At 72.9% G+C, this 40532-nt stretch carries 34 protein-coding genes, 2 tRNA genes and 1 pseudogene; 10 read left to right on the forward strand and 27 right to left on the reverse strand.

Going from position 1 to position 40532, the window contains the following annotated elements; genetic code table 11:
• Nucleotides 1–91: pseudogene (locus tag ABZ885_RS08105) on the forward strand (adenosylhomocysteinase); the annotation flags it as partial.
• Nucleotides 92–104: 13 nt separating this feature from the next.
• Here the strand turns inward: ABZ885_RS08105 and ABZ885_RS08110 are convergent.
• From ABZ885_RS08110 to ABZ885_RS08125, 4 genes are all read right to left on the reverse strand, one after another.
• Nucleotides 105–1082 carry a ribose-phosphate diphosphokinase gene (locus tag ABZ885_RS08110; RefSeq protein ID WP_360184792.1) on the reverse strand — a complete coding sequence of 326 codons (978 nt, stop codon included), beginning with the start codon at nt 1080–1082 and terminating at the stop codon, nt 105–107.
• Between the two features lie 196 nt (nt 1083–1278).
• Entirely contained in the window at nt 1279–2736 is a 1458-nt protein-coding gene (gene glmU, locus ABZ885_RS08115; protein ID WP_360184794.1) for a bifunctional UDP-N-acetylglucosamine diphosphorylase/glucosamine-1-phosphate N-acetyltransferase GlmU, read from the reverse strand.
• Between the two features lie 146 nt (nt 2737–2882).
• A tRNA-Gln gene (locus ABZ885_RS08120) sits at nt 2883–2955 on the reverse strand.
• 7 nt (nt 2956–2962) lie between these two features.
• A complete protein-coding gene (locus tag ABZ885_RS08125) occupies nt 2963–3652 on the reverse strand; it encodes a hypothetical protein (RefSeq protein WP_360184796.1) in 690 nt (229 codons plus the stop codon).
• Between the two features lie 178 nt (nt 3653–3830).
• Here ABZ885_RS08125 and ABZ885_RS08130 point away from each other — a divergent pair, with 178 nt between their 5' ends.
• On the forward strand, nt 3831–4802 hold the full coding sequence (locus tag ABZ885_RS08130; RefSeq protein ID WP_360184799.1) for a fatty acid desaturase: 972 nt from the start codon (nt 3831–3833) through the stop codon (nt 4800–4802).
• Nucleotides 4803–4828: 26 nt separating this feature from the next.
• Nucleotides 4829–5578, forward strand: a complete 750-nt coding sequence (locus tag ABZ885_RS08135; protein ID WP_360184801.1) for a TetR/AcrR family transcriptional regulator — start codon at nt 4829–4831, stop codon at nt 5576–5578.
• A gap of 34 nt (nt 5579–5612) precedes the next feature.
• On the opposite strand, the gene ABZ885_RS08140 is transcribed toward ABZ885_RS08135, so the two are convergent.
• The gene (locus ABZ885_RS08140) at nt 5613–6443 is read right to left on the reverse strand and encodes a methyltransferase domain-containing protein (RefSeq protein ID WP_360184804.1); all 831 of its coding nucleotides are present in this window, start codon (nt 6441–6443) and stop codon (nt 5613–5615) included.
• A gap of 111 nt (nt 6444–6554) precedes the next feature.
• Here ABZ885_RS08140 and ABZ885_RS08145 point away from each other — a divergent pair, with 111 nt between their 5' ends.
• The gene (locus tag ABZ885_RS08145; protein ID WP_360184807.1) at nt 6555–7052 is read left to right on the forward strand and encodes a MarR family transcriptional regulator; all 498 of its coding nucleotides are present in this window, start codon (nt 6555–6557) and stop codon (nt 7050–7052) included.
• A 70-nt stretch (nt 7053–7122) separates the two neighbouring features.
• Here the strand turns inward: ABZ885_RS08145 and ABZ885_RS08150 are convergent, their stop codons facing one another.
• From ABZ885_RS08150 to ABZ885_RS08160, 3 genes are all read right to left on the reverse strand, one after another.
• Nucleotides 7123–8160, reverse strand: a complete 1038-nt coding sequence (locus ABZ885_RS08150; RefSeq protein WP_360184809.1) for a response regulator transcription factor — start codon at nt 8158–8160, stop codon at nt 7123–7125.
• 188 nt (nt 8161–8348) lie between these two features.
• Complete coding sequence (locus ABZ885_RS08155) at nt 8349–9935, reverse strand: DHA2 family efflux MFS transporter permease subunit (protein ID WP_360184811.1); 1587 nt, start codon at nt 9933–9935, stop codon at nt 8349–8351.
• Between the two features lie 22 nt (nt 9936–9957).
• Complete coding sequence (locus ABZ885_RS08160) at nt 9958–10539, reverse strand: NAD(P)H-dependent oxidoreductase (RefSeq protein WP_360184814.1); 582 nt, start codon at nt 10537–10539, stop codon at nt 9958–9960.
• A gap of 118 nt (nt 10540–10657) precedes the next feature.
• Here ABZ885_RS08160 and ABZ885_RS08165 point away from each other — a divergent pair, with 118 nt between their 5' ends.
• Nucleotides 10658–11314 (forward strand): TetR/AcrR family transcriptional regulator, encoded by a 657-nt coding sequence (locus ABZ885_RS08165; RefSeq protein WP_360184817.1) that lies wholly within the window; start codon nt 10658–10660, stop codon nt 11312–11314.
• A gap of 130 nt (nt 11315–11444) precedes the next feature.
• Here the strand turns inward: ABZ885_RS08165 and galE are convergent, their stop codons facing one another.
• The 4 genes from galE to ABZ885_RS08185 form a co-directional block, all read right to left on the reverse strand.
• Nucleotides 11445–12407, reverse strand: coding sequence for a UDP-glucose 4-epimerase GalE (gene galE / locus ABZ885_RS08170; protein WP_360184820.1), 963 nt, complete (start codon nt 12405–12407; stop codon nt 11445–11447).
• A 298-nt stretch (nt 12408–12705) separates the two neighbouring features.
• Entirely contained in the window at nt 12706–13374 is a 669-nt protein-coding gene (locus ABZ885_RS08175) for a response regulator transcription factor (protein WP_360184822.1), read from the reverse strand.
• 198 nt (nt 13375–13572) lie between these two features.
• Nucleotides 13573–13645: transfer RNA gene (locus ABZ885_RS08180), tRNA-Thr, on the reverse strand.
• Between the two features lie 117 nt (nt 13646–13762).
• Nucleotides 13763–14179 (reverse strand): helix-turn-helix domain-containing protein, encoded by a 417-nt coding sequence (locus ABZ885_RS08185; protein WP_360184825.1) that lies wholly within the window; start codon nt 14177–14179, stop codon nt 13763–13765.
• A gap of 211 nt (nt 14180–14390) precedes the next feature.
• Here ABZ885_RS08185 and ABZ885_RS08190 point away from each other — a divergent pair, with 211 nt between their 5' ends.
• Entirely contained in the window at nt 14391–14987 is a 597-nt protein-coding gene (locus tag ABZ885_RS08190) for a flavodoxin family protein (protein WP_360184828.1), read from the forward strand.
• Between the two features lie 41 nt (nt 14988–15028).
• Here ABZ885_RS08190 and ABZ885_RS08195 read toward each other — a convergent pair whose 3' ends face one another.
• The 13 genes from ABZ885_RS08195 to rsmI all read right to left on the reverse strand — a co-directional run bounded on the left by ABZ885_RS08195 (nt 15029) and on the right by rsmI (nt 30660).
• Nucleotides 15029–16375 (reverse strand): MFS transporter, encoded by a 1347-nt coding sequence (locus tag ABZ885_RS08195; protein WP_360184830.1) that lies wholly within the window; start codon nt 16373–16375, stop codon nt 15029–15031.
• A 164-nt stretch (nt 16376–16539) separates the two neighbouring features.
• A complete protein-coding gene (locus ABZ885_RS08200; RefSeq protein WP_360184833.1) occupies nt 16540–17916 on the reverse strand; it encodes a S8 family serine peptidase in 1377 nt (458 codons plus the stop codon).
• A gap of 85 nt (nt 17917–18001) precedes the next feature.
• A complete protein-coding gene (mycP, locus tag ABZ885_RS08205) occupies nt 18002–19315 on the reverse strand; it encodes a type VII secretion-associated serine protease mycosin (RefSeq protein WP_360184836.1) in 1314 nt (437 codons plus the stop codon).
• A 177-nt stretch (nt 19316–19492) separates the two neighbouring features.
• The gene (locus ABZ885_RS08210; protein ID WP_360184838.1) at nt 19493–21097 is read right to left on the reverse strand and encodes a hypothetical protein; all 1605 of its coding nucleotides are present in this window, start codon (nt 21095–21097) and stop codon (nt 19493–19495) included.
• A gap of 43 nt (nt 21098–21140) precedes the next feature.
• Nucleotides 21141–21728 carry a hypothetical protein gene (locus ABZ885_RS08215; RefSeq protein ID WP_360184841.1) on the reverse strand — a complete coding sequence of 196 codons (588 nt, stop codon included), beginning with the start codon at nt 21726–21728 and terminating at the stop codon, nt 21141–21143.
• A 288-nt stretch (nt 21729–22016) separates the two neighbouring features.
• Nucleotides 22017–23843: an ABC-F family ATP-binding cassette domain-containing protein gene (locus tag ABZ885_RS08220; RefSeq protein ID WP_360184844.1), complete on the reverse strand. Its 1827-nt coding sequence runs from the start codon at nt 23841–23843 to the stop codon at nt 22017–22019.
• Nucleotides 23844–23975: 132 nt separating this feature from the next.
• Entirely contained in the window at nt 23976–24911 is a 936-nt protein-coding gene (locus ABZ885_RS08225) for a 4-(cytidine 5'-diphospho)-2-C-methyl-D-erythritol kinase (protein WP_360184846.1), read from the reverse strand.
• Complete coding sequence (gene rsmA / locus ABZ885_RS08230) at nt 24908–25789, reverse strand: 16S rRNA (adenine(1518)-N(6)/adenine(1519)-N(6))-dimethyltransferase RsmA (RefSeq protein ID WP_360184849.1); 882 nt, start codon at nt 25787–25789, stop codon at nt 24908–24910. The genes ABZ885_RS08225 and rsmA overlap by 4 nt, the downstream gene beginning before the upstream one ends.
• Before the next feature lie 28 nt (nt 25790–25817).
• A complete protein-coding gene (locus ABZ885_RS08235) occupies nt 25818–26417 on the reverse strand; it encodes a Uma2 family endonuclease (RefSeq protein ID WP_360184852.1) in 600 nt (199 codons plus the stop codon).
• A 70-nt stretch (nt 26418–26487) separates the two neighbouring features.
• Nucleotides 26488–27363: a TatD family hydrolase gene (locus ABZ885_RS08240; RefSeq protein WP_360184855.1), complete on the reverse strand. Its 876-nt coding sequence runs from the start codon at nt 27361–27363 to the stop codon at nt 26488–26490.
• Nucleotides 27363–28982 carry a methionine--tRNA ligase gene (metG, locus tag ABZ885_RS08245; RefSeq protein WP_360184858.1) on the reverse strand — a complete coding sequence of 540 codons (1620 nt, stop codon included), beginning with the start codon at nt 28980–28982 and terminating at the stop codon, nt 27363–27365. Before metG ends, ABZ885_RS08240 begins: the two co-directional genes overlap by 1 nt.
• Nucleotides 28983–29075: 93 nt before the next feature.
• Entirely contained in the window at nt 29076–29519 is a 444-nt protein-coding gene (locus tag ABZ885_RS08250; protein ID WP_360184861.1) for a hypothetical protein, read from the reverse strand.
• A 283-nt stretch (nt 29520–29802) separates the two neighbouring features.
• Nucleotides 29803–30660: a 16S rRNA (cytidine(1402)-2'-O)-methyltransferase gene (gene rsmI, locus ABZ885_RS08255; RefSeq protein ID WP_360184864.1), complete on the reverse strand. Its 858-nt coding sequence runs from the start codon at nt 30658–30660 to the stop codon at nt 29803–29805.
• A gap of 106 nt (nt 30661–30766) precedes the next feature.
• On the opposite strand from rsmI, the gene ABZ885_RS08260 reads away from it, so the two are divergent.
• Both ABZ885_RS08260 and ABZ885_RS08265 read left to right on the forward strand, forming a co-directional pair.
• A complete protein-coding gene (locus tag ABZ885_RS08260; protein WP_360184866.1) occupies nt 30767–32614 on the forward strand; it encodes a phospholipid carrier-dependent glycosyltransferase in 1848 nt (615 codons plus the stop codon).
• A gap of 185 nt (nt 32615–32799) precedes the next feature.
• Nucleotides 32800–34560 (forward strand): penicillin-binding transpeptidase domain-containing protein, encoded by a 1761-nt coding sequence (locus tag ABZ885_RS08265; RefSeq protein ID WP_360184869.1) that lies wholly within the window; start codon nt 32800–32802, stop codon nt 34558–34560.
• Nucleotides 34561–34584: 24 nt separating this feature from the next.
• Here ABZ885_RS08265 and ABZ885_RS08270 read toward each other — a convergent pair whose 3' ends face one another.
• Nucleotides 34585–35784: a glycosyltransferase 87 family protein gene (locus ABZ885_RS08270; protein ID WP_360184872.1), complete on the reverse strand. Its 1200-nt coding sequence runs from the start codon at nt 35782–35784 to the stop codon at nt 34585–34587.
• A 335-nt stretch (nt 35785–36119) separates the two neighbouring features.
• The gene (locus ABZ885_RS08275) at nt 36120–37631 is read right to left on the reverse strand and encodes an amino acid permease (RefSeq protein WP_360184875.1); all 1512 of its coding nucleotides are present in this window, start codon (nt 37629–37631) and stop codon (nt 36120–36122) included.
• Nucleotides 37632–38227: 596 nt separating this feature from the next.
• Here ABZ885_RS08275 and ABZ885_RS08280 point away from each other — a divergent pair.
• Complete coding sequence (locus tag ABZ885_RS08280) at nt 38228–39544, forward strand: VWA domain-containing protein (protein WP_360184877.1); 1317 nt, start codon at nt 38228–38230, stop codon at nt 39542–39544.
• A gap of 2 nt (nt 39545–39546) precedes the next feature.
• Nucleotides 39547–40437, forward strand: coding sequence for a peptidase (locus ABZ885_RS08285; protein WP_360184880.1), 891 nt, complete (start codon nt 39547–39549; stop codon nt 40435–40437).
• The last annotated feature ends 95 nt before the right edge of the window (nt 40438–40532 follow it).

The raw sequence follows: 40532 nt of genomic DNA on the forward strand, positions 1-40532 counted from the left end.
CCTGGACGCGCTGGGCGTGAAGCTGACCACGCTGACCCAGGACCAGGCCGACTACATCGGCGTCCCGGTCGAGGGCCCGTACAAGGCGGATTGCACGCCCGCGATCAGTGCACGCCCTCGAACAGGCTCGTCACCGAGCCCTCCTCGAAGACCTCGCGGATCGCGGCCGCGATCGACGGGGCGATGGACAGCGTGGTGATCTTGTCCATCTGCAGCTCGGCCGGGGTCGGCAGGGTGTTGGTGAACACGAACTCGCTGACCCGGGAGTTCTTCAGGCGGTCGGCCGCCGGGCCGGAGAGCACCCCGTGGGTGGCCGCCACCAGCACGTCCGCGGCGCCGTTCTCGAACAGCGCGTCGGCCGCGGCGCAGATCGTGCCGGCGGTGTCGATCATGTCGTCGACCAGGACGCAGACCCGGCCCTTGACGTCACCGACCACCTCGGCCGACAGGATCGTGTTCGCCTGCGTCATGTCACGGCGCTTGTGGATGATCGCCAGCGGCGCGTCCAGGCGGTCGCACCACTGGTCCGCGACCTTCACCCGGCCGGCGTCCGGCGAGACGATGGTCAGCTTCGAGCGGTCCACCCGCTCGCCGACGTAGTCGGCCAGCAGCGGCAGCGCGAACAGGTGGTCGACCGGACCCTCGAAGAAGCCCTGGATCTGCGCGGTGTGCAGGTCCACCGCCATCAGCCGGTCCGCACCCGCCTGACGCAGCAGGTCCGCGACCAGGCGGGCGGAGATCGGCTCCCGGCCCAGGTGCTTCTTGTCCTGGCGGGCGTACCCGTAGAACGGCAGGATCGCGGTGATGCTCCGGGCGGAGGCCCGCTTCAGAGCATCGATCATGATCAACTGCTCCATGATCCACTGGTTGATGGGAGCCGTGTGGCTCTGCATCACGAAGCAGTCCGCCCCGCGCGCCGACTCCAGGAAGCGGACGTAGATCTCACCGTTGGCGAAGTCCAGCGCCTTGGTCGGGACCAGGTCCGTCTCCAGCGCCTCGGCCACCTCCCTCGCCAGCTCCGGGTGGGCACGGCCGGAGAAGAGCTTCAGCTTCTTCTCACCCGACGTCGTGATCCCGCTCACTGCACCGTCTCCTCGCGTTGCTGACGCTGAACCCGCCGCACCGCAGACAGGCGCGAGCCCGCTGGCGATAGGGGTCGGGGATTGTCGGTACGCCTGGACACGGGCCTAAGCCCCATGGCGCACGTATGTCCCCAAGGTTACGCGCCCGCGCAGAAACCGTCCGCCCCGGGACCGCCCCTCGGACCACCGCCGGCCCTCACGCCTCCCCGGACTCCTCCGTCGCGGCGGCGGCCGCGGCGGCCGACGTGGTGCCGGGGCGCTTGCGCTCCACCCAGCCCGGAATGTTGCGCTGCTGCGCGCGGGCCACGCCCAGTGCGCCCGGCGGAACGTCGGTGGCGATCACCGAGCCGGCCGCGGTGTACGCGCCGTCGCCGACGGTGACCGGGGCGATGAACATGTTGTCGGAGCCGGTGCGGCAGTGGGCCCCGATGACCGTGCGGTGCTTGTTCACGCCGTCGTAGTTCACCGTGACCGAGGCCGCGCCGATGTTGGTGCCCTCGCCGATGGTCGCGTCCCCGATGTAGGAGAGGTGCGGCACCTTGGCGCCCTCGCCCAGCTCCGAGTTCTTCACCTCGACGTACGTGCCGACCTTCGCCTTGCGGGCCAGCTTCGCCCCCGGCCGCAGGTACGCGTACGGGCCGGCGGCCGCGAAGTCGCCCACCTCGGCGGAGTCCGCCGTGGTGTTGCTCACACGGGCCCCCGCGCCGATCCGGGTGTCCTTGAGCGTCGAGTTCGGGCCCACCTCGCAGCCCTCGCCCAGGTGGGTGCGGCCCTGCAGCTGCGTACCGGGCAGCACCACCGCGTCCGGCTCGAAGGTCACCTGGACGTCGATCCAGGTGGTCGCCGGGTCCACCACGGTGACACCCGCGCGCATCGCCCGCTCCAGCAGGCGGTCGTTCAGCAGCCGGCGGGCCTGCGCCAGCTGCACCCGGTCGTTGATGCCCAGGATGTCCCGGTAGTCCGCGGCCACCACGGCACCGACCCGGTGGCCGGCCGTCCGCAGGATCTCCAGGGTGTCGGTGAGGTACTCCTCGCCCTGCACGTTGTCGGTGGTGACCCGGGAGAGCGCCTCGGCCAGCAGCTTGGCGTCGAAGGCGAAGACACCGGAGTTGATCTCCGCGATCGTCCGCTGGGCGTCCGAGGCGTCCTTCTCCTCGACGATCGCCGCGACCGCGCCGTCCGCCTCGTCCCGCAGGATCCGCCCGTAGCCGAACGGGTCCGGCACCACGGCGGTCAGCACGGTGACGCCGTTGCCCTGCTCGGTGTGCGCGGCGGCGAGCGCGCCCAGCGTCCCACCGGTCAGCAGCGGCGCGTCCCCGGTGGTGACGATCACCGTGCCGTCCAGCTCCACACCGTCCGCGGCCAGCGCCTCCAGCGCCGTCCGCACGGCGTGCCCGGTGCCCTTCTGCTCCGCCTGCACCACGGCACGCGCCGCGGGGTGGTGCGCCGCCAGGTGCTCCTGCACCTTCTCCCGCATGTGCCCGATCACCACGACCAGCTGCTGCGGCATCAGCTCCTCGGCCGCCGCCACCGCATGACCGACCAGCGACCGCCCGCACACCTCGTGCAGCACCTTGGGCAGGCTGTTCGACTTCATCCTGGTCCCGCCACCGGCGGCGAGCACGACAACGGCGGCAGGAGAAATGGCGCTCACGGGTGGAGGCTCCTCAGTCGGTTCACAGGGAGGGCAGACAGACCAGAGAGCGGATCTGCACGTCTACGCCCTGGCGCCTAGAGGATAACCGGGGCAAGGAAACGGCCAGCTTGGCCTGGATCTGACGGCCCCAGCCACACGCAATGCTCCGCCGGATGGACTCGAACCATCACTGCAAGGCTCCAAAGGCCTGCGGGCTGCCAATTACCCCACGGCGGATAGTTGGTCAGACCCTACCCGAGTCCTCCCTGCGCTGTGTATCAGCTACGCCCATCCACCAGCCTTCGATGCGACGGTAGAGGTCGGCGCTCCCCAGCACAGTCACGACCAAGCAGCCGTGGTAGCCCTCGCCAGTGTTCTTCCGCGCCGTCTTCGCACTGTGGCGCTTGAGCGTCGTCCGCTGGAAGTCCTCGGGCGGCACGCCCGTCTTGTCCGACCAGTAGCGCCGGGCTGCCACCGCATCCGCCGTCTCATGGATCATCACCCGCAGCCGCCACCGGCTGCGGCAGACTCCCAGCAACGCCAGCCAGTTCAGGAAGAGTGCCACCACGTCCGGATCACTGTTCACGAACTGCACGTGCTCACGGCGGTCGTACGGCTTGTCCTTCGTCCCCTCGGCCCAGTAGAACCCCACGCCGAGCAGAAAGAGCTCCCGGTCACTCATCGGGCCGATCTCGGCTCTCGCTGCTGCCTTCGTCGCCTGCCGCTCCTCCTCTCGCCGCTTGCGCACCGGCCCCCAGCGGGTCTCGGCCGCCTTCCGCATCCGCTCCCGGCTCGGCCTCGGCGCCGGGAGGTCCCTCACCCACAGGGATATCGAGCTCTTCGACACCCCCAGCTCGGCCTGGATCTCGTCGTAGGTCCGCCCCTCGCGTCGGAGGCGGCGGGCGGCTTCGCGCTGCTCGGTCTTGGCTCGCATGCGGCGAGTCTGTGTGCGAGTGGTCCCGACACGGAGCGAATCCGCACTTCATCCATCCAGTCGGGTGAATTCACTCAAGCGCCCGCCACCGTGTATTCCCCTCGCCGCCGGGCACAACCTACGATGCCGTAGGTTACGCCAACGTAGCCTCCGCCCCCCACGCCCTCGAGGGACCCCCATGACCATCCAGGCCGGCGAGGCGCGCACCGACACCGCGCACTCCATCGACCCCGCCCCGACGCTGCTCTCCGCCACCCGCGGCGGGGAGCGGCAGGGGCTCGCCGAGCGGGTCGCGCTCGGGCTGTTCATCGCCGTGCCCTTCGCCGCCCTGGTGGCCGCCGTCCCGGTGGCCTGGGGCTGGGGACTGGGCTGGACCGACCTCGCGATCGCCACCGTCATGTACTTCCTCACCTGCCACGGCATCACGATCGGCTACCACCGCTACTTCACCCACGGCGCCTTCAAGGCCAACAAGGCCCTGCGGGTGGCGCTGGCGATCGCCGGCAGCCTGGCGATCGAGGGGCCGCTGGTGCGCTGGGTGGCCGACCACCGCAAGCACCACCGGTTCAGCGACAAGGACGGCGACCCGCACTCGCCGTGGCGCTACGGCGAGACCGTCCCGGCGCTGCTCAAGGGCCTGTGGTGGGCGCACATGGGCTGGCTCTTCGACGAGGAGCAGACCCCGCAGCTGAAGTACGCGCCGGACCTCGTGCGCGACCCGGCCATAAGGGTGGTCTCCCGGCTGTTCTGGCTCTGGACCACGCTCTCGATGCTGCTGCCGCCGCTGGTCGGCGGGCTGGTCACGCTCTCCTGGCAGGGTGCGGTCTCCGCGTTCTTCTGGGGCTCGCTGGTCCGGGTGGCGCTGCTGCACCACGTGACCTGGTCGATCAACTCGATCTGCCACGCGGTGGGCACCCGCCCGTTCCGCTCCCGGGACCGCTCGGGGAACGTCTGGTGGCTGGCGGTCCTCTCCTGCGGTGAGTCCTGGCACAACCTGCACCACGCCGACCCCACCTCGGCCCGGCACGGCGTGCTGCGCGGGCAGGTCGACTCCTCGGCCCGGCTGATCCGCTGGTTCGAGCTGGCCGGCTGGGCCCGGGACGTGCGCTGGCCGGACGCGCAGCGGATCGCCGCCCGCCGCGCCGCATGAGGGCGCGCCTGCAGCATGATGTAGGGGTGAACGGGAGCAGCGCAGACAGCACAGGCGGCCACGAGAGCACGCGGACGGACGCCGCGCCCGATGCGGCGCACGGCCGGCCGCGTGCCGCTGCCCCGGCGGGTGCCGCTGCGCCGGCGGGCCGCCGCCGGGGCGGCCGGGTGCGGATGACCGGGAAGCAGCGGCGCGAGCAGCTGCTGGAGATCGGCCGGGCGGTGTTCGCGGAGCGCGGCTACGACGGCACCTCGGTGGAGGAGATCGCCGAGCGGGCCGGGGTGTCCAAGCCGGTGGTGTACGAGCACTTCGGCGGCAAGGAGGGGCTGTACGCGGTGGTGGTGGACCGCGAGATGCAGCTGCTGCTGGACATGGTGACGGGGGCGCTGACCGGCGGGCACTCGCGGGAGCTGCTGGAGCAGGCGGCGTTCGCGCTGATGGACTACATCGACACGTCGACGGACGGTTTCAAGATCCTGGTCCGGGACTCGCCGGTGGCCCAGTCGACCGGCACCTTCGCCTCGCTGATCAGCGACATCGCGACGCAGGTGGAGGACATCCTGGGCCTGGAGTTCAAGGCGCGCGGCTTCGACGCGCGGCTGGCCCCGATGTACTCGCAGATGCTGGTCGGGATGGTCGCGCTGACCGGCCAGTGGTGGCTGGAGGTGCGCAAGCCGCAGAAGGCCGAGGTGGCCGCCCACCTGGTCAACCTGGCCTGGCACGGCCTGGAGGGGATGGAGCGGCACCCGAAGCTGGTCGGCGAGCGGAAGGCCTGAGGGCCGTCCGGCGGTCGCGGGCGGCGCGCGGGTCTCACCCCGTGTCGCCCCGCTTGACCCCGACCGCGAAGATCCGCCGGAACGGGAAGACGGTGCCGTGCGGTCCGGCCGGGTAGGCCTCGCGGAGCAGTGCGCCGTACTCGGTGAGGAAGGCGTCCCGCTCGGCGGGGTCGGTGAGCCGGGCGAGGACGGGCCGCAGGGCGGTGCCCTTGACCCACTCCAGCACCGGGTCGGGGCCGGGGAGCAGGGTGCAGTAGGTGGTCTCCCAGACGTCGGCGGTGCAGCCGGCGTCGGCGAGGGCCCGGAGGTACTCGTCCGGTTCGTGGACGCCGGCCCGGGTGGCGTCGTCCCCGAGGGCCGCCCGCCAGCGCGGGCTGCGGCGCAGGCCGGCGAGCAGGGTGTGGCTGGGCGAGCCGAAGTTCCCGGGGACCTGGAAGGCGATCGCCCCGCCCGGTGGCAGGGCGTCGGCCCAGCGCGGCAGCAGTCCGAGGTGGCCGGGCCGTGGTGGGCCGTCCGCCCCGAAGCCGATCCACTGGAGGGCCGCGTTGGAGACGATCAGGTCCGGCCGGGCCGGGGCCGGGTCGTAGTCGCGTGCGTCGGCGAGCAGGTAGTCGGCGGTGGGCTCGCCGGTGCTGCGGGCGGTGGCGAGCATCGCGGCGGAGTTGTCGATGCCGGTGATCCCGGCGGCGGGCCAGCGTTCCCGCAGGACGGCGGTGGAGTTGCCGGGGCCGCAACCGATGTCGAGCACGGTGGCGGCGGGTTCGTGCGGGACGGCGGGGACGCGCGCGAGCAGGTCGTGCAGCGGGCGGGTCCGTTCGTCGGCGAAGCGCAGGTACTGCTCGGGGTCCCAGAGGGGAGCGGTCATGGCCGGCCTCACAAGTATCTCGACATCAAGATATCTGCATGCAGCTTCCAGGTTACATTTCTCGACGTCAAGAGACTTCACATCGACACATCCCCCGATACACTGATCGCCATGGAGGACGAGGTCGACCGCCTGGTCGCAGCATGGCGCCGAGAGCGCCCCGACCTCGACGTGGAACCGCTTGAGGTGCTCAGCCGGGTCAGCCGGCTCGCGCGGCACCTCGACCGCGCCCGCCGGACGGCCTTCGCCGAGCACGGGCTGGAGCCCTGGGAGTTCGACGTGCTGACCGCGCTGCGGCGGGCCGGCTCCCCGTACCAGCTCTCCCCCGGCCAGCTGCTCACCCAGACCCTGGTCACCTCCGGCACCATGACCAACCGGATCGACCGCCTCACCGGCAAGGGCTTGGTCAAGCGCCTGCCCGACCCGGACGACCGGCGCGGCGTGCTGGTCCGGCTCACCGACGACGGCCGCGACCGCGCCGACCAGGCACTCGCCGGACTCCTCGCGCACGAGCGCGAGCTGCTCGCCCAGCTCAGCTCGGTCCAGCAGGGCGAGCTCGCCGGGCTGCTGCGACAGCTGGTCGCCCCCTTCGACAACATCCCGGGCTGACACCCGCCCGCCCTTCCACCGCACCCACCGCCCTCGGGCGGGACGGGTTGGGACGGGCCGGACGGGCGGATCAGCCGGCCCCGGGAGCCGTGGTCGTGGCGACGGACGACGGCGCGGCGGGCGCGGGCGGCTCGGACGGGCTGATGCCCGCCCGGCGCGCGACCGCGACGGCGGCCAGGGTGGAGTGCACGCCGAGCTTGCCGAGGACGTTCTGCATATGGGTGCGCACGGTGTGCGGGGAGAGGTAGAGCCGCTCGGCGACGGCCTGCCGGCCGAGGCCGGCGACCATGCAGCGCAGGATCTGCTTCTCCCGGGGGGTGAGCGTGTCGACCAGCCGCTCGCTCTCGGTGCGGTCCCGGCGGGCGGTGGTGAGCTCCCGGATCACGCCGGTGAGCAGGGCGGGCGGCAGGTGTGTCTCGTCCCGCAGCACACCGCGGACCACCGCCAGCAGACGGGACAGCGAACTCTCCTTGGCCACCCAGCCGGTGGCGCCGGCGTGCAGGGCGCGGGCGGCGCGGTGCGGGTCGTCGGCGGTGGCCAGGACGATCGCGCGCAGCGCGGGGTGGTTGCGGCGGGCCCGGGCGAGCAGGGTGATGCCGTCGGGGACCGGGGCGGCGGCGGGCTGCGGCACGGCCGGGTGGTACGACCGGGCGGCGGGCGGGCCGGCGGCGGGCGGCGCGGCGGCGGGTGGTGAGGCGGCCGGACCCTGCTGCGGGGCGGTGCCCGCGGCGGCGGGCGGGCCGGCGGCGACGGCGGGCCGGCGGGGTGCGGGCACGGCGGCCGGAGGACGGCGCCGGACGGCGTCGGGCGGATCGGCGCCCGGCTGGCCCTGAGGACCCGGCTGGCCCGGCTGGCCCTGCTGGCCCTGAGGCCCCGGCTGGCCCTGCTGACGGGTGGCGGCGGTGCCGGGATCGGTGCCGAGGTCGGCGTCGATCAGGACCACGTCGAAGGCCCGCCCCTCCAGGGCGGCGCGCTCCAGCGCCCGCTCGGCGGCGGCGGCGCTGCCGGCCGCACCGACCTCCACGTCGGGCTCGGCGGCGAGCGCCGCGGCCAGCGCCTCGGCAAAGATCCGGTGATCGTCGACCACCAGGACGCGGATCCGCCCCATCGTCACTCCCCCCTGCCCGGACCAGGCCGGCGCGCGGGGTGACGCCCCCCGTTCCACCGCCGTGACCTGGGCACTCCTCCGCCGCCCACCCCCCGTTTCCCGGGAGGCCCGAAGGTGCCGACCCCCACCGGTACCGAATTCAGCGTACGGGGTGGGGGGCGGCGACGTGGGGGTTTGGTGAAGTTTCGTCAGGAGGTGCGAACCCCGCGTGACCTGGCGCTCCCTGCGGCCCCGGTGCTCCCCACGGCCCCGGCGCCCCCGGTGCTCCCCGCGGTCCCGCGGCCCGCACTCCGGCGGGACAGCAGCAGCGCGGGCAGCAGGGCGAGGGCGAGCAGGGCGACGGCCCAGCCGTAGGTGTCCCGGAAGGCCTCCGCCAGGGCCGGGGCGAGCGCGGCCCGGGCGCCGTCGTCCAGGGCGTGTACGGCGGCCAGGCCGCCGCCGGCCGTCGCGCCGTCGCCCGCCGCCGGCAGCCGGTCGGCCATCGCTCCGGCGAGCAGGACGGACATCAGGGCGGTGCCGACCGAGCCGGCGACCTGCTGGACGATGGTGACCAGGGTGGTCGCGGCCGGGACCTCGGCGGGGGCGACGCTGCGGGTGGCGGCCGCCATGGCCGGCATCAGCGTCATGCCGACGCCCGTGCCCATCACCACCAGCGCGGCGATCAGGTGCCAGTACGGGGTGCCGGCCGCGACCTGGACGGTGAAGCCCAGGAAGCCGGCGGTCGCCACCGCGGCGCCGGTCAGCACGATCCGGCCGGGGGCGAAGCGGTCGGCCAGCCGGCCCGCGCACTGCATGGTGAGGCCGGTCGCGAGGGCCTGCGGGATGCCGAGCAGGCCGACGTCGGTGGCGCTCTGGCCGCGCACCAGCTGGTAGTAGAGCGGGAGCAGCAGCATCGAGCCGAAGTAGCCGCAGCCGAACAGGGCGATGGTGGCGGCGGGGCCGGCGAAGGCGCGCCGGGCGAGCAGCCGCAGGTCGAGCAGCGGTTCGGCGGCGGTCAGCGCCCGGACGGCGAACCCGGCGACCAGGGCCGCGCCGCCCAGGGCGGGCAGCAGGCTGCCGGCGGCGCCGGGGTTCCCGTGCTCGGTGCCCAGCCCGTAGATCAGGGCGGCCAGGCCCGGGGAGAGCATCAGCAGGCCGAGCAGGTCCAGCCGGTGCCGGGCGGTGCCGGCGCCGTCGCGGGGCAGCAGCCGGGCGGCGAGGGCGAGCGCGACCAGGCCGATCGGCAGGTTGACCAGGAAGACCCAGCGCCAGGAGGCCTCGTCCACCAGCCAGCCGCCGATCACCGGCCCGGCCAGCGGGCCGATCAGGACGGGGATGCCGAGCACGCTCATGGTGCGGCCGGTCCGGGCCGGGTCGGAGGCGCGGACCAGCACGGTCATCCCGACCGGCATCACCATGCCGCCGCCGAGGCCCTGCACGGCCCGGAACGCGATCAGCGAGGGGGCGTCCCAGGCGGCGCCGGCCAGGGCCGAGCCGAGCACGAACAGGGCGAGCGCGGTCAGGTAGAGCCGGCGGGTGCCGAACCGGCCGATCGCCCACGCGGTGACCGGCGTGACGGTGGCGAGCGCGAGGGTGTAGCCGGTGGTGACCCACTGGAGGGTGGCGAGCGGGGCGGCGAAGTCCGCGGCGAGGCGGTTGAGGGCGACGTTGACGATCGTGGTGTCGAGGACGGTCATCAGCGAGCCGAGGACCACGACGGCGGCGACGGCGGCGGTGCGCGGGCCGGGCGCGGTGGCCGGCTCCCGTGCGGTGGCGGGCCCGGTGGCGGTGGTCATCGTCGTTCCCCCCGCCCGCGGTTCAGACGCCGTACGGGCGGGCGGTGCGGGCGTCCCGGAGCGCGTGCGCCCACCAGGTGAGCTGGTCGAGCATGCCCTTCGCGGCGCCGTTCGGGACGGTCGGGTCGACCGGCTCGCCGTCGCCGCCGAACGCCGCCCAGGCGCTGTGGAAGCTGACGGAGTCCCGGACGGTGACGGCGTGCAGCTCGGCGAAGACCAGCCGCAGCTGCTCGACCGCGCGCAGCCCGCCGCCGAGGCCGCCGTACGAGACGAAGCCGACCGGCTTGGCCCGCCACTCGGCGCCGTGCAGGTCGATGGCGTTCTTGAGGGCGGCCGGGAAGCTGTGGTTGTACTCCGGGGTGATCACCACGAAGGCGTCGGCGGCGGCCAGCCGGGGCGAGAGCGCGGCGTGCCGCTCGGCCTGCTCGGCCGTGGGCTGCTCGCCCACGTGGGCCAGCGGGTACTCGGCCAGGTCGACGACGTCGAGGTCGAGGTCCGCGCGCTGTCCGGCGGTGCGGACGAACCAGTCGGCGACGGTGGGCGCGAAGCGGCCCTGCCGGGTGCTGCCGATGATGACGGCGAGGCGGAAGGGGGTCTCGGACATGGCGGTCTCCAGGGATGCGTTGCTGTGGCCACCGCCCGTCCGGACGGCACGTCAGGTAAAGTACAACGTGTATGGCAATCAGTACAACGGTCACTGCAAATTTCTGGAGGGAGCCTCAATGACCAGCCGGCAGGAAACACCGGACCGGCCCCGCCGGGGCCTGACCGAGAAGCGCCAGGCCATCACCCGGGCCGCCCGCACGGTCTTCGGCCGGGACGGCTACACCCGCGCCAGCATCGACGCCATCGCCGCGGAGGCCGGGGTGTCCACCCGCACCATCTACAACCACTTCGCGGGCAAGGAACTGCTCTTCCAGACCGTCCTCCAGGAGAGCGCCGCGCAGGTCGGCGACGCCCAGCTGGACATCATCGAGCGCCGGCTCGGGAAGGTCACCGACCTGGAGGAGGACCTCACGGCGTTCGCGCACGCCTGGGCCAGCCCGCTGGCCGAGTTCGCGGACCACTTCGGCCTGGTCCGCCAGATCAACGCCGAGGCCCGGCACCTGCCGAAGGCCGCCCTGGACGCCTGGCAGGAGGCCGGACCGCGCCGGGTGCTCGCCGCGCTCGGGCGGCGGTTCGGCGAACTGGCGGAGGAAGGGTGGCTGACGGCGCCCGACCCGGGACGGGCGGCCACCCACTTCGTGCTGCTGACCGCGACGGAGATCACCCAGCGTTCGTACTGGGGTGCGTACCCGCTCGGCCCGGACGAGACCGAGGAGATCGTCGTCGCCGGTGTCCGGGCCTTCCTGCGCGCCTACGCGGCCCCTGGCCCGTGACCACACGGCCCCTGGCCGGTGACCTCGCGCCGTCGCGGCGTCGGACCGTCGCGCCGTCGCTTGCCGCGAACGCGGAAGCGCCGCCCCCGGCCCTGCCGGGCGGGGGCGGCGCTCCGCGGGACGTCCGGTCCTACAGGCCGTTCTTCTCCAGGGTGAACTTCCAGGCGTCGGCCACGATGTCGTCCAGGTTCGGACGGCGCGGCGTCCAGCCCAGCGCCTGGTGGGCGCGCTCGGCGGAGGCCACCAGCACGGCCGGGTCGCCCGCACGGCGGCCCTCGGTCTGCACCGGGATCTCCCGGCCGGTGACGCGCTTCACCGACTCGATCACCTCGCGCACCGAGAAGCCGCTGCCGTTGCCCAGGTTGCAGATCAGGTGCTCACCCGGCTTGGCCGCGTCCAGCGCCAGCAGGTGCGCGTCGGCCAGGTCCGCCACGTGGATGTAGTCGCGGATGCAGGTGCCGTCCGGCGTCGGGTAGTCGTCGCCGTACACCGCGATGTGCGGGCGCTGCCCGAGGGCCGCCTGGAAGACCAGCGGGATCAGGTGCGACTCGGGGTCGTGCCGCTCGCCGTACGCGCCGTACGCGCCGGCCACGTTGAAGTAGCGCAGCGACACCGCGGCCAGGCCGTGGGCGACGGCCTCGCTGGTGATCAGGTGGTCGACGGCCAGCTTGGTGGCGCCGTAGGTGTTGGTCGGCGCGGTGCGGGCGGTCTCGGCGATCGGCACGACCTCCGGCTCGCCGTAGGTGGCGGCGGTGGAGGAGAAGACCAGCTTGCGCACGCCCGCCGTGCGCATCGCGCTGATCAGCTCCAGCGAGCCGGCCACGTTGTTGCGCCAGTACTTCTCCGGGTCCACGACCGACTCGCCGACCTGCGAGGAGGCGGCGAAGTGCAGCACCCCGTCGAACGAGCCGTCCAGGACCTTGCCGGCCTCCTGGATCCGCCCCTCGACGAACTCGGCGCCGGCCGGCACGCCCTCGCGGAACCCGGTGGAGAGGTCGTCCAGGACGGTCACCTGGTGTCCCGCCTCCAGCAGGTGGGCGGCAACCACGCTGCCGACGTAGCCGGCACCACCCGTGACCAGGTACTTACTCATGATGCGACCTCCAGCGGACGATGGCCCGCCGCGTCGGCGGTCCATCGGTGACGTACGTAGGACTGGCGCCCATTCTCCCTGGCCGCCGGGGTGCTCCGGACCGTCGCCCCCGGCCGGGCCCGGTGGTCCGCGCCGTTCTCCCCGCCGTCGCGCCCCGTTCTCCCCGCCGCCGCACCCGGGCCGCCCGGCCGACGCGTGCCGGCGGCCTGCGGGGTGCGCGCCGGGTGCCCGCGGGTGCGCCCGGGATGCCCGCCCCGGCCGCTCGCGGGGGGCGCGTGGCCGGCCGCGACGGCGGTGCTCAGTCGCGGGCCACCCGGTCGAGCAGCCCGGTCCGGGCCGCCACCGCCGCCGCCTCCAGCCGGGTGCGCGCGCCGAGCTTCATCAGCACCCGCTGGACGTGCGTCCGGGCCGTACTGGCCGCGATCCGCATCCCCGCCGCGATCGCCGCGGTGTCCTCGCCGTCCGCGATCCGGGCCAGCACCTGGACCTCACGTCGGGTCAGCAGCCGCAGCAGCCGCACCGCCTCGTCGTCCGACTCGGCCGCCGGGCGCAGCAGTTGGTCGAAGGCGCCGCGCAGGATGTCCACCGTGACCGCCGCCTCCCCCGCCCGGGCCCGCGCGATGGCCCGTTCGACCACCTCGATCCGCTCGTCGCTGGGTACGTAACCCGCCGCCCCGGCCGCGAACGCGCCCGCCACGCCGCGTAGTTCACCCACCGGTCCGAGCACGATGACGGCCACCTCGGGCCGCTCCCGGCGGATCCGGCGCAGTCCGTCGAACGCGCCCGCCTCGCCCGGCCCGGCGACGCCGAGCAGGCACACCTCCGGCCGGCGCCCGGCCACCAGGTCGGCGGCGGAGCTCGCCGGCGAGCCGACGGCGAGCACCCGGTGGCCACGCAGTTGCAGCGCGGTGGCCAGCGCCTCGGCCAGCAGCCGGTGGTCGTCGACGACCACGAGTCGAACGCCCATGACGCCCTCCCGGTCGGGGTCCGGCCCGCGCCCGCACCCGGTGGGGCGGACGGCCGATGACCCACCATCACAGCGCATTCCGTACCCGACCCGCTAGGCCGCCTCCCCCACACCGGGGCCGGGGCCGGTTCGGGCGCAACGCAAGGGCCCGGGCACATGCAAAGGACCCCCGCCCACTGGGCGGGGGTCCTTCAGCTGAGCCCCCATGCGGAATCGAACCGCAGACCTTCTCCTTACCATGGAGACGCTCTACCGACTGAGCTATAGGGGCCTGTTCCCTGCTGTTCTCACGTGCTCACTGGCTCGCTCGAACAAGGAAGACATTACACGGCCGGGGACCGGAAAGTGAAATCGATCCCCGGCCCTCCGCGGGAGCCGCCCCCGCTGCTCAGCCGTCGGCGTGCGCCCGGTCGAACTCCTCGCGCGCCGCCAGCATCTGCCCGGTGCGCTCCTCCGTCCAGCGCCCGACGGGCGAGACCAGAGCGGCCAGCTCCCGGCCGAGCGGCAGCAGGTCGTAGACCACCCGCGGCGGCGTCTCGGGGTGCACGGTCCGCCGCACCAGCCCGTTCCGCTCCAGGGAGCGCAGCGACTGGGTGAGCATCTTCCGGCTGACCCCGTCGACCCCGCGCTGCAGCTCGGAGAACCGCTGCGGCCCGAACTCGTCGAGGCCCATCAGGATCAGCATCGACCACTTGTCCACCAGCTCGGCGAACACGGCCCGGCTCGGACAGAGCTGGGCGAAGACATCAAGCTCCTGGGCCTGCGCGGCCCCGGCCCCGGCGCGGGCCTGCTCCTGCGTCGTCATTCCTCCAGGGTAACCGGAGGTCTCCAATCCATCCTTGGTATCTATTGGAGACCTGGTCTATATTGGAGACCGTTGGCCCGGGGCGGCCCTCGCCGGCCCCGCCCTGCACCGGGTGCCCTCCCGCGCCCGCTCCGCCTCCATCCGCCTGCGTTTGCCCCCACGACGCCCCAGCGGCGCCGTCACCCACGCCTTCACCGAGGAGCACCCCGCCATGACCGCGATCCGCCCGACCGTCGCCATCGCCTACCACTCCGGCTACGGCCACACCGCCGTCATCGCCGAGGCCGTCGCCCGCGGCGTCGCCGCCGCCGGAGCCGAGGCCGTCTCCATCGCCGTCGACACCATCACCGACGAGCAGTGGGACCGGCTGGACACCGCGGACGCGATCGTCTTCGGCTCGCCCACCTACATGGGCACCGCCTCCGGCGCCTTCCACACCTTCGCCGAGGCCAGCAGCAAGCGCTGGTTCGGCAACGCCTGGCTGGACAAGGTCGCCGCCGGCTTCACCAACTCCGCCTCCAAGAGCGGCGACAAGTCCGGCACCCTCGGCTTCTTCCAGACCCTCGCCGCCCAGCACGGCATGCACTGGGTCAACCTGGGCCTCAAGCCCGGCTGGAACTCCTCCGCCGGCACCGAGGACGACCTCAACCGCCTCGGCTTCTTCGCCGGTGCCGCCGCCTCCACCCCCGCCGACGGCGGCACCGACACGGTGCACAAGGCCGACATCGCCACCGCCGAGCACCTCGGCGAGCGGGTCGCCAAGCACACCGCCACCCTGCTGGCCGGCCGCGCCGCCCAGGCCGCCTGACACTCCCCCGGCTCTGCCGCCACGTCGCACGCCCGACGCCCTCACGCCGCCGGATCCGCCCCCAGCACGGGCGCCCGGCGGCGTCCGGCGGCCGCCCCGGCCACCGCGAGGTCCGTACCGCTGGTCTCCGGCAGCAACCGCAGACACACCAGCGCCACCACCCCCAGCAGCACCAGGTACCAGCCGACCGGCTCCGCCGTGCCGTACGCCTCGGTCAGCCTGGTCGCGATCAACGGCGTGGTCGCCCCGCCCACCACCCCGCCCAGGTTGTACGTCAACGCCGCCCCCGTGTACCGCACCCGGGTCGGGAACAGCTCCGGCAGATACGCCGCCACCGGCCCGATCAGGCACCCCAGCAGCACCATCGCCCCCGCCAGGGCCAGGAACATCAACGGCCGCCGCACCGTCTCCAGCAGCGGGAACAACACCGGCGCCCAGAGCACCGCGAGCACCGTCGCCACCCGCAGCGTCCGCCGCCGCCCCCACCCGTCGCTGCGCCGCGCGCTCACCCAGACCGTCCCGCCCATCGCCACCCCGCCCGCCAGCAGCATCGACAGCACCAGCGTGCTCGGCACCCCCAGCCCGGTCGTCGCGTACGCCAGCGCGTAGGTGGTGGTCAGGTAGAACATCGCGTACCCCACGGTGATCATCCCGCAGCCGGCCAGCACCGTCCGCCAGTGCCCGCGCAGCACCTCCACCACCGGCGGCCGCTCCCGCACCCGCCCGGCCTCCGCCGCGAACAACGGCGTCTCCTCGATCCGCAGCCGCACGAACAGCCCCACCGCCACCATCCCCAGCGACGCCAGGAACGGCACCCGCCACCCCCAGCCGTTGAACGCCCGCTCGTCCAGCACCAGTTGCAGCCCCAGGAACACCCCGTTGGCGAGCACGAACCCGATCGTCGGCCCGAGTTGCAGGAACGCCCCGTACCGCCCGCGCCGCCCGGCCGGCGCGTTCTCCGCGATCAGCAGCGCCGCACCGCCCCACTCCCCGCCCAGCCCCACCCCCTGGCACACCCGCAGCACCACCAGCGCCACCGGCGCCCACCACCCCCACACCCCGTACCCCGGCAGCAACCCCACCGCCGCCGTCGACAGCCCCATCAGCAGCAGCGACACCAGCAACGTCGCCTTCCGCCCCAAGCGGTCCCCGAAGTGCCCGAACACCACCGCCCCCAGCGGCCGCGCCAGGAACGCCACCGCGTACACCGAGAACGCCGCCAGCAACGCCCCCACCGCCCCCAGCCCGGGGAAGAACACCGGCCCGAACACGAGGGCGGCCGCCGTCCCGTACAGAAAGAAGTCGTAGAACTCGATCGCGGTACCGATCAGCGCCGCCGCCGCGGCCCTCCGCACCTGAGCCGCCCGCCGGGCGTCCTGCGTATCCATACCGCCACCCTGACGACCCCCCACCCACCACCAACAGCACCCACCCGGGTGACCCCGGCGCAAACCCCCACCCGCACGCCCACCCCAGGCACAACGGCGCGCCCAACAGAACTGCCCGGCCGCCGGGTTCACCCCTGCGGCCGGGCAGTCACATCTTCCCCCGACTACCTCGCGTACGGATTGTCGTTCGGCGGCGCCGGCGGCCCGTACGCCGGCGGCGGCGGAACACCCGGCCCCACCTGCTGCGGCACCGGCGGCACCACCGCACTCGCACCCCGCCTCACGGAACGCCCCCGCGCCACGAAGAACACCACCGCCGCCACCAGCACCAACCCCCCGACCACCGCCGCCACCACCGGCACCACACTCCCGGAACCCTCACCCTCGGCAGCCGCCGGCTGCACCCCCACCGGCGTGCCGTCCGCGCTCGGAGCCGAGCTAGGAACGAGCGGCGCCGAGGCGCTCGCCGTGGCCGAGGACGGGGACGGGGAAGCTGCGGGGGTCTCCGCCGCCTTCTCCACAATCGGATAAGTGTCGGCCGGACCGGGGTCCCCCGGGGTCGTCAACGCGATCCGCGGACGAACCGAGCCGAACCCGACGGCATCCGTGCGCTGGGATCCGTCGGTCGGCTTCCCCGCCGTGTTGATGAGCACCCGCAGGACCTGGTTCGCAGTCCAGTCCTTGTGTACCGACCAGAGCAGCGCCGCCGAGGCAGACACGATCGCAGTGGCATCCGACGTTCCGTGGCCCTTGCAGTAGCCGGTCTCACCGGTACAGGCATCGACCATGTCGGCCCCGGGTGCCACGAGATCAACCTGCGGCCCCCGCTCCGACTCGGCCGTGACCGCGGCGCTCTGGTCGACCGCACCGACCCCGACCACGTACGGAAGCGCCCCGGGATACTCCACGTGGTTGTCACCCTGCGCGGAGTTCCCGACGCTGGCAACCACCAAGGCGCCCTTGGCCCTCGCTTGCGCAACCGCACTGTTGATCTTGGCGACATCGTCAGAACCGGCGTAGGCCACATCCATGCCCTGCGAGATGCTGATGACCTTGGCGCCCTGATCGGCAGCGTATGTGATGGCCTGACTGATCTGACCGAGGAACTCGGACGAGCTGCTGGCATCGCTCTTGATCTTCAGCGGGAGAACCTTGACACCGGGAGCCAGGCCGAATGCGCCCTGCCCTCCCCTGCCCTTGCCGGTCCCTGCGATGAGGCTGGCCATCCCCGTACCGTGTCCACTGGGGAAGGTACCGACACCGCCCGGAAGACCGCTGAAATCCTTTCCCAGCAGCAACTGCCCCACCAGGTCCGGGTGATCCAGCTTGAAGCCGCTGTCGATCACGGCGACAGTGACGCCCTCCCCCTTGGTGGCCTTCCACATCTCCGGCGCATGCATGGCGTCCAGGTGCCACTGGTTACCGCGAATCGACTCCGCTGACGCCGGCACCACGGCCGGCCCCATGACCACGCCAGCAGCCAACACCCCCGTCGCAGCCACAGCCCCTGCCAACTGCGTCCACGCCTTGTCACGCCTCACCAGGGCCCCCTCATTCTTCCCGACAAGAACGCTGCCCGGCCGCCGGGTTCACCCCTGCGGCCGGGCAGTGCAGTTCTCGCCCCGACTACCTCGTGTACGGATTGTCGTTCGGCGGCGCCGGCGGCCCGTACGCCGGCGGCGGCGGAACACCCGGCCCCACCTGCTGCGGCATCGGCGGCACCACCGCACTCGCACCCCGCCTCACGGAACGCCCCCGCACCACGAAAAACGCCACCGCCGCCACCAGCACCAACCCACCAACCACCGCGGCCACCACCGACACCACGCTGCCGGAACCCTCGCCCTCGGCAGCCGGTGCGCCGAGCGGGGCACTGCCCACGCTCGGTGGCGTGCTCACCCCCGGCAACGCGGCGCCGGACGCACTGGCAGGAGACGTCGGAACGGCCGACGGCGAGGCTGCGGACGTCTCGACGGCCTTCTCCTGAATCGGGTTCACATCCGCCGGCCCCGGATCACCGGGCTCGGTCAGCGCGACCCGGGGCCGAACAGCCCCGTAACCGATGTTGTCGGCTCGAACGGACCCGTCGCTCGGCTTCCCCGCGGTGTTGATGAGCACCCGGGTGATCTGGTTGGCGGTCCAGTCGGGGTGCGCCGCCCACACCAGCGCGGCCGAAGCCGACACCAGCGCCGTCGCATCGGACGTGCCGTGCCCCTTGCAGTAGCCCGAGGAAGCCGTGCAGGCGTTGTAGATCTCGATCCCCGGCGCGACCAGGTCGACCTGCGGTCCCCGCTCGGACTCGGCGGTGACATTCCCTTCGCGGTCCACAGCGCCGACGCCGAGAACACCAGGGGTCGCCGCAGGGTACTGAACCGGGTTGCCGGACTGCGCCGAGTTCCCGACGCCCGCCACCACCAGGGACCCCTTGGAACGCGCGTGATCGACGGCCGCCTTGAGGCCGGCGAGGTCGTCAGCCGACAGCTGCGCGGCCGACGTTGCCTGCGAAATGCTGATCACCTTCGCCCCCTGGTCGGCGGCGTAGGTGATCCCCTGGTCGATCTGACTCAGGAACTCCGACGAACTCACACCGGTGGCGTTGTCGTTGTTCTTGATCTTGACGGGCAACACCTTGGCACCGGGAGCCAGCCCGTAGGCACCGTTCCCGTTCATCCCCTTGCCGGAGCCCACCACGAGCGCGGCCATCTCCGTACCGTGGCTCTCGGTGTACGCGCCAACCCCGCCCGGAAGCCCGCTGAGGTCCTTCCCCGGCAGTAGCTGCCCGGCCAGATCCGGATGGTCCAGCTTGAACCCGCTGTCGATCACGGCGACCGTGACCCCCTGGCCCTTGCTGACCTTCCACATGTCCGACGCCTTCATGGCATCGAGGTGCCACTGCTGCTCACGAATCGAGTCAGCCGCAGCGATCGGGGCCGCCGCCACTCCCGCGATCAAGCCCGCCGCCAAGAACGCGGAAGCCAGGCTCCATCTACGCGTCCCGCTGCCCGTCCGCCGCATTACTGCTCCCTCGTCGGTCTCCCCGTCGGCCGAGGACCATTGCCCCGTGCACATCTGCCCGGCCACCGGGGCGAGCCCAGTGGCCGGGCAGTCGTTGTCGTCCTACTCAATCACGTTCGGGTTGCTCTGCGGCGTACCGCTGGTCCAGGTCTCCTCGTCCTCGTGCAGGTAGTCGGCCCGGTTGCGGCGCTCGCGCTCGCTCTTGCCCGTTCCGCCGCCCGTCATGGGGCCGCCCATCATCCCGTTCTGACCCGAACGTGCCCCGCCTTCGGCACCGGGGGCGCCGGCCCGGCGCAGACCCGTACCCCCTGGCGTGAACTCGCCGCCCGTAGTCGGTCCCTTGCGCCCGCCGACTGTCCCGCCGCCGGTCGAGGTCAGCCCGCGGCCGCGTGCGCTGCCACCCGAGCCACCTGAGCCGCCGTGACCACCCATCCCCGGGTGCATGCCGCCCGCCTGGCCGCCCATGCCGCTGTTGCTGCCGCCGACACCGGACCGGCCGGCCTGGGCCTCACGGCCGAAGACCGGACCACTGCCAGGAATGCCCTGGGTGGTGTTCTTCGCAGGCAGCTTGCCGCCGCCGAACGTGTTGCTCGTGGTCGACTTCGACGGCACGTAGCCACCACCGCCGGGCGTGAACGGTCCGGTCCCCGGGAAGTTGCTGTTCGCGTTCGGGCCGCTCGGGTAGCCGGGCTGGCCACCACCGGGCACGGTCGGGGGAAGCTGGCCACCGCCGCCCGGCGTGTACGGGCCGGTCTGGTTCGGAAGAGTCGGGGTCGGCGGCAGGCTGTTGAGGTCCGTACCCGGACGGTCGCCCGGGTAGGTCGGCATCGGGGCCGGCATCGGAGATCCGGGATCCCGCGGCACCGGCACCTGGCCACCGTGCGACGGGGGCAGGACGCCACCCGGGTCGCTCGGGTTGTTCGGGACCGTGGCCGGCGGACGGGGGGTCACCGAACCGCCGCCACCACCGCCACCGGGCGGGCTGTAGCTGCCACCGCCGCCACCACCGCCGGTGCGAGGGGTGTGGTAAGCGCCACCGGAGCCGGTGCCGCCGCCACCCCCAGTGCCGACTTCTTCACTGCTACCGACGCCGCCGCCCTCACCCGGCGGCTTCAGCTCCGCGGGCGTCTCCAGCCCGTTCAGCGTCGTGGTCACCGCGTCGTAGGCCTGCGCCAGCTTCACCATCTGGTTGACGGCTTCCTGGTGCTCCTGCTCGACCTTCTTCTGCGCCGCCTGCGCCTCGGCCGCGGTCACCCAGCTGGGGTTGGCCTGCTTCATGACGGAGTCGACGGTGGCGCCGACGCCGTACCGGGTCTCGAAGTCCGCGGGAATGTACGGGATCTTCTGGTCCTTGTGCTGCTGGACCTTGTCGATCTCGGTCGTCGGCAGCTGGGGCATGGCGGCCTTGGCCGTGCTGAGCGCATCGCCCGCGACGTTGATGGCCTTGCCCACGTTGCCGGAGTAGTCGCCCAGCAGCGCCGCCGTCCGGTGGAAGTTGCCGGCCCACGCCTTGAAGCCCTCGGCGGCCGGGCCTTCCCAGTTGATCTGGTCGACGTGCGACTTGAGCGCCGCACTGAGGTCCTTCAGGACGTCACCGGCAGACTTCAGCTGAGTCCCCCGGCTCACAACCTTCCCGGGGTCGCTGCTGTCGACCATGACCCTGAGCCCGGCGTGGTCAACGCCCTCGAAGTTCGTTCCGCCTGCCATCACTTGCTCCCCGTCATACCGAACGTCCCGCCCTGGACCACCATCAGAAGCTCACCTTCGGGCCGGGCCCGTCCGGCCCGGCCGCCGGCGTCGCGATGCCCGCGTTCTTCGCCACGGCCTGCTGGGCGGCGACCGTGTGGTCCTCGTTGCCCGCGTAGTTGGCCGCGGCCTTCGTGACCGCCTTCTGCATTTCCTCGAGCTGCTTGACGAAGATCTTGTGCATGTTCACGAGCTCGTTGTGCGCCCGCTGGTACGCAGTCGTCAGGTCCGTCGACTGCGAGAAGTTCTTGCCGAAGTTGTCCCCCTGGAGCCGCTGCTCCTGGAGCTTCGTCGGTCCCGCGGCCGAGCCCTCCATGGTCTGGAGCAGCGCCTCGATCTTCTTCGTGAACGCGCTCAGGGTGTCCAGCTCGACCTGGACGTTCTTACTGCCGAACGCGGACACCAGTGCCGAGGCGCTGTAGTTCGTCTCGACGGCGCGCACGACGGTCTCGGCCGCGCCGAACACGGCACCGCCGAAGCCGAACCAGCCGCTGTGATCGGTCCCGAGCGTGAACGGCTTGTCGTCGAGCTTGGGCGTACCCGTCGTACCGTTGGCCGTCCCCGCACCGTCGCCTGCAGGCGCGTCTGCCACCGCAATCCACCTCTCCCCCGTGAGCGGGGCGGTCCGTGGTGGACCGCCGCACCGCAACACACCGTCAACTTCTCAGCCGTACAGTCGTACCGGCGCACGCCGTCCGCCCTGTGGGACGGCAGTCGCCTCGACCATCGTAGCCACCGCCACCGTCGGACCGGCAGGGCCCATGGCACGACTGAGCGCGATCGGTACGAACTTGACACGTACAGCGACGCGCACAGCACCCCGCGCAACCCTCCGTACGGCCCGGCACTCCACCCGCCGGGCCGTACGGACGACGCCGTGTCAGACCTGCTCGGCCAGCTCCAGCCAGCTCATCTCCAGCTCCTCCTTCTCGTCCCGGACGGCGCGCAGCTGCGCGTCCAGCTCCGCGACCTTGGAGAAGTCGGCGGCGTGCTCGGCGAGTTGGGTGTGCAGCTTGGACTCCTTCTCGTCCAGCTTGGCGATCTGCCGCTCCAGCTTCTGCATCTCCTTCTTCGCCGCCCGCAGGTCGCCGCCGGACAGGGCCGGTGCATCGGCGGCCGGGGCCTCCGAAGCGGCGGAAGAGGCGGAGGACGCAGCGGCGGCAGCAGCAGCGGCCATCCGGGCGCGCCGCTCCAGGTACTCGTCCACGCCGTTGGGCAGCATCCGCATCTTCTGGTCGCCGAGCAGGGCGTGCACGACGTCCGTGGTCCGCTCGATGAAGAAGCGGTCGTGGCTGATCACGATCATCGAGCCGGGCCAGCCGTCGAGCAGGTCCTCCAGCTGGTTGAGCGTCTCGATGTCGAGGTCGTTGGTCGGCTCGTCGAGGAAGAGCACGTTGGGCTCGTCCATCAGCAGCCGGAGCAGCTGCAGCCGGCGCCGCTCGCCGCCGGACAGGTCGCCGACGGGGGTCCACTGCTTGTCCTTGCCGAAGCCGAACTGCTCGCAGAGCTGGCCGGCGCTCATCTCCCGGCCCTTGCCGAGGTCGACCCGCGAGCGCACCTGCTCGACGGCCTGCAGCACCCGGATGGCCGGGTCCAGCTCGGCGACCTCCTGGGAGAGGTACGCCAGCCGGACCGTCTTGCCGACCTTGACGAGGCCCGACGCGGGCTGGACGTCGCCCTCCGAGGCGTACGCGTCGCGCAGGGCACGCAGCAGCGAGGTCTTGCCGGCGCCGTTGACGCCGAGCAGGCCGATCCGCTCGCCGGGGCCGAGCTGCCAGGTGAGGTTCTCGAGCAGCAGCTTGGGGCCGGCCTTGACGGTGACGTTCTCCAGGTCGAAGACGGTCCTCCCGAGCCGGGCGTTGGCGAACTTCATCAGCTCGCTCTTGTCGCGCGGCTCCGGCACGTCGGCGATGAGGGCGTTGGCGGCCTCGATCCGGTAGCGCGGCTTGGAGGTGCGGGCGGGGGCGCCGCGGCGCAGCCAGGCGAGCTCCTTGCGGGCGAGGTTCTGGCGCTTCTGCTCCTCGACGGCCTCGATCCGGGAGCGCTCGGCGCGGGCGAAGACGTAGTCGGAGTAGCCGCCCTCGTACTCGTGGACGGTGCCGTGCTGGACGTCCCACATCCGGGTGCAGACCTGGTCGAGGAACCAGCGGTCGTGGGTGACGCAGACGAGGGCGGAGCGGCGCTTCTGCAGGTGCTGGGCGAGCCAGTTGATGCCCTCGACGTCGAGGTGGTTGGTGGGCTCGTCGAGGACGATGAGGTCGGGCGAGCCGAGCAGCAGCTTGGCGAGGGCGATCCGGCGGCGCTCGCCGCCGGAGAGCGGGCCGATCACGGTGTCGAGGCCGTCGGCGAAGCCGGGCAGGTCGAGGCCGCCGAAGAGGCCTTCGATGATGTCGCGGATGCGCGCGTCGCCGAGCCACTCGTGGTCGGCCCGGTCGGCGATCACCTCGTGCCGGATGGTGGCCTCCGGGTCGAGCGAGTCGTGCTGGGTGAGGACGGCCAGCTGCAGGCCGCCGGAGTGGGTGATCCGGCCGCTGTCCGGCTCCTCCAGCTTGGCGAGCATCCGGATCAGGGTGGTCTTGCCGTCGCCGTTGCGTCCGACGACGCCGATCCGGTCCCCCTCACTGACGCCGAGGCTGACCCCGTCCAGAAGGGCCCGGGTGCCGTAGACCTTCGTGACGGACTCGATGGTGGCGAGGTTGACGGCCACGTGTGCTGCGCTCCTGGGTTCGACGGACCCGGGGCTCAGACGGAGCCCCGATCCTCCCCAGCCTAGTAGCCCGGCCCCACGCTCAGCCCCCGAGCACCACGCCCGCCCCCGCCCCGGAGCACCGCCCCACGCTCAGCCCCCGAGCACCACGCCCGCCCCCGCCACCGGCCCGTACGTGGCGTGCGCGGTGCGGCAGGTGCCGGACGCCCGCAGCGCCCCGGCCACGGCGGCCGCCGCGTCGGCGTCCTTCGCGAGGAAGGCGCAGGTCGGCCCGGAGCCGGAGACCAGGGCGCCGAGCGCGCCGGCCTCGGTGCCGGCCCGGAGGGTGGCGGCGAGCGACGGGCGCAGCGAGAGGGCGGCCGGCTGGAGGTCGTTGGCGAGCGCGCCGGCCAGGGCGACGCTGTCGCCCTCGGCGAGGGCGGCGAGCAGCGCCGGGTCGGCGTCCGGGGTGGGCACGTCGGTGTCGCTGGAGCCGGCGCCGGCCTCCTCGCGGAGGCGGTCGCACTCGCGGAAGACGGCCGGGGTGGAGAGCCCGCCGTCGGCGACGGCGAACACCCAGTGGAAGGTGCCGGTGACCGGCAGCGGGTCGAGCAGCTCACCGCGCCCGCGGCCCAGGGCGACGCCGCCGACCAGGGCGAACGGCACGTCGGACCCGAGTTCGGCGGCCAGCTCCAGCAGGACCGGGAGCGGCGTGTCCAGCCCCCACAGCGCGTCACAGGCGACCAGCGCCGCCGCGCCGTCGGCGCTGCCGCCGGCCATGCCGCCGGCCACCGGGATGGCCTTGGCGATGTGCAGGTGGACGTCGGGGGCGGCGATGCCGTGGTGGGCGGCGAGCAGCCGGGCGGCCCGGGCGGCCAGGTTGGTGTCGTCGAGCGGGACGACGGCGGCGTCCGGCCCGGAGCAGCCGAGCGTGACGCCCGCGCCGGGGGTGCCGGCCGTGGCGGTCACCTCGTCGCCGAGGGCGACCGCGAAGAAGACGTTGGCCAGGTCGTGGAAGCCGTCGGCGCGCAGCCCGCCGACCCCCAGCTGGACGTTGACCTTGGCGGGGACGCGGACGGTGACGCTCACTCGGTGTCCTTCGCGGGCTTGTGCTCGGCGATCGCGGCGAACTGCTCCACCGTCAGCATCTCGCCGCGCAGCTTGTGGTCGATGCCGGCGGCGGCGAGCGCCTGCTCGGCCCCGGCCGGGGAGCCGGCCCAGCCGGCCAGGGCGGCCCGCAGGGTCTTGCGGCGCTGGGCGAACGCGGCGTCGACGACCGCGAACACCTCCGCGCGGCTGGCGGTGGTCTTCGGCGGCTCGCGGCGGACCAGCGAGACCAGTCCGGAGTCGACGTTCGGCGCGGGCCAGAACACGTTGCGTCCGATGGCGCCGGCCCGCTTCACGTCGGCGTACCAGTTGGCCTTGACCGACGGGACGCCGTACACCTTGTTGCCGGGCTTGGCGGCGAGCCGGTCGGCGACCTCGCTCTGCACCATCACCAGGGTGCGCTCGATGCTCGGGAAGGTGGCCAGCATGTGCAGCAGCACCGGCACGGCCACGTTGTAGGGGAGGTTGGCGACCAGCGCGGTCGGCGCCGGCCCGGGCAGCTCGGTGACCTCCATGGCGTCGCTGAACACCAGGTCGAAGGCGTCCGCCTTGCCGGGCATCCGCGCGGCGACGGTGTCCGGCAGGTGCTGCGCCAGCACCGGGTCGATCTCGACCGCGGTGACGTGCCGGGCGACCTCCAGCAGGGCCAGCGTGAGCGACCCGAGCCCGGGCCCGACCTCGACCACGGAGTCCTCGGCCGTCACCCCGCCCGCCCGGACGATCCGCCGCACGGTGTTGCCGTCGATGACGAAGTTCTGCCCGCGCTGCTTGGTCGGCTTCACCCCGAACGCGGCCGCCAGCTCACGGATGTCGGCGGCGCCCAGGAGGTGGCTGTCAGGGGTGGGGTCGGTGGTGCTCACGCGCCAAGGATACGGGCGCGGGAGGCCCTCAGAGTTCGACGACCGCCGCGAGGTCGATCTCCACGGGGTAGGGCACCGCGGTCCGCAGTACTCCTTCGTGCTGGGCGACGGGCAGGTAGACGCCCTTCTCCTCGTCCCGGTGGAACTCGTGGACGACGGGGAGGTCGTCCAGGCCGCGCTCGACGCGCCAGTAGTACGGGATCCCCTTCTCGGCGTACTGGCCGGGCTTGCGGAAGCGGTCCGCGGCCCGTGAACCGGGGGAGACCACTTCGACCGCGAGCACCACGGACTCGGGTGGGGTGCACTCCAGCTCGAAGAAATCCAGGCCGGTCTTGTCAATGATGACGACATCGGGCTTGGTTACGTTGTGCTCGTCAAGCAGCACGCAGCGCTCGACATTGACCACGTACGGCTGGATCCGTGCACTCGCCAACGCGAGAAGCAGCTGGTCCCGCACTTGATCGTGCCACCACTCGGCCATCCCTCGGACCACGACGGCTCCGTCCACCAGTTCCCAATCGAACGGCAGGTCCATGCTCTTGACCTGCTCGTACGTCCAGCCCTGGGACGGCGGAAGCTTCCAGTCGATCGGCTCGGCGGTCATCGCCACCTCCCTCACTGCACTCATGCTAGCCAGCGTCACAGTCCGGTGAGAGTGCCGAATCGTTTCGCCCGATCCGGACGTTCGTTCGGGCCGCTCAGTACCCGAACGCCCGCGCCGTGTTCGCCGCGATGGCGGTGGCGAGCTCGTCCTCGTGCAGCCCCAGGGTGTCCGCCATCGAGCGGACGGTGACCGGGATCAGGTACGGCGCGTTGGGCCGGCCGCGGTAGGGGTGCGGGGTGAGGAAGGGCGCGTCGGTCTCGACCAGCACGCGGTCGAGCGGGGTGACGGCCAGCGCGTCCCGCAGCGGCTGGTTGGCCTTGAAGGTGACCGGGCCGGCGAAGGAGAGGTACCAGCCGTGCTCGGCGCACACCTTGGCCATCCCGGCGTCGCCGGAGTAGCAGTGGAAGACGGTCCGCTCGGGGGCGCCCTCGGCCAACAGGACGGCGATGACGTCCTCGTGGGCGTCCCGGTCGTGGATCACCAGGGCCTTGCCGTGCCGCTTGGCGATCTCGATGTGCCGGCGGAACGACTCCTTCTGGATCTCGACGCCCTCGGGGCCGGTGCGGAAGTAGTCCAGGCCGGTCTCGCCGACGGCGACGACCTGCGGCAGCGCGGCGAGCGCGTCGATCTCGGCCAGGGCGGCGTCCAGCGCGGCCCGGCCGCCGGCCGGGCGCTGCTGCCCGGACCAGCCGTCGGGGTCGCCGAGGAAGATCCGCGGCGCCTCGTTGGGGTGCAGCGCGACGGCCGCGTGCACCTGCTCGAACCGGGCCGCCAGCTCGGCGGCCCAGCGCGAGCCGGGCACGTCGCAGCCCACCTGGACGACGGTGGTCACGCCGACCGACGCCGCCTTGGCCAGGCCCTCGGCGGGGGTGCCGGACTGCATGTCCAGGTGGGTGTGCGAGTCGGCCACCGCCACCGCCAGCGGGGCCGGCAGCGGCGGCGGCGTCGACCGGTCGTCCGTCTTGGCCATCAGGCGGCGGGCTTCTCTTCGAGGCGCGGGAACAGGATCTCGCCCTTGGTGACGGTGGCACCGGCGGGCAGCCGGCCCCAGTCCGCCACGGTGGCGATGGTCTGCGCGGACAGCTCGCCGAGGCCGGCGGCGGCGCCCAGCGAGGCCCAGAGCTTCTCGGCGGTGGCCGGCATCACCGGGTTGAGCAGGACGGCGGTGGCCCGCAGCGCCTCGGCGGCGGTGTAGAGGATGGTCGCGAGGCGGGCCTGGCCCTCCTCGGAGTCGTCCTTGGCGACCTTCCAGGGCTCCTGCTCGGTGAGGTAGCCGTTGACCTGCTTGACGAACTCGAAGACCGCCGCGATGCCGCCGGCGAAGTCCAGCTCCTCGCCGATCTTCCGGTCGGCCGCCGCGGCGGCCTTCACCAGCCCGTCGGCCACCGCCTGCTCGGCGTCGCCGTGCGCGGGCGCGGCCGGCAGCGCCCCGTCGAAGTACTTGCCGACCATGGCCGCCACCCGGGAGGCCAGGTTGCCGAAGTCGTTGGCCAGCTCGGAGGTGTACCGGGCGGTGAAGTCCTCCCAGGAGAACGAGCCGTCGGTGCCGAACGGGATCGCCCGCAGGAAGTAGTAGCGGTACGCGTCCACGCCGAAGTGCGAGGTGAGGTCGGTCGGGGAGATGCCGGTCAGGTTGGACTTGGACATCTTCTCGCCGCCGACCATCAGCCAGCCGTTGGCGACGACCCGCTTGGGCAGCGGCAGGCCCGCGGCCATCAGCATGGCCGGCCAGATCACCGCGTGGAACCGCAGGATGTCCTTGCCCACCAGGTGCACGGAGGCCGGCCAGAGCTCGGCGAAGCGCTCCGGGTCGCTGCCGTAGCCGGCCGCGGTGATGTAGTTCTGCAGCGCGTCCACCCACACGTACAGGACGTGCTTGTCGTCCCAGGGCAGCGGCACGCCCCAGTCGAAGGTGGAGCGGGAGATCGAGAGGTCCTTCAGGTCCTGCTCGACGAAGCGCAGCACCTCGTTGCGGGCCGAGGCGGGCTGGATGAAGTCCGGGTTGGCGGCGTAGAACTCCAGCAGCTTCGGGCCGTACGCGGAGAGGCGGAAGAAGTAGTTCTCCTCCTCCAGCCACTCGACCGGCCGCTTGTGCACCGAGCAGAGCTTCTCGTCCTCGGTGGCACCGTCCAGCAGGTCACCGGGGAGCTTGTACTCCTCGCAGCCGACGCAGTACGGGCCGGAGTAGCCGCCCTTGTAGATCTCGCCCTTGTCGTACAGGTCCTGGACGAACTCCTGGACCCGGGCGGTGTGCCGCGGCTGGGTGGTGCGGATGAAGTCGTCGTTGGCGATGTCGAGGTGCTGCCAGAGTGGCTTCCACGCCTCCTCGACCAGCTTGTCGCACCACTCCTGGGGGCTGACCCCGTTGGCCTCGGCGGTCCGCAGGATCTTCTGGCCGTGCTCGTCGGTGCCGGTCAGGTACCAGACCTTCTCGCCGCGCTGGCGGTGCCAGCGGGTCAGCACGTCACCCGCCACGGTGGTGTAGGCGTGGCCCAGGTGCGGGCGATCGTTCACGTAGTAGATCGGGGTGGAGACGTAGTACGCCGGGGTGCTGCTCCCGGTGGTGCTGTGTTCTGCAGTGGCCGCCATGGTCCGAAAGCTTAATCGCGTGCGGGGGCCGCCCTCGACCGGGTTTACCGGCGGGCGGCCCGGGCATCGGCGGCCGGCGGGCGGCCCCGGTGGTCAGCCGGTGAGCCGCGACCAGAAGCGGGCGAACCATCCGCGCGGCTCGGCCGGCTCGGCGGGCTCGGCCACCGGCGGGACGGCGGCGGCGCCGGCCGGCTCGGCGTACCCCGAGTACCCGGGGGCGTGGTGCCAGAGGTGGTCAGCTTCCGCCACCCGGCCCGCGCGCATGATCCGGACGGTGTGGCCGCCGCACCCCGGGCAGGTCGGCTTGAGCAGCGGGGACGGCACCCGGACACCGTTGGCGCGGTACTCGAACACGACGTGCCCGTCCCGGCCCACCCTGTGCTCGATGTCGTACGCCTGCTCCCAGCCGTACCCGCAGCTCAGGCACGCGAAGGAGTAGGCCTCCCGGACGGTCTCCACCGGAGTGTGCGACCGACCGGTCAGGCCGGGGTCGCTCAGCGCGTTGCCACCGCGGGAGCTACCGATCATCTCGCTCATAGCCGTCTCCCAGCGCCCGCCGGACGCTCGTCCGGCTGGGTCTTTCCATCCCAGGAAATGCCCGGAACGCCCCGGCCGATGCCCGTCTTGGGAAGACTTGGACGCGGATTGGGGATCCCTATACGAAAGGGCGGGTCGGGTCCGGAAAACTCGTCCAAAGCTTCAGCTCGACGGGCGTTTACCCGGGGCCTTCTCTCCAAGGTACGCGCCCTCTCCGGACCCGGCACCTCCCGGATCCGGGGCCTTCCGGGCCGCCGCCATCGGGCCACCCGGGCCGCCGTCCTCAGGCCTTCCTGGCCGCCGCGTTCTTGGCCGCGACCACCGCGTCGAACACCTCCCGCTTGGGCAGCGCGAGCTCCGCCGCAACGGCCGCGATGGCCTCCTTGCGCCGCTCGCCCGCCTCCTCCCGGACGGCCACCAGGCGGGCCAGCTCGGCCGGGGTCAGCTCCTGCGGGGCGGCCGGCGGGGCGCCGGCGACCACCACGGTGATCTCGCCCTTGACGCCCTCGGCCGCCCAGGCCGCCAGCTCGCCGATCGGGCCGCGCTTGACCTCCTCGTAGGTCTTGGTCAGCTCGCGGCAGACGGCGGCGGGCCGGTCCGCGCCGAACGCCTCGGCCATCGCGGCGAGCGCCTCGGCGATCCGGTGCGGGGCCTCGAAGAAGACCATGGTGCGCGGCTCGGCGGCGATCGAGGCGAGCTGGCGGGCCCGGTCCCCGGTCTTGCGCGGCAGGAAGCCCTCGAAGGTGAAGCGGTCCACCGGCAGGCCGGACAGCGCCAGCGCGGTCAGCACGGCGGACGGCCCGGGCACCGCGGTGACCTTGACGTCGGCGGCGACGGCGGCGGCCACCAGCCGGTAGCCGGGGTCGGAGACGGACGGCATCCCGGCGTCGGTGACCAGCAGCACCCGGGCGCCGCCGAGCAGCGCCTCGACCAGTTCGGGGGTGCGGCCGACCTCGTTGCCCTCGAAGTAGGAGACGACGCGCCCGGCCGGGGTCACCCCGAGCGCCTGGGTGAGCCGGCGCAGCCGCCGGGTGTCCTCGGCCGCGATCACGTCCGCGGTGGCCAGCTCGGTGAGCAGCCGGGGCGGGGCGTCCGAGACGTCGCCGATGGGGGTGCCTGCGAGAACGAGTACTCCTGTCACGGGCCCCATCCTTCCAGGAACGGCGCCGCGGGTGCTTTTAAGGACGATTCGGGCAGCTTCGGAGGGAGCCGTCCCCGCCGTGGGCAGCGCCCCTACGATGTGGCGGATGAACGGCGACACGGCGGCGCAGACGCCAACTGGTACAGACCACACGGCGCAGGGTGGCGTCGGCGTGCCGGTCCTGACGGACCAGCAGTCCCCCGCCGTCCCGGGCCCGCGCGGGTCCGGGCCCGGAGAGCCGTGGCCCGGAGAGCCGTGGCCCGCGGAGCCGCGGACGGACTGGCTGCGCTCGCTGGCCCGGTTCGGCTACACCGCACCGTCGCAGCCCTCGCTCACCGAGCGGCTGGTGCCGCCGATGCCGGACGGCCCCGGGGTGACGCCGCACCGGGTCGCGCCCTCGCCGCTGCTGCTGCGGCTCGGCGTGGCCTTGCCGGCGCCGCTCTGGTCCTGGCTCTGCCGCTGGGCGGGCTGGCTGGGCCCGCTCGCGGTGGCGCTGTTCGCCGGGGTGCTCCGGTTCGCCAACCTCGGCGAGCCGCACGCGATCATCTTCGACGAGACGTACTACGCCAAGGACGCCTACGCGCTCTGGCACGGCGGCTACGAGATCAACTGGCCGGACGGCGCCAACGAGAAGATCATCGCGGGTGACGCGGTGCCCTACCGGCCGGACCCGAGCTACGTGGTCCACCCGCCGGTCGGCAAGTGGATCATCGGCGCGGGCGAGATGCTGTTCGGGATGAACCCGTTCGGCTGGCGGTTCGCGGTGGCGCTGCTCGGCACGCTGTCCGTCCTGATGGTGGCCCGGATCGCCCGCCGGCTGTTCCGCTCGACCCTGCTGGGCTGCGTGGCGGGCCTGCTGCTCGCCGTGGACGGCCTGCACTTCGTGCTCAGCCGGTCGGCGCTGCTGGACCTGGTGGTGATGTTCTGGATCCTCGCCGCCTTCGGCTGCCTGCTGCTGGACCGCGACCACACCCGGGCCCGAATCGCGGCCCGGCTCGGCGGCGTCGCGGACGCGGCGGCGGCCGCGCGGATGAACCTGGGCTGGCGCCCGTACCGGATCGCGGCCGGCGTCTGCGTCGGCCTGACCTGCGCGACCAAGTGGAGCGGCCTGTACGTGGCGGCCGCGTTCGGCGTGCTGACGGTGCTCTGGGACGCCGGCTCGCGCCGCCTGGCCGGCGCCGGCCGCCCCTACCTGTGGACGCTGGTGCGCGACGTCGTCCCGGCGTTCCTCTCCGTCGTCGTGGTCTCCGCGGTGGTCTACGTGACCTCGTGGTGGGGCTGGTTCGCCAGCAGCACCGTGCCCGGCAAGGGCGGCTACGGCCGCGACTGGGCGGTCGGCCGGTCCACCGACTACCCGTGGATACCCGAGGGCCTGCGGGCCCTGTGGCACTACCACTCGACGGTCTACGACTTCCACACCCACCTGCACGACCCGCACACCTACCAGTCCAACCCGTGGAGCTGGCTGGTGCTGGGCCGTCCGGTCTCGTTCTTCTACGAGTCCCCCAAGCAGGGCCAGGCCGGCTGCACCGCGAGCGAGTGCGCCCGCGAGGTGCTGGGCATCGGCACCCCGCTGCTCTGGTGGGCGGGCGTGGTGGCGCTGGCGTACTGCCTCTGGCGCTGGGCCGCCCGGCGCGACTGGCGGGCCGGCGCGGTGCTCTGCGGCCTGGCCGCGGGCTACCTGCCCTGGTTCGCCTACCAGGAGCGGACCATCTTCCTGTTCTACGCGGTGGCCTTCGTGCCGTTCCTCGTGCTCGCGGTCACCATGCTGGTCGGTGCCCTGATCGGCCCGCCCGGCGCGTCCCGGGACCGCCGGATCATCGGCTCGGCGGCGGCCGGCCTGCTCGTCCTGCTGATCGTGTGGAACTTCCTCTTCTTCCACCCCCTGTATACGGGGGAGACCATTCCGATGGACGACTGGCGCAGGCGGATGTGGTTCGACAGCTGGATCTGACGGGCCGGGGCAGCTGGACGTGAGCGCGGGAACCGTGCGGACGTGGTGCGCGACACGTACCAGATCCGTCACAAGACCCCGGCGATTCGTCGGCGCGCGGCGCTCGCCTGCCTAGGCTGAGCACCGAACGCGCATCCGGCCACCTCCGGCTGCGGCCGGCCGCCAGACCCTTGGGGGAGCAGCACATGCGCAAAGGCGCGAAGATCGGCATCATCACCGGCGTGTCCCTCGCCGTGCTCGCGGGCGGCGGCTACGGCGCGTACAGCCTCGTCGGCGGCTCGGACTCGGACACGCCCGAGGCCAAGAAGGCCCGTACGGTGGTCGCCGAGCCTCCGAGCGCCGACCAGGCGGCGGCCGGCGCCAAGGACTTCCTGGCGGCCTGGGCGGCCGGCGACGTCGCCAAGGCGGCCGGGCTGACCGACGACCCGGCGGCCGCGACCACCGCGCTGAACGCCTTCAAGGACCAGGTGAAGCCGAGCGGCCTGACGCTCACCCCGTCCGGCCCGGCCACCCCCGCCGCCTTCGCCTCGGCGACCGGCACCCCCTCGCCGGGCGCCAAGCCCACCGGCTCGGCCACCGCCCCGGCGACGCCGTCCGCGGCGGCCGGCGACACCGCCGCGGCCACCGCCCCGGCGGCTCCGTCCGGCGTGCTGATGGGCTTCAAGGCCCGGGCCGAGTTCGAGGGCACCAGCCGGGTCTGGGACTACAACGGCTTCCTCAGCGTCGTGAAGATGAGCGACAACACCCCGGCCGTGCACTGGGTGCCGTCGGTGATCCACCCGCATCTGGGCCCGGGCGAGGCGATCGCGACCCAGCCGGTGTTCGCCCCGCCGGGCAACGTGGTCGACCGCAACGGCAAGGCGCTGCAGGGCGCCTCGCTCACGCCGACGCTGCTCGCGACGCTGCAGGACAACGCCCGCAAGCTGCAGCCGGCCCAGGACCAGAGCGACGCGGGCAGCGGCGTGGTGATCAATTCCGCGGACGGCAAGGGCGCGACCGACAAGCTGTTCACGATCGTCGAGCCGAAGCCGGCCAAGCCGTTCAAGGTGACCATCGACAACACGCTGCAGGCCGCCGCCGAGAAGGCGATGGCCGACCTCGGCGGCAAGTCCGGCTCGATCGTCGCCATCGAGCCGAGCACCGGCCAGGTGCTGGCCTTCGCCAACGCGCCCGCCAACGGGCAGAACCGGGCCTTCCTCGGCCTGCTGGCCCCCGGCTCCACGATGAAGATCGTCACCTCGGCGGCGCTGCTGGAGGCCGGCGTCAACCCGGACACCGTGGTCCCCTGCCCGGTGAAGAGCAGCAACCCCAAGGCGATCCCGAACTCGTTCCCGGACGCCTACCCGACCAACACGCTCCAGCAGGACTTCATGATCTCCTGCAACACGGCCTTCATCGACCAGGGCCTGGCCAGCCTCAAGCCGGGCGCGCTCACCTCCACCGCCAAGGACGTCTTCGGCATCGGCCTGGAGTGGAAGACCGGCCTGCCGAACACCGACGGGCGGGTGCCGGACGCGGGCACCAACAAGGACGAGCAGGCCATGCAGTCCATCGGCCAGGGCAAGATCCAGATGAACCCGCTGGCCATCGCCTCGATCACCGCCACCGTGCAGAGCGGCGAGTTCAAGCAGCCGATCCTGGTCGCCGACCTGCCGCAGCAGAAGGCCGCCCGCAACCTCTCCCCGGACGCCGTCGGCAAGCTGAAGGCGATGATGGCGGCCACCGCCAAGGACGGCACCGCCAAGGCCGTCATGAACGGCATCACGGACAACGCGGGCGCCAAGACCGGCTCGGCCGAGGCCACCGGCATCGACACCACCAACAGCTGGTTCACCGCCTACCGCGGCAACCTGGCCGTCGCCGCCGAGGTCCAGGGCGGCGGTCACGGTGCCGACGCGGCCGGCCCGGCCGTCGCCTCCCTCATCAAGGCGGCCGGCACCCGCTGACCCGCGCCCCCGGTCCTGCCCCGGTCAGCCCCGGGGCAGGACCGGCTCCGGCCGGGCCAGCAGGCAGCTCGCCGGGACGGGCGGCTTGGCGCTCCACCGTCTGGCCGCCAACCGGGGCCAGATCACCAGCACCACCGGCAGCGCCAGGTACCCGAAGCGCCCGGCCGGCGCCAGCATGAACGCGATCGCCAGCCCGGCCGCCAGCAGGTCGGCGGCGGCGATGGCGGAGACCGGCGGCCGGGCCAGCAGCCAGATCGCCACTCCCAGTCCGCCCACCGTCATCAGCACCAGCGACACGGTGTGCCCGGTGGGCCCGAAGCCAGCCAGCACCTTGCCGGGCAGCGGGCTGCCGGCCGGGGTGTGGATCGCGGTCAGCCCCAGCGGGAACCGCACCACCTGTTCCCGCAGGGCGTCCGCCTGGTACACCACGGCGGGCACGATCACCGCCAGGCCCGCGCCCAGCGCGGTCAGCCCGGCCCGGGCGGCCGGCCGCCGCCCGTACAGCCGCCAGAGCAGCAGGACGGCCACCGGGAGCGCCGGCCAGGCCGTCCACTTCAGCGTGCAGGCCAGCGCCAGGACCAGCCCGGCACCGATGGTGCGGTCGCGCTCGGCGAGGGCCATGGCCAGACAGCAGACGCCGATCAGCGGGAGGTCCACTCCGCCGACCACCAGCGCGAGCGCTATCAGCGGCGAGGCGGTGAGGACGGTGAGCGGCAGCAGCGGGGCGCGGTCCAGGGTCGGCCGCAGCAGCCGCCAGCTGGCCAGCAGACAGGCCAGGAAGGTCAGCGCGAACCAGATACGGGCGTCCCCGACCACCTGGGCGACCGGGTTGCCGCTGCCCACCAGGGCGCGGGGCATCCCGAACAGGGTCATGGCCGGGAGGTACGGGTTGTAGTCGGTGACCACCACCGGGTGCGGCAGGTACGGGTTGCCGGTGGTGAGCAGCAGGTGCGCCGAGCGCTCCACCACCATCACCTCGGACTGGTGGCGGCCCTCCAGGGCCAGCATCGCGAGCGGGAGCAGGACGGCGCCCAGCAGGGCGGCCGCGGCACCGGCGCGGGCGGCGGCCCGGCGCGGCAGGACGAGGCAGCACAGGCCCGCGAGGGCGTACGCGGGGGCGGCGACGGCGCCCCAGAGCCGTTGGTTGGGGAGGTCGGAGACCAGGGGGAAGGCGGCCGCCCAGCCGGCCGCGATCAGACAGCCGAGGAGCTGGACGCGGCGCATCGAGGCGAGGCGGGCCGGATTCAGCCGATCGGGCGTGGGTGGAAACGTGTTCTCACCACGCTGCCGGGGGAACGGCCGGGGTCCGAGGCCCCGGCGCAGGCGCGCGGGCCTGGCCGTCGATGCCGTCGATTCGAAGGGGTCCGGCGCTCTGGTACGGCCGGTGAAGCGGCCGCGCGGGCGGGAGAAGCCGGGCGTGCGGGTGCTCACCATGGTGGAAGGTTATGGGTGGGGGCGGTGTCGTGTCGCCATCTCGCCCCAGGGAGTGTCCCGGGACACGGATGGGGCCGCCGGGATGTGGTCATCACGCGGCGGCCCCTCGTCCTGTTACCGGCGGGTCAGCCGAGCTTGCTGTCGGCCGGGGCGTCGGCGGGGGCCTCGGCCTCCGCCGGCTGCTCCGCCGTTTCCAGCTTGGAGTGCTTGATGCTGTAGCCGAAGTAGACGGCCAGGGCGACCGCCAGCGCGACGCCGCCGGCCTCGAAGGTGTCGGCGTGCAGGCCGGTGATCAGGTAGATGCAGAAGGCGACGCTGAGCACCGGGACGACCGGATAGCCGGGCACCTTGAAGCCGCGCGGCAGGTCGGGCTGGGTGCGGCGCAGCACGATCACGCCGATGGAGACCACCGAGAAGGCGATCAGGGTGCCGAGGCTGGTGATGTCGGCCAGCTTCTCCAGCGGGATGAAGGCCGCCAGCGCGCCGACGCCAACGCCGACCACGATGGTGTTCCAGATCGGGGTGCCGGTGCGGGGCGAGAGCTGGGCGAAGCGCTTGGGCAGCATGCCGTCGCGGCCCATCGAGTACAGGATGCGGGTCTGGCCGTAGATCACCACGAGGGTGATCGAGAAGATCGAGATGATCGCGCCGACCGCGAAGACCATCGCCGGCCAGCTCTGGCCGGTGATGTCCTGGAGGATCTGGGCGAGGCCGGCCTCCTGGCCGTCGAACTTCTCCCACGGCTGGGCGCCGATGCCGGCCAGGGCCACCAGGATGTAGAGCAAGGTGACCACGACCAGCGAGATGATGATCGCCAGCGGCAGGGTGCGGCGCGGGTTCTTGACCTCCTCACCGGCGGTGGACACGGCGTCCAGGCCGATGAACGAGAAGAAGATGCTGGACGCCGCGACCTGGACGCCGCCGATGCCGAGCGGCATGAACGGGGTCAGGTTGCCGGAGCGGAATCCGGTCAGGGCGACGCCGATGAAGAGCATCAGGATAAGGATCTTGATGCCCACCATGGCCGCGTTGACCTTCACCGACTCGCTGACGCCGCGGACCAGCAGGATGCAGACCATCGCGACCAGCAGCAGCGCCGGCAGGTTGAACCAGTGGGTGGCGTCGGGCGCGCCGGCGAACCGCTCCGGGATCTGGAACCCGAAGGCCAGGTCGAAGAACTTGTTCAGGTACTCGGCCCAGCTCACCGCGATCGCAGAGGCCGAGACGCCGTACTCCATGAGCAGGCAGATGCCGACCGCGAAGGCGACGCCCTCGCCGAGGGTGGCGTAGGCGTACGAGTACGAGGAGCCGGAGACCGGGATCGCGGAGGCCATCTCGGCGTAGCAGAGCGCGGTGAGACCGGCGGTGACGGCGGCGATCACGAAGGAGACGATCACGGCCGGGCCGGCCGACGGCACCGCGGAGTTCAGCACGAAGAAGATGCCGGTGCCGATGGTGGCGCCGATGCCGATCGAGGACAGCTGCCAGAGGCCGATCGAGCGGCGCAGGTGGATGCCGGAACGTCCGCCCTCCTCGGGCGCGCCGGCGGGGAGGGCGTCGTTGCCCTCGCTCTCGGCGATCAGGGTGGAGACAGGCTTGCGCCGCAGCAGGCGCGCGCCGAGGGTGTTGCTGGCCAAAGCGGGGTCCTTCTAGGCGAGGGAGGGTGTCCTAGCGGCCGGTCCGCCTTTGAAACATGGGGTGTCATCAGGGACCAACCGAACAAACATGGGACAGTACCCCGCCTATGCACCAGTGTCGCAAACGAACAGTCGATCCGTACGCATTGTACGAATTGTCACATTGGTACGTACAAACCGGACACTTCGCAGACGGCGGATCTTCCTCGGAGCGGCTAAGCCGCAGGTCAGCGGCGCGCCGGACCGGCCGGCGCGGCGGTCACCCGCCGAGGACGCCCTGCATCACCGGTCGCGCGACCGGAGCGGCCGGCGCGCCCGGCTGAGCATCGGCGCGCCGGGGTCGGCCGACGAGCACCATCGGCGCCCTCGGCCTCTTCCGTCCGGTGTGTCGCACGGACCGGGCGCCCCCGGACCCACCGGAACCGGTTTCCGCGCCCGATCGGCCACCGGCGCCCGGGAGTTCGCACCGGGACCCGGTCGTTCGCGCACCGGACCACGCCGATCACGGCGAACTGACGGTCCCCCGGGTCCGTCCTCGAACTCCCGTCGTCCGCCCGGAGGACGGGAGTTCGGGGCCGGACCCTAGGATCGGGCGGGTGATTACCGGACGACGACCGAAGGCCAGGCTCGGCAGCCTGCTGGCCGCCCTGGCGATAACAGGCGGTGCGCTGCTCAGCGGCCTGCCCGCCCATGCCGACGAACCATCAGCCGGCAGCGCCGGCAAGGAAGCCCCACGGGTCGACCTCGTGCTGGACGTCAGCGGCTCCATGCGGGCCACCGACATCCAGGGCAAGAGCCGCATCGCGGTGGCCCAGCAGTCGCTGAACGAGGTGATCGACGCCCTGCCCGCGGAGACCGAGTTCGGCATCCGCACCCTCGGCGCCAACTACCCCGGCGACGACAAGGCCCAGGGCTGCCAGGACACCAAGCAGCTCTTCCCGGTCGGGAAGACCAACAAGACCGAGGCCAAGACCGCCGTCGCCACCCTGCGCCCGACCGGCTGGACCCCGATCGGCCTGGCCCTGCGCGGCGCCGCCCAGGACCTCGGCAAGGGCGAGACCACCCGCCGGGTGGTGCTGATCACCGACGGCGAGGACTCCTGCGCCCCGCCGGACCCGTGCGACGTGGCCCGCGAGCTCGCCGCCCAGGGCATCCACCTGGTGGTCGACACCCTCGGCCTGGCGCACGACGACAAGACCCGCCAGCAGCTGCTCTGCATCGCCAACGCCACCGGCGGCACCTACACCGACGTCCGTACCCAGGAACAGCTCACCGACAAGGTGAAGCAGCTGGTCGACCGCTCCAACGACACCTACACGGTGACCCCGGTGAAGACCGCCGGCACCGACAAGTGCGAGAACGCGCCGGTCCTCACCCCCGGCGTCTACAGCGACCGGGAGAAGTTCTCCGAGCACCGCGTCTACCGCGTCCCGGTCAAGGCCGGACAGGAGCTGCGGGCCTCGGTCAGCGTCGGACTGGACCGGGCCGTCGCCCGCGACTACGGCGTGCTGCTCCAGGCCACCGGGACCACCGGCCAGGAGCTGGTCCGCGGCACCGACGCCGGCAGCGGCCGGACCGACGTGATCTCCACCGGCCTGCGCTGGTCCCCCGCCGACTCCAAGGGCTACGCCTCCGCGACGCCGTCCGCGTCCGCGAGCGGCAAGCCGGAGACCACGGTCTGCCTGGTCGTCAGCAACTCGCTGGCCGCCCAGGCCGGTGTCCAGGCCGAGCCCGGCCTGCCGCTGGAACTGACCATCGACCTCACCGCCGCCTCGCCCGCCCCGGACGGCCCGGCGATGGGTCTCGGCCGCGGCTGGATCCTGCTGCTGGTGCTCACCCTGGCCGGCCTGCTGACCGGCCTGGTCTTCGGCTGGATCGCACGCTGGCGGATCGCTGTCTGGCGGGAGAACTGACCATGCGCACCTCGACGAACCGCAGCCTCCTCCGCGGCGCGCTGACCGCGCTCGCCCTGCTGCCCGCCCTCGCGGTCGCGGCCCCGGCCGCCTCCGCCGCCTCGCCGTCCCCCACGCCGAGCTCGAGCGGCACCCCCGCCCCGGCCACCAAGGCCGGGACGTCCTTCCTGACCGCGATCAACCTCGCCCCCGGCCAGGACGCCAACGTCGCCGCCTCCACCGGCGACTACCTGTACTGGGCGTTCGGTGCCTCCGAGGGCCAGACCCCGACGGTCGGCCTGACCGTCAACCTGGCCGCCGGCAGCGACCGGCACGGCCCGCAGACCTGGAGCGTCGAGGTGTTCGACGGGCTGCGCCGCCGCCAGTCCTGCACCGCCGGCACCCAGAACGCGACCGCCGAGCCCGCCACCGGGTCGCTCGCGCTCAGCTGCACCCTGCGCGAGGTCCGCTCCTGGGCCGAGCCGTGGTCCGGCGACCCGCTGCCCGGCACCTACTACGTCCGGCTCTCGGTCTCCGACGTCCCGCAGCCCGACCTCGGCCTCGCCGCCTCCGTCCAGCTGCACGTCACCGCCAAGGGCGACGCGGACAACGCACAGCCGGAGGGCGGCGAGCTCAAGGCCCCGCTGGTCCCGCCGGCCGGCGGCGGCGCGTCCACCGCCAAGGCGGCCGCCCCCGAGGAGCCCGAGGACCACTGGTACACCGGCTGGTTCTCCGGCTGGAACAGCCGCTGGTTCTGGACCGTCGCCGGCGGCGCCCTGGCCGCCCTGGCCGGCGTCGCGGGCTACACCCTCACCCGTCACCCGCGCGGCCGGCGCCCGGCCCGCTACGGCTCCGTGCCCCCGCAGTCCGGCGCCCCGCAGCCGGGCCCGTACGCGGGCTCGGGCCAGCCCTGACGGACCCCGCCCCACTCCCGGGGGCCCGGCCGGAGCGCCCCCGCCGGCCGGGCCGCCGGCGGGGGGGGCGGCGCCGCGCGCCACGCGGGCCCGCG

This window comes from Kitasatospora sp. NPDC047058, from assembly GCF_040643935.1.
Taxonomy (GTDB): Bacteria; Actinomycetota; Actinomycetes; order Streptomycetales; family Streptomycetaceae; genus Kitasatospora.

Excerpts from the sequence above, each read along its gene's own strand:
- ABZ885_RS08150 (WP_360184809.1), bottom strand. The coding sequence starts at position 8,160 with ATGGGGCGGATCCGCGTCCTGGTGGTCGACGATCACCGGATCTTTGCC.
- ABZ885_RS08285 (WP_360184880.1), top strand. The coding sequence starts at position 39,547 with ATGCGCACCTCGACGAACCGCAGCCTCCTCCGCGGCGCGCTGACCGCG.
- ABZ885_RS08270 (WP_360184872.1), bottom strand. The coding sequence starts at position 35,784 with ATGCGCCGCGTCCAGCTCCTCGGCTGTCTGATCGCGGCCGGCTGGGCG.
- ABZ885_RS08260 (WP_360184866.1), top strand. The coding sequence starts at position 30,767 with ATGAACGGCGACACGGCGGCGCAGACGCCAACTGGTACAGACCACACG.
- ABZ885_RS08160 (WP_360184814.1), bottom strand. The coding sequence starts at position 10,539 with ATGTCCGAGACCCCCTTCCGCCTCGCCGTCATCATCGGCAGCACCCGG.
- ABZ885_RS08125 (WP_360184796.1), bottom strand. The coding sequence starts at position 3,652 with ATGCGAGCCAAGACCGAGCAGCGCGAAGCCGCCCGCCGCCTCCGACGC.
- ABZ885_RS08265 (WP_360184869.1), top strand. The coding sequence starts at position 32,800 with ATGCGCAAAGGCGCGAAGATCGGCATCATCACCGGCGTGTCCCTCGCC.
- metG (WP_360184858.1), bottom strand. The coding sequence starts at position 28,982 with ATGGCGGCCACTGCAGAACACAGCACCACCGGGAGCAGCACCCCGGCG.
- ABZ885_RS08235 (WP_360184852.1), bottom strand. The coding sequence starts at position 26,417 with ATGAGTGCAGTGAGGGAGGTGGCGATGACCGCCGAGCCGATCGACTGG.
- galE (WP_360184820.1), bottom strand. The coding sequence starts at position 12,407 with ATGAGTAAGTACCTGGTCACGGGTGGTGCCGGCTACGTCGGCAGCGTG.
- ABZ885_RS08165 (WP_360184817.1), top strand. The coding sequence starts at position 10,658 with ATGACCAGCCGGCAGGAAACACCGGACCGGCCCCGCCGGGGCCTGACC.
- ABZ885_RS08145 (WP_360184807.1), top strand. The coding sequence starts at position 6,555 with ATGGAGGACGAGGTCGACCGCCTGGTCGCAGCATGGCGCCGAGAGCGC.
- ABZ885_RS08210 (WP_360184838.1), bottom strand. The coding sequence starts at position 21,097 with ATGGCAGGCGGAACGAACTTCGAGGGCGTTGACCACGCCGGGCTCAGG.
- ABZ885_RS08155 (WP_360184811.1), bottom strand. The coding sequence starts at position 9,935 with ATGACCACCGCCACCGGGCCCGCCACCGCACGGGAGCCGGCCACCGCG.
- ABZ885_RS08175 (WP_360184822.1), bottom strand. The coding sequence starts at position 13,374 with ATGGGCGTTCGACTCGTGGTCGTCGACGACCACCGGCTGCTGGCCGAG.
- ABZ885_RS08130 (WP_360184799.1), top strand. The coding sequence starts at position 3,831 with ATGACCATCCAGGCCGGCGAGGCGCGCACCGACACCGCGCACTCCATC.
- ABZ885_RS08250 (WP_360184861.1), bottom strand. The coding sequence starts at position 29,519 with ATGAGCGAGATGATCGGTAGCTCCCGCGGTGGCAACGCGCTGAGCGAC.
- ABZ885_RS08195 (WP_360184830.1), bottom strand. The coding sequence starts at position 16,375 with ATGGATACGCAGGACGCCCGGCGGGCGGCTCAGGTGCGGAGGGCCGCG.
- ABZ885_RS08240 (WP_360184855.1), bottom strand. The coding sequence starts at position 27,363 with ATGGCCAAGACGGACGACCGGTCGACGCCGCCGCCGCTGCCGGCCCCG.
- ABZ885_RS08185 (WP_360184825.1), bottom strand. The coding sequence starts at position 14,179 with ATGACGACGCAGGAGCAGGCCCGCGCCGGGGCCGGGGCCGCGCAGGCC.
- ABZ885_RS08190 (WP_360184828.1), top strand. The coding sequence starts at position 14,391 with ATGACCGCGATCCGCCCGACCGTCGCCATCGCCTACCACTCCGGCTAC.
- ABZ885_RS08140 (WP_360184804.1), bottom strand. The coding sequence starts at position 6,443 with ATGACCGCTCCCCTCTGGGACCCCGAGCAGTACCTGCGCTTCGCCGAC.